We start from the raw sequence: 50,658 nt of genomic DNA, 5'->3' as shown, positions 1-50,658 counted from the left end.
CTGCTGGCCACGCCCTGCTCCGCCCTGCCCGCGACCACCACCGCCGCCACGCTGCTGGCGACCGTTCTGGATCGGCTCAGCTTTAATGGACGGATCCGGCTCATAGCCTGGCGTTGCAATACGCGGGATCTCTTTTTTCAGCAGCTTCTCGATGTCACGCAACAACTTGTGTTCATCGACGCACACAATACGGTGCACGTAATCTTCCGGGACGTTTGGCAGCTCGTAGTTCACCACGTGCGGTAACTCTTCAATGTCCAGCCCGCGCGCCGCAATGTCCGTCGCCACCAGCACGCGAATATCCCCGGATTTAAAATCGGCCAGCGCACGGGTACGCGCTCCCTGAGATTTGTTACCGTGGATTGCCGCGCTGCGGATACCGTCTTTATTCAGCTGTTCAGCCAGATGATTCGCACCGTGTTTGGTACGGGTAAACACCAGCACCTGCTGCCAGTTGCCCTGACCAATCATCTGCGACAGCAGCTCACGTTTACGTTTTTTATCCACGAAATGAACGTGCTGAGTCACCTGCTCTGAGGCGGTATTACGGCGCGCCACTTCGATTTCCAGCGGATTGTGCAGCAGCTTTTCGGCCAGCGACTTAATATCGTCAGAGAACGTTGCTGAGAACAGCAGGTTCTGGCGTTTTGCCGGCAGCTTCGCCAGAACGCGACGAATGTCGTGAATAAAGCCCATATCCAGCATGCGGTCAGCTTCATCGAGTACCAGGATCTCAACCTGATCCAGTTTCACCGCATTCTGGTGTTCCAGATCGAGCAAACGACCAGGTGTGGCAATCAACACATCCACACCACCGCGCAGCTTCATCATCTGCGGGTTAATACTGACGCCGCCGAAGACCACCAGCGAGCGGATGTTCAGATACTTACTGTAATCACGTACGTTTTCGCCAATTTGAGCAGCCAGTTCGCGGGTTGGCGTGAGGATCAGCGCACGCACCGGGCGACGGCTTTTACCATGCGGCTGATGGGTAATCAGGTGCTGCAACAGCGGCAGGGTAAAACCTGCCGTTTTCCCCGTACCGGTCTGGGCGCTGGCCATCAGATCGCGGCCTTCCAGCACGGCAGGGATCGCCTGTTGCTGAATAGGGGTAGGTTCACGGTAACCCTGTTCGGCAACGGCACGTAAAATTTCAGGGTTTAAACCAAGGGAATCAAAAGACATAACAACTCCGAACCGCCCTGACCGTTACCGGTGTCGTTTTCAGGGAGATACATACAATAGAGATGACAAAAACCACAATGTCATGAAGGGGCGGAGTGTAGCAGTTTTTGTGATGTGCCGCATAAATTATCCCTGCGAGGAAAATAACGATCCGGACTGGACAAGGTTGCACATCAGTCATAATCTTAATCAATCGATTGATTAAGATCAGGTCATGCTATGAATACACCCACCATGACAACCAAAGGTGAACAGGCGAAGAACCAGCTCATTGCCGCAGCATTGGCGCAATTCGGCGAGTATGGTCTGCACGCCACGACGCGCGATATCGCTGCACAGGCCGGGCAAAACATTGCGGCTATCACCTACTATTTTGGCTCAAAAGAGGATTTATATCTCGCCTGCGCCCAGTGGATTGCCGATTTTATCGGCTCACAGTTCCGTCCGCACGCTGAAGAGGCCGAGCGTTTATTCGCTCAGCCAGAACCGGATCGTGGCGCGATGCGCGAATTAATCCTGCGCGCCTGCAAAAATATGATCATGTTGCTCACCCAGGACGACACCGTAAACCTGAGCAAATTTATTTCGCGGGAACAGCTTTCCCCCACCGCGGCTTATCAACTGGTGCACGACCAGGTTATCAATCCGCTGCATACACACTTAACGCGCCTGATTGCCGCCTATACCGGCGGCGATGCCAACGATACCCAAATGATTCTGCATACCCACGCCATCCTCGGCGAGGTGCTGGCCTTTCGTCTGGGGAAAGAAACCATTCTGTTGCGTACGGGTTGGTCACAATTTGATGAGGATAAAACCGCGCTGATTGACCAAACGATCACCTGTCACATCGATCTTATTCTGCAAGGTTTAACGCAAAGGAGTCTGGAGTCATGAAAAAACCTGTCGTTCTCGGGCTGGTTATCGCGGCCCTCGTTGCCGTGATTGCCGGTGGAACGTGGTGGTATCAGAGTCGGCAAGATAACGGCCTGACGCTGTACGGCAATGTCGATATCCGTAGCGTCAACCTGAGTTTTCGCGTCGGCGGCAGGCTGGCCTCACTGGCGGTTGATGAAGGCGATGCGATTACCGCCGGTCAGGTGCTGGGCGAACTGGACCGCGCACCGTATGAAAACGCATTGATGCAGGCCAAAGCCAATGTTGCCGCCGCCCAGGCGCAATACGATCTGATGCTGGCCGGGTATCGCGCTGAAGAGATCGCCCAGGCGGCAGCGGCCGTCAAACAGGCACAGGCCGCCTATGATTACGCACAGAACTTTTATAATCGACAGGTTGGATTGTGGAAAAGCCGCACCATCTCCGCTAACGACCTGGAAAACGCCCGTTCATCTCGCGATCAGGCGTTAGCTTCACTGAAATCCGCACAGGATAAACTCAGCCAATATCGCAGCGGTAATCGTGTGCAGGACATCGAGCAGGCAAAAGCCACGCTCGAACAGGCTCAGGCCGAGCTGGCACAGGCAGAGCTTAATTTGCATGACACCACGCTGACCTCGCCGTCTGACGGTACGCTGCTTACCCGTGCAGTCGAACCCGGCAGTATGCTAAGCGCAGGCGGTACGGTACTGACGCTGTCGCTCACGCGTCCGGTATGGGTCCGCGCCTACGTTGACGAACGCAATCTGAGCCAGGCACAGCCGGGACGTGAGATCCTGCTCTACACCGATGGCCGTCCGGACAAACCGTATCATGGCAAAATCGGCTTTGTGTCACCAACCGCCGAGTTTACGCCGAAAACAGTTGAAACCCCTGACCTGCGCACCGACCTGGTTTATCGCCTGCGTATTGTCGTAACCGACGCGGACGATGCGCTGCGCCAGGGAATGCCGGTAACGATCAAATTCAGTGACGAGGCACGGCATGAATGATGCCGTTATTACGCTCAAAGGGCTGACAAAAAACTTTGCCGGAATGGAAAAACCGGCCGTTGCCCCGCTCGACTGCACCGTGCATGCAGGCTACGTGACCGGACTTGTCGGGCCGGACGGCGCGGGGAAAACCACGTTGATGCGCATGCTGGCGGGATTGTTAAAACCCGATGCCGGAAGTGCTGCGGTGATTGGCTTTGACCCTATCAAGGACGACAGCGCGCTGCATGCGGTACTGGGCTATATGCCGCAGAAATTTGGCCTGTATGAAGATTTAACCGTCATGGAGAACCTCAATCTCTATGCTGATTTGCGTAGCGTCACCGGCGAAGCGCGAGAAAAAACCTTTGCCCGCCTGCTGGAATTTACCTCGCTGGGGCCATTTACCGGACGACTGGCCGGCAAACTTTCCGGTGGGATGAAACAGAAGCTCGGGCTAGCCTGTACGCTGGTCGGCGAACCCAAAGTGTTGCTGCTGGATGAACCGGGTGTCGGTGTGGACCCCATCTCCCGTCGTGAACTGTGGCAAATGGTTCATGAGCTGGCCGGGGATGGCATGTTGATCCTCTGGAGCACCTCGTATCTGGATGAAGCAGAGCAGTGCCGCGATGTACTGCTGATGAACGAAGGCGAACTGTTGTATCAGGGTGAACCGACGCGACTGACGCAAACCATGGCGGGTCGCAGCTTCCTGATGAGCAGTCCGCAGGAAAATAACCGCCGATTGCTGCAGCGGGCATTAAAACTACCGCAGGTCAGCGATGGGATGATTCAGGGGAAATCGGTACGCTTAATCCTGAAAAAAGCAGCCACTGCGGACGATATTCGTCGGGCAGACGGCATGCCGGAGATTAACATCAGCGAAACGACTCCCCGCTTTGAGGATGCCTTTATCGATTTACTCGGCGGAGCCGGGACATCGGAATCGCCACTGGGCGCTATCCTGCATACGGTTGAAGGCACGCCTGGCGAAACGGTGATCGAAGCCAAAGCGCTGACCAAGAAGTTTGGCGATTTTGCCGCGACCGACCACGTAGACTTTTCCGTACAGCGTGGTGAGATTTTTGGCCTGCTAGGGCCCAACGGTGCCGGTAAATCCACCACCTTTAAAATGATGTGCGGCCTGCTGGTTCCCACCTCCGGCAAAGCGCTGGTGCTGGACATGGATCTGAAAGTCAGCTCCGGCAAAGCACGCCAGCATCTGGGCTATATGGCGCAAAAATTCTCCCTGTACGGCAACCTGACCGTTGAGCAGAACCTGCGCTTTTTCTCCGGCGTCTACGGTCTGCGCGGTCGGGCGCAGAAGGAGAAAATCGATCGTATGAGCGAGGCATTTGGCCTGAAGAGTATCGCGTCTCACGCCACCGACGATCTGCCGCTGGGCTTTAAGCAGCGCCTGGCACTGGCCTGCTCGCTGATGCATGAACCCGATATCCTGTTCCTCGATGAACCCACTTCCGGAGTCGATCCCCTCACCCGTCGGGAGTTCTGGCTGCATATCAACAGCATGGTGGAAAAAGGCGTCACGGTGATGGTGACCACCCACTTTATGGATGAGGCGGAATACTGTGACCGTATCGGGCTGGTGTATCGCGGCAAACTGATTGCCAGCGGCACGCCTGATGACCTGAAAGCACAAGCAGCCGATAGCGACACGCCGGACCCAACGATGGAACAGGCGTTTATCACGCTAATCAATGACTGGGATAAGGAGCACGCGCATGAGTAATTCCGCCCTCTCCTGGCGTCGCGTACGCGCGCTGTGCGTGAAAGAAACCCGCCAGATCGTCCGCGATCCCAGCAGTTGGCTGATTGCCGTCGTGATCCCGCTGCTGCTGCTGTTTATCTTCGGCTACGGGATCAACCTCGACTCCAGCAAGCTGCGGGTAGGGATTTTGCTCGAACAGCAAAGCGAGGAGGCGCTGGATTTTACCCATACCATGACCGGCTCGCCGTATATTGATGCTACCATCAGCGATAACCGTCAGGAATTGATTGAGAAAATGCAGGCCGGGCGCATTCGCGGGCTGGTGGTGATCCCGGTGAATTTTGCCCAGCAGATGGCGCGACCCAACGACGTGGCGCCGATCCAGGTGATCACCGACGGCAGCGAACCGAATACCGCCAACTTTGTACAGGGTTATGTCGAAGGTATCTGGCAGATCTGGCAACAACAGCGGGCGGAAGACCGGGGGGAATCATTCAAGCCCTTGATCGACGTGCAGACCCGCTACTGGTTTAACCCGGCAGCCATCAGCCAGCACTTTATTATTCCCGGAGCGGTGACCATCATAATGACGGTCATTGGCGCAATCCTCACCTCATTAGTGGTAGCGCGCGAATGGGAACGCGGAACCATGGAGGCCCTGCTGTCTACCGAAGTCACCCGCGTCGAGCTGCTGCTGTGCAAACTGATCCCGTATTACTTTCTGGGCATGCTGGCGATGCTGCTGTGTATGCTGGTGTCGGTATTTATTCTTGGCGTGCCCTATCGCGGCTCGTTGCTGATCCTGTTTTTCATTACCAGCCTGTTTCTGCTGAGTACGCTCGGCATGGGCCTGTTGATTTCGACTATTACCCGCAACCAGTTTAACGCCGCGCAGGTCGCGCTGAACGCCGCTTTCCTGCCCTCGATTATGCTGTCAGGTTTTATCTTCCAGATAGACAGCATGCCCGCGATTATCCGGGCGGTAACCTACATTATTCCGGCGCGTTATTTCGTCAGCACCCTGCAAAGCCTGTTTCTGGCGGGAAATATTCCAGTGGTGCTAATTATCAACGTGCTGTTTTTAATCGCTTCGGCGGTAATGTTTATTGGCCTGACGTGGCTGAAAACCAAACGTCGGCTGGATTAAGGGGACGGGCATGTTTCATCGCTTATGGACGTTAATTCGTAAAGAGCTGCAATCGCTGCTACGCGAACCGCAAACGCGAGCCATTCTGATTTTACCGGTACTGATTCAGGTGATCCTGTTCCCGTTTGCGGCAACGCTGGAAGTCACCAACGCCACTATCGCTATCTACAACGAAGACAACGGTAAACATTCGGTGGAATTAACCCAACGCTTCGCCCGCGCCAGCGCCTTTACCCATATTCTGCTGCTAAAAAGTCCCCAGGAAATCCAACCCACCATCGACACGCAAAAAGCACTGCTACTGGTGCGCTTCCCGGCAGACTTCTCGCGTAATCTGGATACTTTCCAGCAGGCACCCATGCAGCTAATTCTCGATGGGCGCAACTCCAACAGCGCGCAGATTGCCGCAAATTATCTGCAGCAGATCGTTAAGACGTATCAGCAGGAGTTGATGGACGGCAAGCCGAAACCAAACAACAGCGAGCTGGTCGTGCGTAACTGGTACAACCCGAATCTGGATTACAAATGGTTCGTGGTTCCGTCGCTGATCGCCATGATCACCACTATCGGCGTAATGATCGTCACCTCGCTCTCGGTTGCTCGCGAGCGCGAGCAAGGCACGCTGGATCAACTGCTGGTTTCCCCGCTTACCACCTGGCAGATTTTCATCGGTAAAGCGGTGCCGGCACTGATTGTTGCCACCTTTCAGGCCACCATCGTACTGGCAATCGGCATCTGGGCCTATCACATCCCGTTTGCCGGTTCACTGGGGCTGTTCTACTTCACGATGGTGATTTACGGACTGTCGCTGGTGGGATTTGGCTTGCTGATTTCGTCACTGTGCGCGACACAGCAGCAGGCATTTATCGGCGTCTTTGTCTTTATGATGCCGGCGATTTTGCTGTCCGGATATGTCTCTCCGGTCGAAAATATGCCTGTGTGGTTGCAGAATCTGACATGGATAAACCCGATCCGTCACTTTACGGACATCACAAAACAGATTTACCTGAAGGATGCGAGTCTGCAGATTGTCTGGGGAAGTTTGTGGCCGCTATTGGTGATAGCGGCCACAACAGGCTCAGCGGCGTATGCGATGTTTAGACGCAAAGTGATGTAACTTTTTGTCTTTCGCCAACAGCGAGACCACTGCGGGTCCGGCAAGGATCGCCAGCCCCGCCAGCGCCAGTAACACGTTGTTTTGCAGCACACGCGACAGTAACCACAGTACGATCATTGCCGCACCGAAATACCACGTGGTCGTCAGCTCTTCCAGCACGTCAGCCACATCACGCCAGCGCTGTTCATGGTGACGTTGCAATGCCAGCATTAAGATAACCGTTACGCCATACACGACGCATAATCCCAGGCCGACGTGCACCAGCTTGCCGCTCATCCAGCCCATTACCAGCAACGCCACTACCAGTAAATGCAACACAATCTGCCAGCAACTTAGACCCGTTGCGACACGAACACGTTGTTGCCACCTCATGGCTTTTCTCCTGAAGGATTTTTAACTAATTATTCAGAGTACCGGACTTTACGGAAAATTCCGCAACACCGCATCTTTTTGTGACGGCGACTACACTATTTATTTCGCCACAGAATTCGCGATACGGTCAAACCCCCCATCCCGAAGGATGATGGAGAGAGTCAGGAAAGTGACGCCAACGGGAGAATCATGAGCGAATCAGCAGACCGATTTTCATTCAATGTGCTCACCATTAACACTCACAAGGGTTTCACCGCCTTTAACAGACGCTTTATTTTGCCCGAGCTGCGGGATGCCGTCAGGGCAGTTGGCGCAGATATTGTGTGCCTGCAGGAAGTGCTGGGCGCTCACGACGTACACTCACTGCAGATAGAAAACTGGCCGGATACCAGCCATTACGAGTTTCTGGCCGACACCATGTGGCGCGATTTCGCCTACGGGCGCAATGCCGTGTATTCACAGGGGCATCACGGCAACGCCGTGCTATCGCGCTACCCTATTGAGCATTATGAAAACCGTGATGTATCCGTTAGCACGAGTGAAAAACGCGGTGTGCTTTACTGTCGCATTGTGCCGCCGATGCTTTCCCGCCCGATTCATGTGATGTGCGTCCACCTCGGTTTGCGTGAAGCCCATCGCCAGGCACAGCTCAGCATGCTGGCAAATTGGGTCAATGCCCTGCCCAACGCGGATCCCGTGGTGGTTGCTGGCGATTTTAACGACTGGCGACAACAGGCAAATTATCCGTTGAAGAGCCAGGCCGGCCTTGACGAGATTTTTACCCGCGCTCACGGTCGCCCGGCGCGAACATTTCCGGTGCAGTTTCCCCTGCTGCGTCTGGACAGGATCTATGTGAAAAACGCGAATGCCAGTACCCCAACGACGCTGGCGCTGCGTCACTGGCGACATTTGTCCGATCATGCCCCTCTGAGTGCGGAGATTCGTGTATGAAAACTGGCTGGCGTGAAGGCAATCAAATTCAGCTACTGGAAAATGGCGATCAGTACTATCCCGCCGTATTTCACGCGATTGAGCACGCGGAGCAAAAAATCATTCTGGAGACCTTTATCTGGTTTGAAGATGCGGTCGGGAAACAGCTACATGCCGCACTGCTCGCTGCCGCACACCGCGGGATCGCCGCAGAGGTGTTGCTGGACGGCTACGGCTCACCGGATCTAAGCGACAGCTTTGTCGAAGAGTTAACCGCGGCGGGTATTGTTTTCCGTTATTACGATCCGCGCCCACGCCTGTTCGGGATGCGCACCAATCTTTTTCGCCGGATGCATCGCAAAATTGTGGTCATTGACGATCGCATCGCCTTCGTCGGCGGTATTAATTACTCCGCCGAACACATGTCTGACTACGGGCCGGAAGCCAAGCAAGATTACGCTGTGCGTGTTGAAGGTCCGATTGTGGTTGATATTCTGACATTCGTGCTGGAAAACCTGCCGGGACAAAGCGCCGTACGCCGCTGGTGGCGACGGCATCACCGGGCAGTCGAAAATCATCGCCCCGGTGAAGCGCAGGCGCTGTTCGTCTGGCGTGATAACGAGGAACATCGCGATGATATTGAACGCCATTATTTGAAAATGCTCGCGCAGGCAAAGCGGGAAGTGATTATTGCCAATGCCTATTTCTTCCCCGGTTATCGTCTGTTGCATGCCCTGCGTAAAGCGGCACGACGCGGCGTACGGGTAAAACTCATTGTTCAGGGCGAGCCTGATATACCCATTGTGAAAGTGGGTGCCCGGCTGCTGTATAACTATCTGGTCAAAGGGGGCGTCCACGTCTACGAATATCACCGCAAGCCGCTGCATGGCAAAGTGGCGCTGATGGACGATCACTGGGCTACCGTCGGGTCCAGCAATCTTGACCCGCTCAGTCTGTCGCTGAATCTGGAAGCCAATCTCATTATTCATGACCGTGCTTTTAATCAGATCCTGCGCGACAATCTGACTCCCATTATTGCGCAGGACTGCCAGCGAGTTGATGAATCAATGTTACCCAGACGCACCTGGTGGAACCTGACCAAAAGCGTATTAGCATTTCACTTTTTACGCCACTTCCCGGCACTGGTCGGTTGGCTACCGGCACACACTCCGCGCCTGACTGAAGTGGAGCCGCCAGCACAACCCGCGATCGAAACACAAGATCGCATTCAAACCGAGGATGCAGGAGGAAAAACCTGATAGCGAAGTTGGACGAAAAAGCGCGGGTAAAAACGAGGAAGCGATGGCTAAATCACCGTGACTGTAGTGCCGGATGGGGCTTAACGCCTTATCCGGCCTACTTTCGTTACAAGACTGTAGGCCGGATAAGCGTGGCGCCATCCGGCAACAGAGAATTAACGACGATTACCGAAAATACGCAGCAGCATCAGGAACAGGTTGATGAAGTCCAGATACAGCGTTAACGCCCCAAGAATGGCGTATTTACGCAAGTTGGAACTGTCGCGCAGGTCAATTTGCTCACCGATATTTTTCAGCTTTTGCGTGTCATAGGCGGTCAGGCCGACAAACACAATCACCCCAATGTAGGTCACCGCCCACATCAGCGCTTCGCTCTTCAGCCAGAAGTTAACCAACGAGGCCAGAACGATACCAATTAACGCCATAAACAGCATGTTGCCAAAGCCGCTGAGATCGCGTTTGGTGGTGTAGCCGTACAAACTCATGATACCGAACATCCCGCCGGTGACCACAAAGGTACTGGCGATAGACGAATAGGTATAGACAATGAAAATGCTTGATAGCGTCAGACCGGTTAACGCCGAGTAGAGCATAAACAGCGTCGTTGCCATTCCAGCGCTGAGCTTTTGCACCATGCCGGACAGGACAAATACCAGCGCCAGCTGTGCAATGATCAGCCCAAAGAAGGTAATTTTGCTGGAAAAGACAAACATCATCACCGCAGGCGTATTCGCCGCGTACCATGCAATAAACGCCGTCAATAACAACCCACAGGTCATCCAGCCGTAGACCTGCGCCATGTAGGTTTGCAGGCCGGAACGGGCCTGCACAATAGAATCGGATCGTGGGAATCGGTCCATGACAATCTCCTGAGTCAGTATGTGCCTAAACCAATTGTACTCTACCAGCGTTTTGCTGCTTGCTTATCGCTGTCGCGGGCGTCGACCCAACGTTCACCTTCTGGCGTGGCTTCGCGTTTCCAGAACGGCGCACGCGTTTTCAGGTAATCCATAATGAATTGCCCGGCATCAAACGCGCTACTACGATGTGCACTGGTCACACCGACAAAAACAATTTCATCGCCCGGCCACAGTTCGCCAATACGATGGATCACCGTTACCCGGCCCAGCGGCCAGCGCGAACGCGCTTCGTCGACAATCTCCGCCAGCGCTTTTTCAGTCATCCCTGGATAGTGTTCCAGCGTTAACGCCTTAACGCTGTCACCGAGATTGTGATTGCGCACTTTACCGGTGAAAGTGACTACCGCGCCGTCTTCATCGCGCTCTGCCAGCCAGGGATACTCATCCCCGACGCGAAACGGCGCATGGCCAACAACAATTCGCGTTTCAGCCATTTTAGCCTCCGGTTACCGGCGGGAAGAAAGCGACTTCATCACCCGCGTTAAGAGGATGATCAAAACTGACCAGCGTCTGGTTTACCGCCGCCAGCAGCTTACCGTCTTCCAGTGCCAGCGCCCAGCGATCGCCTTTGCCCGCCAGATGCTGGCGCAGCGCTTCTACCGTTGGAAATTCAGCCGTCATTTCTAGCGCATCGGTGTTGACCAATTCGCGTACCTGAGCAAAGAAGAGAACCTTAATCATGTGCATCCACCTTAAAATCCCCCGACTTGCCGCCGCTTTTTGCCAGCAAACGCACCGGACCAATCACCATATCCTTTTGCACCGCTTTGCACATATCGTAAATGGTCAACGCCGCTACGGAGGCAGCCGTTAACGCTTCCATTTCAACGCCGGTTTTACCGGTCAGGCGACACAGCGTTTCAATGCGTACGCGATTGTGCTCCGGCTCGGCGTGAAGATTGACTTCGACCTTGCTCAGCATCAGTGGGTGACACAGCGGGATAAGATCCCAGGTACGTTTGGCGGCCTGAATACCCGCAATACGCGCCGTGGCGAATACATCACCCTTATGGTGGCTGCCATCGATAATCATCGCCAGCGTTTCGCTACGCATGGTCACGAATGCTTCAGCACGCGCCTCGCGTACGGTTTCCGCTTTGGCGGAGACATCCACCATATGCGCTTCGCCAGCGGCGTTAATATGAGTCAGTTGCGACATACTTATTTCTTCAAATGTGGGTGGAAATTACACGGACGCGTACGGGCATCAAGCTGCGGCGCAATGATATTCTCCCAGGCGGTACGACACGCTTTGGTCGACCCCGGCATGGCGAAAATCAGCGTTTTATTGGCCACCCCGGCAACCGCTCGAGACTGCAGCGTCGCGGTACCAATCTCTTCAAACGACAGCATACGGAAGACTTCGCCAAACCCTTCAACTTCTCTGTCAAACAGCGGCAGCAGCGCTTCCGGTGCCTGGTCCCCTTCGGTTAACCCAGTGCCGCCGGTAATGAGCACCACTTGCACATCGTCACTGGCAATCCAGGCTGAAACCTGAGCGCGAATCGCATAGCGGTTCTCTTTGACAATCGCCTTATCAACAATCTGATGACCCGCCTCCAGCGCCGAGTCGCGCAGATAATGGCCGGAGGTGTCATCTTCTTCGCCACGACGGTTGGAAACAGTAAGAATAGCAATGCGTGTCGGGATAAATTCAGCGCTTACCTGACTCATGAGAAACTCCTTTTAGCGATCAGCCGCCAATGTAAGATAAGTTTTGCGTAATACCGGTATTGTTCTGATGCAGGAAATGGGTCTGCTTTTTCTCCAGCAACGCGGCAGAGATACGTTCTTCAAGCGCAGCCTGCTGGGTGTCGTCGGTCAGCAAATCACGCAAGTTCACCCCGCCTTCACCAAATAAACACAGATGAAGCTTGCCAACAGAGGAAACGCGCAGACGATTACAGGTGGCGCAGAAGTCTTTCTCATAAGGCATGATCAGACCAATTTCACCAACATAATCAGGATGACAGAAAACCTGAGCCGGGCCGTCGCTGCGCTGTCGGATCTGGTGGATCCAGCCGCGACGCAGTAGCTCATCGCGAAGTACCTGTCCGGAGATATGGTGTTTACGGAAGAGAGAGCTGCCCTCGCCCGTTTCCATCAGTTCAATAAAACGCAGTTGGATTGGCCGAGGTTGGATCCACGCAAGGAAGGTGTCCAGCTGATGATGGTTTACGTCGCGCATCAGCACGGTGTTGACTTTCACTTTTTCAAAACCGGCATCGAAGGCGGCGTCAATCCCCGCCATCACCTGCTGAAACTTATCCTGCCCGGTAATGGCGTGAAACTGACGGGCATCCAGGCTGTCGACGCTGACGTTGAGTGCCGTCAGCCCGGCATCGCGCCATGCAGCAGCATCGCGCGCCAGACGATAACCATTGGTGGTTACCGCAATCTGACGGATAGCGTCGTTTTCACGTACGGCAGCAATAATGTCGGTAAAATCGCGACGCAGTGACGGTTCGCCACCTGTCAGACGCACTTTTTCCGTTCCCAGGCTGGCGAACGCACGCGTGACGCGGCGAATTTCATCAACGGTCAGAAAGCCGTTATTAGTCACACCACCTGGCTTATAGCCATCTGGCAGACAGTAAGTGCAACGAAAGTTACACACATCGGTAATCGACAAACGCAAGTAGTAAAACTTACGCGCGAATGCATCGGTAAGTTGAGAGCCCATGTACACCTTTCCAAATACGGGAGGCGAAGTCATTTCTTCCTGCGCCCTGGTGACAATCGTATTCACGTATCGTCACGGCCAAAGCACCGTATCATTTGACCCAGGTGCAGAGGCTAGAGTGTTTATACTCGTCATGCTTCGAGTACATTGTGGTTATGCCGATACTAGCGTGTAAATGACACTTTTGCCATGTACACTTTCGCTGTATAAATATGTATATAGCGGCATGATCGTGCAATTTCGCTACAGAATAAGCAAAAACCATCGTTTTGCATTGATATACATCATCTTGCTATCAGGTGGATGTCGTCAGAAAGGGGTAGATCGCAGAAAATTATTTTCTGCAGATGGCGACTGGATAATTGCTGAAAACACGCTATTTACGTTACTGTAACGCCGATCAATTGATATCAGGAATAACTATGCGCACTCGTACGCTGGCAGATCTGGATCGCGTTGTCGCTCTCGGCGGAGGGCATGGATTAGGACGCGTTCTGTCGTCACTTTCCTCTTTAGGTTCACGCCTGACGGGCATCGTCACGACCACCGATAACGGCGGTTCCACGGGGCGAATTCGCCGTTCAGAAGGCGGTATTGCCTGGGGAGACATGCGGAACTGCCTCAACCAGTTAATTACCCAACCAAGCGTCGCATCGGCGATGTTTGAGTATCGTTTTGGCGGTAATGGCGAACTTTCCGGCCATAACCTCGGAAATCTGATGTTAAAGGCGCTCGATCACCTCAGCGTGCGGCCTCTGGAAGCCATCAATTTAATTCGTAGCCTGCTAAAAGTTGATGCACATTTAATTCCCATGTCAGAACTACCGGTGGACCTGATGGCGCTCGACGATCAGGGACATGAAGTGTATGGCGAAGTAAATATCGACCAGCTCACTACCCTGCCGCAAGAATTAATGCTCTCACCTAAAGTTCCCGCCACGCGAGAAGCGATTGAAACCATCGCGGAAGCGGACCTGATCCTGATAGGACCGGGGAGTTTTTATACCAGCCTGATGCCGCTATTGCTGCTTGACGAAATGGCGCAGGCATTGCGTCGCACACCGGCACCAATGGTTTATATCGGCAATCTGGGACGCGAACTCAGCCTGCCAGCCGCCAGCCTGACGCTTGCCGATAAGCTGGCCATCATTGAGCAATATGTTGGTAAGAAGGTGATTGATGCGGTGATTGTCGGACCAAAAGTCGATGTTTCGGCCATGACCGACCGCATTGTGATTCAGGATGAACTGGAGGCCAGCGATATTCCCTACCGTCATGACCGTCAATTGCTGCATAGCGCGCTGGAGAAAGCGGTGCAGGCGTTAGGTTGAACGTATTTGCCTGATGCGCTGCGCTTATCAGGCCTACAAACACGATCTACCCTGTAGGCCGGATAAAGGGTTTACCCCGCCATCCGGCTACGCGTTAAGACGCCGCGTTAAGACGCCGCGATAAACAGCTCGCGCAGTTGATGCAACTGGTCGCGGATCGTCGCGGCCTCTTCGAACTCAAGGTTCTGGGCATGCTGCATCATCTGACCTTCTAACTCGTGAATCTTCTGCTGCAGCGCTTTCGGCGTCATGTCCAGCTCAACAACCTCGGATTTCGCCCCGGCACGCGACTTCCCTTTACCTTTCGCTTTGGTCTTCGCAATATTCTGACCCAGCGCCAGAATATCGACCACTTTCTTGTTCAGCCCCTGTGGCGTAATACCGTGCTCTTCGTTATACAGTTGCTGTTTCTCGCGACGACGTTCGGTTTCACCAATGGCCTTCGCCATCGATGCGGTAATTTTATCGCCGTAGAGAATCGCTTTACCGTTGATGTTACGCGCCGCTCGACCTATGGTCTGGATAAGCGATCGTTCCGAACGCAGGAACCCTTCTTTGTCCGCATCCAGAATCGCCACCAGAGAGACCTCAGGCATGTCCAGGCCTTCTCGCAACAGGTTGATACCAACCAGCACGTCAAACTCGCCCAGGCGCAAATCACGAATGATTTCCATACGTTCCACGGTATCGATGTCGGAGTGCAGATAGCGCACCCGCTCGCCGTGTTCTTCGAGGTATTCGGTGAGATCCTCCGCCATGCGTTTGGTGAGCGTTGTGACCAACACACGTTCGTTAATCGCCGCACGGGTGCGGATCTCCGACAGCAGGTCATCAACCTGTGTCGCCACCGGACGCACTTCAATGACCGGATCCAGCAGGCCGGTCGGTCGTACCACCTGATCGACCACTTCATCACCGGATTTCTCCAGCTCATAGTTGCCCGGCGTCGCTGAGACGTAGATGGTTTGTGGGGCCAACGCCTCAAATTCTTCAAATTTGAGCGGGCGGTTATCCAGCGCCGACGGCAGACGGAATCCGTATTCGACCAGGGTCTCTTTACGTGCCCGGTCGCCACGGTACATGCCACCAATTTGCGGAATCGTAACGTGGGATTCATCCACCACCAGCAGGCCATCGGCAGGCAGGTAATCAAACAGCGTCGGCGGCGGCTCGCCAGGGCCGCGCCCGGACAGATAGCGGGAGTAGTTTTCAATCCCCGAGCAGTAACCCAGCTCGTTCATCATTTCCAGATCGAACTGCGTACGCTGGCTTAAACGCTGTTCTTCTACCAGTTTGTTGTTCGCCAGCAGGATTTTGCGGCGCTCCGCCAGCTCGACTTTAATTTCTTCCATTGCCTGCACGATACGTTCGCGCGGCGTCACGTAGTGGGTTTTCGGGTAAATGGTGAAGCGCGAAATAGTGGATTCAACCTGCCCGGTTAGCGGGTCGAACAGCGACAAGCGCTCAACTTCTTCATCAAACAGTTCAACACGCAGCGCGATATCGTCAGATTCGGCCGGAAAGATGTCGATCACCTCACCACGCACGCGGAACGTCCCGCGCTGGAATGCCTGATCGTTACGCGTGTATTGCAGTTCAGCAAGCCGGCGCAGGATCGCGCGCTGGTCGATAATCATCCCCACCGTCAGATGCAACATCATCTTCAGATACAGATCCGGATCGCCCAGACCATAGATCGCGGAAACAGAGGCCACCACCACCACATCCCGCCGTTCAAGCAGGGCTTTGGTCGCCGACAAACGCATCTGTTCAATGTGTTCGTTTACCGACGCATCTTTCTCGATAAAAGTATCAGAGCTCGGGACATAAGCCTCCGGCTGATAATAGTCGTAGTAGGAGACGAAATATTCCACTGCGTTATCCGGGAAGAACTCTTTCATCTCGCCGTACAACTGGGCTGCGAGGGTTTTGTTAGGGGCCAGCACCATCGTCGGACGCTGTAAATCCGCAATCACGTTGGCAATAGTGAATGTTTTCCCCGACCCCGTCACCCCGAGCAGCGTCTGATGCGCCAGACCATCCTCCAGCCCTTCTTCCAGGCGACGAATCGCCTCAGGCTGATCGCCAGAGGGTTTAAAAGCGGAATTCAGTTTGAACGGTTTACTCATGAGCAGCTACCTGAAGCAATGGGCGGGCAGGTGTGTAATTTTACTCGCAGTAGTATATTTTGCCAGTAAAATATACTGGATGAAAAAACAGTAACGCACCAGAATATTTCTGTTACGCCATCAGAATGCCCGTCAGAGCAGGCTAAAATTTTGGCACTGGCGAGATAAAACACCAGTAAAAATGTGTTATCCCCAAACCAATGACTTTTTTAACATTTGTCAAGACGGCAGATGAAAGTTTTATGGCAACGCATGACACTTCCGCGACAGCCATTGCTTTTATCTAACATTCTGTATTTCAATAACTATTCTCTCGAGCCGTCTTTCGCATCAATTTAGTCGCAGGCCGCGTCTTCTCTCGCTTACATTGTGTTTTCTAACTCTAATACACAAGGTTATCCACAGGAATAGTGGATAACTGCCTCCAGCCCGTGCTGACTGCCGCCTGGCAAAAACACCGACTTGCTCTTTTCGGGTGGGATAAAAAAAAATTATCGCCATTTTTTTATATTTATCAGCCAACGGAGCCCTGGAGGCTGTCGAGATCTTGCTCGCATTTTCACCATTTACCTGCCTGCACCATCCCGACGCGACCAGGCACTGGCAATGTGCGCAAAATTAACCCGGATCGTTAAAAACCAGACATCGCTGCCGATGGATCACGCTATCCCGCTGTTTTTCGCGCATTCCCCATTTGTGGCAAGAGATTTGCAATTTTCTTCTGCTCCCCGGCCTGTCGGGCGGATAACTTCATGATGGAGAAAACCTATGTTGAGTCTTCGCGCAGTGAATCACTATTACGGTAACCAGCACACGCTATGGGATGTGGATCTCGACCTGCAGCCCGGCAAATGTACCGGTGTGCTGGGACTTCCGGGGATGGGGAAAACGACGCTGGCCAATTGCATCATCGGCAATTTGCCTATCGAAAGCGGTACGATGGTCTGGCATCAGGCAGGCGCGCCACCGCGCGATCTGAGTCCGATCCCGGCGGCAAATCGCATTGCGCTGGGTATTAACTCCGTTTCACAACAGAGACGGATTTTTTCGCAACTGACGGTCGAGGAAAATCTGCATATTGCGCGCCAGGCGGTTGAAGAAAGCGAAACGATGAACAGCAGCGATATATACCGCCTCTTCCCACAGTTGTACAGTCTGCGTCAGACCAAAGGGGTTGCCTTATCAGAGGATAATCAGCACCAGCTCGCACTCGCCAGCGCGCTGGTTACACGCCCACGCCTGCTAATCCTCGATGAGCCTACGCGAGGAACGGGCCAGGCGTATATCCACAAGCTGGGGAACCTGATTGTGAGGCTAAGCCAGGAGTTGGGCATCGCCATAATGCTCGCAGAGCAAAGCCTGCCGTTTATTCGTCGGGTCGCTGATTGCTATTGCCTGTTACATCGCGGACGCAATGTGGCCCAGGGACAACTGGCGCAGCTCAGCGACCCGTTTCTTAACGACTGGATGGCGCCAGAGGCAAAACGCTAAGGTCGAGATAGTGCCCTGTCGTTGCGCGTTCTGGCTCGTCCTCCAGCCATGGGATTTCCCCCAGCAGCGGAGCCGGAATCGCGCGTTTCAGCGTTGCCATATATTCAGCATGGCGTTTCCCTGGCGGAGTCACATCATTGGCGACCCACCCCGCCAGCGTCAACCCAGCCTGTTGTACCGCTTGCGCAGTCAGAATGGCATGGTTGATGCAGCCAAGCTTGACGCCAACCACCATAATCACCGGCAGTTGTTCTGTTTGTACCCAGTCAGAAAAACTCAGCATGGGTGAAAGCGGCGTAAACCAACCGCCAGCGCCTTCCACCAGCACCCAGTCAGCCTGTTCTTCCAGCTTACGTAACCCCGCAGACATCACTGAGGCCTGAATAGGGCGACCTTCGTCAGCGCTGATGATATGCGGTGACGTGGGTTCGGCAAAGGTATAGGGATTGATTGCCGTATAGTGCACTGCCACAGCGCTGTTGCGCTGTAATGCCAGAGCATCGCTATTACGCAGACCCTCAGCCGTTATTTCACTACCTGACGCCACGGGCTTATAGCCGACCGTTCGATAACCCAATTGCCCCGCGGCCTGCAGGAGCGCACAGCTGGCAATTGTTTTACCAACCTCAGTGTCCGTCCCGGTGACAAAATACGTTCTGGTCACGTTGAATTACTCCTAAAAAAAGTTGATACGTCAGCGGGTATTTTCCCTGTACAGAGGGCCAGGCTAACTGTAACTGCTGCAGCTGTGAACGGGTCAGTACGCGCTGTTCGCGTCCATCATGGAGATGCGTCGCACCGATCCCTTTGAGCGAGCGCATGGCGCTCAACGCATCGTCAAACCACAGTGTCACCGGATGAAGCTGATACTCGACGTCCCAGCCATGCAGAGCCTTTTCAAGTTGCTCCACGGGCAAGAAACGGTTGGTGTGCTCCCGGTCATCTACCGCTTGCCACGCCCGGCGTAATTCCGGCATCGAGCCGTGTGCCAGGGTACTAAACGCCACCGTGCCTCCGGGGCGCACAACCCGGCAAAGCTCACTTAACGCGCCGTGTAAATCGCTGCACCACTGCACCGCCAGATTGCTCCAGGCCAGGTCAAAAGTGGCAGCGTTTTGAGGGATGGCTTCAATATCCGCCAGCAGATAGTGGTGGGCGGCATTTTGCCGCTGTGCCTCTGCCAGCATTTGTTCAGAAAGATCCAGTGCGCTGACTTCGCTTCCCTGCTCACGCCAGTAGCGACTCATGCGCCCTGGGCCGCACCCCGCATCCAGTACCCGTGCATAATCCCGTTCACCAAGCATCGCCAGCAAGGCGTCGGCGCTTTGGCACTGTAGCCCGGCATGTTGTTCATAGTGGGAAGCGGCGCGTCCAAATGCAGCAGCAATGGCCTGCTTATTGACCTGCGCCATGCAGCACCTCCAGCAAGCGGTCGATATCCTGGCATTCATGCGCCTGCGTCAGCGTCAGCCGTAATCTGGCGGTGCCGACCGGTACCGTAGGAGGCCGGATGGCGGTCACCCAACAACCTTGGGCGCGTAAAACCTCCGCCAGTTGCAGTGCTTTATGGTTATCGCCCACGATCAATGGCTGGATGGCACTGTCTGAGTTTGCCAGCGTGAAATCCGCAATATCCAGGCCAGTACGAAAACGTTGGATCAACATGGCCAGTTTTTCCCGGCGTTCATCGCCCTCACGACTGCGGATCACTGCCAGCGCGGCACGCAATGCCTGCGCCTGAGCAGGCGGCATGCTGGTGCTGTAAATCAGATGACGGGCAAACTGCAGCAGATAATCGGCCACGCTGTCTGAACACAGGATTGCCGCGCCGCTGACGCCAAATCCTTTCCCGAAGGTCACTACTAACAGCTCAGGTTTCACCTGCTGTCGGAAGCATGAGCCGCGCCCTTCCTCACCGCTAACGCCTATACCGTGGGCATCATCCACCAGCAACCACGCATTCTGGCGTTGCGCCTCAGCGTGAATTTCCGCCAGCGGTGCGCTGTCGCCATCCATGCTGAACACGCCTTCGGTCACCACCAACTGCTGCCCCGGACAGGGGGCAGACAGCAGACGAGCCAAATGTTGCGGGTCGTTATGGGTAAAACGGCGTAACACGGCGGGACTCAGACTGGCCGCTTCCAGCAACGACGCATGGCTGAGGCGGTCGGCGACAATCCGGTCATCTTTTCCCATCAACGCTGTGATCACCGCCTGGTTGGCGGCGAAACCGGAAATGAACAGCAATGCTCGTGAATAACCCAGCCATTGCGCCAGTTCGTCTTCCAGCGCCTGATGCGCGATGGAATAGCCGCTAACATGGCCTGAACCCCCGCTGCCGACGCCAAAACGTTCAGCCCCCTGCTGCCAGGCACAGACTATCTGCGGATGGTGACTCAACCCCAGATAATCGTTACTGGAAAAATTCAGATACTGACGCCCCTCGGCCAACAACCAGCGCCCTGCCCCCTGTGTCACCACATAGCGGCGACGCAGAGCATCAGCAGAACGACGCAAAGTGAGCGCATCGTCAATTTTTTGCTGCCAGGTCATACGGTTGCCGCGTTGTAGTAGTCGTCTGTATCCGGGGTGCGCAACGCCTGCTCCAGACGTTGCTGCTGTTCGTTATCGCCCGCCAGTACCGCCGTTTGCTGCGGATTCAGACCGAGTTTGCGGAATAAAAGCAGATCTTTGTCTTCGTTCGGGTTGGGTGTAGTGAGCAGTTTGCAGCCGTAGAAAATCGAGTTGGCCCCGGCCATAAAACACATTGCCTGGGTCTGTTCGTTCATCTGCTCGCGCCCGGCAGAAAGACGCACGTACGAGGTCGGCATCATGATGCGCGCCACGGCGATAGTACGAATAAAATCAAAAGCATCTACGTCGTCGTTATCGGCAAGCGGCGTGCCCTTCACTTTCACCAGCATGTTGATCGGCACGCTTTCCGGCGGCGTCGGCAGATTCGCTAATTGCAGCAGCAGACCCGCGCGGTCGGTCACCGTTTCACCCAGCCCCACAATCCCGCCGGAGCAAACTTTAATCCCCGCCTCACGCACTTTATCCAGCGTATCAAGTCGCTCCTGGTACGAACGGGTGGTAATGATATTGCCGTAAAATTCCGGCGAGGTATCGAGGTTATGGTTGTAGTAGTCCAGACCCGCGCTGGCCAGGCGCTGAGCCTGGGTTTCGTCCAGCGTGCCCAGCGTCATGCAGGCTTCCAGCCCCAGCGCTTTTACACCCTGGACCATCTGTTCCAGATAAGGCATGTCGCGCTCATGCGGATTCTTCCACGCCGCCCCCATGCAAAACCGTGTTGAACCTGCCTGCTTCGCCTTACGCGCGGAATCCAGAACCTGCTCAACTTCCATCAGACGCTCGGTTTCCAGACCGGTTTTATAGCGGGAACTTTGCGGGCAGTATTTGCAGTCCTCCGGACAGGCACCGGTTTTAATCGACAGCAGCGTACTCACCTGTACCTGCCGCGGATCAAAATGCTGACGGTGCACTTGTTGCGCTTCAAACAGCAGATCCAGCAGGGGTTTTTCAAATAATTCGGTGACTTGCGACATTGTCCAGCGAGAAGAATGAGCCATATTGGTATACGTTTCGTTGTCAGTTTGGTGTAGACTCGTAAACCTAAATCTTTTTAATTTGGTTTACAAGTCGATTATGACAACGGACGATCTTGCGTTTGACCAACGCCATATCTGGCACCCTTACACCTCCATGACCTCCCCGCTACCGGTTTATCCGGTGGCCAGTGCCGAAGGTTGTGAACTGCTATTAGCCAACGGTGAGCGGCTGATTGACGGTATGTCATCCTGGTGGGCGGCGATCCACGGTTACAATCACCCGCAGCTGAACGCCGCGATGAAAACGCAGATTGATGCCATGTCGCACGTGATGTTTGGCGGCATTACCCATGCCCCGGCTATTGCGCTGTGTCGCCAGTTGGTGGCGATGACGCCCGAGGCGCTGGAGTGCGTTTTTCTCGCGGATTCTGGTTCGGTCGCCGTGGAAGTGGCAATGAAAATGGCGCTGCAATACTGGCAGGCCAAAGGTGAATCCCGCCAGCGTTTCCTGACATTTCGTAACGGCTACCACGGCGATACTTTCGGCGCGATGTCGGTCTGCGATCCCGACAACTCGATGCACAGTCTGTGGAAGGGTTATCTGCCGGAGAACCTGTTTGCGCCCGCCCCGCAAAGCCGCATGGGCGGCGAGTGGGACGAACTGGATATGGTGCCTTTCGCCCGCCTGATGGCCGCGCATCGCCACGAAATTGCGGCAGTGATCCTTGAGCCGATTGTGCAAGGCGCTGGCGGCATGCGCATGTACCATCCTGAGTGGTTAAAGCGCATCCGTAAGATGTGTGACCGTGAAGGTATCCTGTTGATTGCCGATGAAATCGCCACCGGATTTGGTCGCACCGGCAAAATGTTTGCCTGTGAACACGCCGATATCACCCCGGATATTTTGTGCCTTGGCAAAGCGTTAACCGGCGGGACAATGACCCTTTCCGCTACTCTGACCACCCGCCAGGTCGCGGAAACCATCAGCAACGGTGAAGCCGGATGTTTTATGCACGGCCCGACTTTCATGGGCAATCCACTGGCCTGCGCCGTCGCCTCCGCCAGCCTGTCGTTACTCGAAATCGGCGAGTGGCGCTCGCAGGTAGCGAACATAGAAGCGCAGCTGCGGGCAGAGCTCGCCCCGGCGGCAGATTCCCGTTGGGTCGCCGACGTGCGCGTGCTTGGTGCCATCGGCGTCATCGAAACCACGCATCCGGTGAATATGGCCGCTTTACAGAAGTTCTTTGTCGAACAGGGCGTGTGGGTAAGACCGTTTGGTAAGCTCATTTATCTGATGCCGCCGTACATCATCAAGCCCGAACAACTGTGTCGTCTGACCCAGGCCGTCAACGAGGCTGTGCGCAATGCAACATTTTTTAGCGATTAACCAGCGGTAAGCTCTACGGTTTCTGGCTACACTTTTTGGCTAACGAGAGGAGTCAGCATGAAACTAATCAGTAACGATCTGCGCGATGGCGAAAAGCTTCCTCATCGCCACGTCTTTAACGGCATGGGATATGACGGGGATAATATTTCCCCGCATCTGGCATGGGATGATGTGCCCGCCGGGACTAAAAGCTTTGTCGTGACCTGTTACGATCCTGATGCGCCAACCGGCTCCGGCTGGTGGCACTGGGTGGTGGTAAATCTGCCTGCAGATACCCGGGTTTTACCACAAGGTTACGGCTCGGGGCTGGTTGCGTTGCCGGATGGCGTGATTCAGACCCGTACGGATTTTGGTAAAGCCGGTTATGGTGGCGCTGCGCCGCCGAAAGGGGAAACCCATCGCTATATCTTTACGGTTCATGCGCTGGATGTGGAGCGTATTGATGTCGATGAGGACGCCAGCGGCGCGATGGTTGGATTTAACGTCCATTTCCACTCGCTCGCCAGCGCCTCAATTACGGCGATGTTTAGCTAACCTCCGTGCCGGATGGCAACGCTAACGCGTTTTATCCGGCCTACGAGCTGGTTTGTAGGCCGGATAAGCGCCAGCGCCATCCGGCATTTTTACAGAAACTCCGGAACTAAATGCAGCAACGCGCCCTGCGCTAACAGTTCGGTCGCGCACTCGATATCCGGGGCAAAAAAACGGTCCTGTGTATAGTGGGCAACCTGCTCACGTAGCGTCTGGCGCGCCTGCTCCAGCAGCGGGCTTGAGGTTAACCCTTCACGCAGGTCAATCCCCTGACACGCCGCCAGCCACTCTACGGCAATCACGCCGCGCGTATTTGCTGCCATCTCCCACAGTCTGCGGCCCGCCGCTGGCGCCATTGAGACATGATCTTCCTGGTTGGCGGAGGTTGGCAGGCTGTCCACGCTATGCGGATGCGCCAGCGCTTTGTTCTCGCTCGCCAGTGCGGCCGCGGTGACCTGGGCAATCATAAAGCCGGAGTTCACCCCACCGTTTTTTACCAGGAACGGCGGCAGTTGCGACATGTGTTTATCCATCATCAGCGCAATACGTCGCTCCGATAACGAGCCGATTTCCGCAATCGCCAGCGCCAGATTATCTGCCGCCATCGCCACCGGTTCAGCATGGAAGTTGCCGCCAGAAATGACATCCCCCTCTTCGGCAAATACCAGCGGGTTGTCGGAAACCGCATTGGCTTCGACCAGCAGAACATCCATCACCTGGCGCATTTGCGTCAGACACGCCCCCATCACCTGCGGCTGGCAGCGCAGAGAATACGGATCCTGCACTTTCTCACAGTTATGATGCGACTGCGAAAGCGCGCTGGTGTCAGTTAATACGTGACGATACAGCGTCGCGGCATCAATCTGCCCACGCTGTCCTCGTGCGGCATGAATACGGGCATCAAACGGACGACGAGAGCCCAGCACGGCTTCGGTGGTCAGCGCCCCGCACACCGTTGCAGACGCGAACAGCTCCTGAGCTTCAATTAATCCGCGCAGCGCAAAGGCGGTGGACGCCTGAGTTCCGTTGAGCAGCGCCAGCCCTTCTTTCGCCTCCAGCGTAATCGGCTCCAGCCCGGCCTTTTTCAGCGCTTCGGTCGCCGGGAGCCATTCCCCCTGCCAGCGCGCCTTCCCTTCTCCGAGCAGCGTCAAAGACATATGCGCCAGCGGCGCCAGGTCACCCGATGCCCCCACTGAGCCTTTCGCCGGGATCAGTGGATACACCTCGGCATTCACCAGCGCAATCAGCGCTTCAATCACGCTCAGGCGAATACCGGAAAAACCGCGCGCCAGACTGTTGATTTTCAGCACCATAATCAGACGCACCATCGCGTCGTCCAGCGCCTCGCCGACACCTGCCGCATGGGAAAGCACCAGCGAACGCTGCAAATTCTGCAAATCTTCCGTGGCGATACGGGTCTGGGCCAGCAGGCCAAAGCCGGTATTAATGCCATACGCCGTACGGCCTTCAGCGACAATATTATTGACGCAGGCGACGCTGGCGTTGATAGCATCAATCGCGGCGGCATCGAGGCTCAATTTGACCGGCTGCTGCCAGATGCCGCGTAGTTGCGCAAAGCTCAGATGACCCGGTGTTAATGTCATGGTGTTCATATCAGCGTTTCTCCTGCGTCGCAGCAATCATCGGCAAATTCAGCCCTTCTTCGACGGCGCATTCCACCGCAATGTCATATCCGGCGTCGGCGTGACGCATCACCCCGGTCGCCGGATCGTTGTGTAAGACCCGGGCGATACGCGCAGCGGCTTCATCGGTGCCATCGCAAACAATCACCATCCCGGCATGCTGGGAGAAGCCCATTCCTACCCCGCCACCGTGGTGCAGTGACACCCAGGTCGCGCCGCTGGCGGTGTTAAGCAGCGCGTTCAGCAGTGGCCAGTCGGATACGGCGTCTGAACCGTCGCGCATAGCTTCGGTTTCGCGGTTCGGGCTGGCAACGGAGCCAGAGTCCAGATGGTCACGGCCAATAACAATCGGCGCGGACACTTCACCGCTGCGCACCATTTCATTAAACGCCAGCCCCAGCTTTTGCCGCCATTCCAGCCCGACCCAGCAGATACGCGCCGGTAAACCCTGGAAATTAATCCGCTCACGCGCCATATCCAGCCAGTGGTGCAGATGCTTATCGTCAGCCACGATCTCTTTCACTTTGGCATCGGTTTTATAAATATCCTGCGGATCGCCGGAAAGCGCCACCCAACGGAACGGGCCAATGCCGCGACAGAACAACGGTCGAATGTAAGCAGGTACGAAGCCGGGGAAATCAAAAGCGTTTTCCACGCCCATCTCTTTAGCCATCTGGCGAATGTTATTGCCGTAATCAAACGTCGGCACGCCCATTTTGCTAAACGCCAGCATCGCCTCAACGTGCGTTGCCATGGAGCATTTCGCCGCCTGCACCGTGCCCTGCGGATCGGACACCGCTTTTGCCTGATACTCATCCCAGCTCCAGCCGGACGGCAGATAACCGTGCAGCGGATCGTGGGCGCTGGTCTGGTCGGTGACCATATCCGGGCGCACACCGCGCTTCACCAGTTCCGGCACAACGTCAGCGGCGTTAGCACACAGCGCAATGGAGACCGCTTTACCCTCGCGGGTGTATTTGTCGATACGCGCCAGCGCATCGTCAAGCGATGTCGCCTGCTCATCCACGTAACGGGTACGCAGACGGAAATCGATTCGGCTTTGCTGGCATTCAATGTTCAGCGAACACGCCCCCGCAAGCGTAGCGGCTAACGGTTGCGCACCACCCATGCCGCCCAGCCCGGCGGTCAGAACCCAGCGTCCGCTCAGGTTACCCTGATAATGCTGACGCCCGGCCTCAACGAAGGTTTCATAAGTGCCCTGTACGATGCCCTGACTGCCGATGTAGATCCAGCTCCCGGCGGTCATCTGGCCGTACATCGCCAGCCCTTTGGCGTCCAGTTCGTTGAAGTGTTCCCAGGTAGCCCAATGTGGCACCAGGTTGGAGTTGGCAATCAGCACGCGCGGCGCATTGTCATGGGTTTTGAACACGCCGACCGGTTTTCCGGACTGGACCAGCAGCGTCTCATCGGTCTCCAGTTTGGTCAGCGCGTTGATGATGGCGTCATAGCATTCCCAGTCCCGCGCGGCGCGGCCAATCCCGCCGTACACCACCAGCTCATGCGGATTTTCCGCCACATCCGGATCCAGATTATTCATTAACATGCGCAGCGGCGCTTCGGTCAGCCAGCTTTTGGCCGTTAAGGTGGTGCCGCGTGGGGCACGAATATCCTGCTGACGATATTTGCTATGGGACATGACAGAAAACTCCTCGCGAACGTCGGATAGATAAGTAACATATACTTGTCTATACAAGTCACCGCAAGGATGATTTTAACAATTAAGATACATTTTTATTATATTGCGTCAGCAATCACGGTTTTCATGTCCTGTATCAGGACATAAACCGCCCTTGCAGGCGATAGCGGGAACCCGGGAACAGCAAACGGGCATGAGAGACAATAGAAGACGCAGACCAGGTCTTGCGGCGGATCAGCAGGCAGGGATCGTGTTCTTTGATATTCAGCAGCGCGCACTCTTCAGCGCTGGCACGTACCGCTTCAACAATATGCTCACCTTCCGTTAAAGGGGCTATCAGCGACAGGTAAGCGTGTGGCGTAGTCTGGCTGTAATCCTGCGCCAGATACTCCGGCACAATTTCGGCATTCACGCAGCGATCTTCAATCTGTACCGGCAGATCGTTCTCGTAGTGCACCATGACAGAGTGAAAAATAGAGGTGCCTTCTTTGACGTTTAATACCAAAGCCTGCTGCGCGTTTGCCCGGGTTCTTTCCAGCGTCAGCACTTCGCACCGGTGCAGATGCTGACGGGCGTTGATTTCATCCGCGATGCTGCGAATTTCAAACAGCGCAGACTGACCTTTTGGCTCGGCGACAAACGTCCCCACGCCCTGCAAACGCACCAGTAAACCTTCATCCGTTAACTCACGCAGCGCCCGGTTGATGGTCATGCGGCTGAAACCATACTGCGCCACCAGCTCTGCCTCAGACGGAATGCGATCGTGAGGTTGCCAGATACCGCTGGCAATTTTTTCGCTGATCTCCTGTTTGACCTTTTCGTAAAAAGGAGCCGGAGCAGAACGGGATGGGAGCATGCGTGAGCCTTCCTTAAGCTGAAAATGTGAGTGGGTACAGTTTACAGGCATTACCCGAACCTGATAAGCGCAACGCCATCAGGTATGTCAGTGCCACCAGTGGGCGATTTGCCAGCCTAATCGCGCCGCAACCCGCGCAGCCCTGCCATCATCATCAAAACGCGGGTTAAACTCAACCATATCTACCGCCTGGAGTTTACCGCTGCGACAAAGAGGTTCAATCAGCCCCAACAACGTCGCCAGCGGGACACCCAACGCGGCAGGCGCGGATACGGCGGGCATTTCCCACACCGGCAGCACGTCGAGGTCGATTGTCAGATAGATGACATCCAGATTGGCAATGAACTGCGCTAACTGCGCCTGCGCCGTATCACAATGCAGATCCTCCACTACGGTCACACCGAGCCGCTGGGCCTCATCCCAAAGCGCCTGGGTGTTTGCCGCCCGGCTGACGCCGATACAGGCATAGTGAAATTCACGCTGCTGTTGCTCACAGAGGTGCGCCAGTTGACGAAACGGCGTACCGGAAGTGGGTTGTTCGGCGTAGCGTAGGTCCAGGTGCGCATCGAGGTTAACAATCCCCACTTTTGCCTGCGGGAAGGCATCCAACACCCCTGCACCATGCGCAAATGCCGTTTCATGTCCCCCGCCCAACACGAAGGTGCGCATCTCCGCCTGCAGGCAACGCTGCACCACTGTACGCAGCGCCTGCTGAGCACCTTCAAGGTCGGGAGCCTGGGCCACAATGTTTCCCAAATCGACCAACCGTTGATGACCCGCGTGACTGGCTAAATTGGCCAGTGCTTTACGCAGCGCGTCCGGCGCTCCGGCGGCTCCCGTGCGTCCCTGATTACGTTTAACGCCTTCGTCGCAGGCAAACCCGAGCAACGCTATCTGCTCGCGATACATTTCTGGGCTAAACGTCGGGCTCTGGGTGATAGTCTGAAACAGGCGCAGCGCATTCGGCGATTCGGCCCGGTCATCACGTCCCTGCCACAGCGCAGGAGAAGCGGGTTGCCAGTTGGTCATAATGGTTGCCCTTTAAATACACGTTGATAGATTGGGTTGCGACCAGGTTCATAGAGAATTTCGACCGGGAGTTCGGCATCCCACACCACAAAGTCGGCCACAAACCCGGCTTTCAGTTGACCGTGAGTGGCATGACGCCCCAGCGCGCGGGCAGCATGACGGGTTACCCCCGCCCATGCCTCTTCCGGCGTTAAGCCAAACTGTACACAGGCCATATTCATCGCCCAGTGCAGGCTAATAAACGGGCTGGTGCCGGGGTTGTAGTCGGTCGCCACCGCCATCGGAACCTGATACTGACGTAATAACTCGACTGGTGGACGCTGTTTCTCTTTGAGGAAATAAAAAGCGCCGGGCAATAGCACACCGACCGTACCGCTTTGGCTCATCGCCGCCACGCCCGCTTCATCGAGGTATTCAATGTGATCGGCGGATAAGCCGTGATAGCGGCTTACCAACTGCGCCCCGCCCAGTAATGACAGTTGTTCGACATGACCTTTAACCGGGATACCCAACGCCTGCGCGGCCTGAAAGACGCGTTCGCTCTGCGCCAGCGTAAAGCCCACGGTTTCACAGAACAGGTCAACAGTTTCAAATAAACCCTGTTCCCACAACTGCGGCAAAATCGTCTCGCAAACCAGCGTAATATAGCCGTCAGGATCATCACGGAATTCCGCTGGCGTCGCATGCGCGGCCAACAGCGTCGGGCTGATTTCGACGGTATTTTCTGCCGCCAGCGCAGCAACGACGCGTAAAATTTTCTCTTCTGTCGTCAAATCCAGGCCGTAGCCCGATTTGATTTCCAGCAACGTAACGCCTTCTTTGATCAACCGTTCCATTCGCCCCTGCGCCAGTTGTAAGAGCTGCTCATCGGAGGCGCTGCGCGTCGCCGACACTGTGGCATTGATCCCGCCCCCCTGGGCGCTGATCTGTTGGTATGAAACGCCGTTTAGCCGCTGTTCCCATTCACCTGCACGACTGCCGCCAAACACCAGGTGCGTATGGCAGTCAATCAGACCCGGCGTAATCAGCCGGCCCTGCATATCAAAAGTATTGTCATGTGTGAGATATAACGATGATTCCGGGACGATATCGCGAATCTTGCCCTGGCGGACGATCAGCGCATGACCATCCACCAGCCCATACGGGGTATCACGTTCAGGATCCATGGTCGCCAGGCGGACATTACGCCAGATAGCATCATCAGGGAAAAATTGCTGCATTCGACTCACCACTTGTCATAGGTTGTATAGACATTTATTTTGCATCCTGTGGATGTTGTCAACCTGAAGGACCAAAATTGTTATCTAATTGTGATATAAGGACTCTCTACACCCGAGATTGCTGCTATAAAAAACAACTTTTTACCTTTTCACCTTCCCGTTTCGCTCAACTTAGTATAAAAAAGCAGGCTTCAATGGATAACTTTCAAAGCCCGGAGCAACCTGTGAACATTTCATCAGTTTCCCGTCTGGCGCTGGCTATGGCTTTTGGCGTGACGCTGACTGCCTGTAGCTCTACACCGCCCGATCAAATTCCTTCCGATCAGACCGCGCCAGGAACGCCTATGCGCCCGATTCTGTCGGCCAATGAAGCGAAAAATTTCGTCGCCGCGCACTATTTTTCCGCACTGACGCCAAACACTGCGCCGTGGAGCCCCTCTTCTATTACTTTGCCCGCGCAGCCTGACTTTGTCGTTGGCCCGGCAGGCACCCAGGGCGTGACGCATACCAGCATTCAGGCCGCGGTTGATGCGGCAATCATTAAACGTACCAACAAACGTCAGTACATCGCGATTATGCCAGGTGAGTATCAGGGCACGGTCTACATCCCGGCAGCAACGGGAAGCCTGACGCTGTACGGTATGGGCGAAAAACCGCTGGATGTGAAAATTGGCCAGGCTATTGATGGCGAAATGAGCACCGCGGACTGGCGTCGTACGGTGAACCCAGGCGGTAAATATATGCCGGGCAAACCTGCGTGGTATATGTATGATAATTGCCAGAACAAGCGCGGCACCAACATCGGCGTGATGTGTTCTGCTGTCGTCTGGTCGCAGAATAACGGCCTGCAATTGCAGAACCTGACCATCGAAAATAACCTCGGTGACAGCGTTGATGCGGGTAATCACCCGGCCGTTGCGCTGCGTACCGATGGCGATAAAGTGCAGATCGACAAGGTTAACATTCTGGGTCGCCAGAATACGTTTTTCGTGACCAACAGCGGCGTACAAAACCGTCTGGAAAACGATCGTCAACCGCGTACGCTGGTTACCAACAGCTACATTGAAGGCGATGTGGATATTGTTTCCGGTCGCGGCGCCGTGGTGTTCGATAACACCGATTTCCGCGTAGTAAACTCCCGCACCCAGCAGGAAGCGTACGTGTTTGCACCGGCCACCCTGTCCAACATCTACTACGGTTTCCTCGCCACTAATAGCCGCTTTACTGCAGCAGGCGATGGCGTCGCGCAGTTGGGTCGCTCGCTGGATGTCGATTCCAACACTAACGGTCAGGTGGTTATCCGCGACAGCGTGATTAACGAAGGCTTTAACATGGCAAAACCATGGGCTGACAGCGTTATCGCAAAACGTCCGTTTGCCGGGAACACCGGTGCGGAAGATGACAAAGGTGAAATTCAGCGCAACCTGAACGACACCAACTTCAACCGCATGTGGGAATACAACAACCGCGGTATTGGTAGCAAAGTGGTCGCAGAACCGAAGCAGTAACAGCGAAAAGGGATGGCTTACCGCCATCCCTGAACATGCCTATCTACTTATTGCACCAACACTGCCCGGTTGCTGTAAAGGCGGTTGAGTTCTTTTCTGCTGAGTCCGCGTTCTGAAGTCTTGCTTTGAGATAAATCATCTGCGGGCTGTACATCGACAGTTTCTTTTGTTTTTGTTCTGGATTCTTTATATTCTTTCACAAGACTGAACAGTTTTTCAGAATGCGTTTTAAGGTCTCCATCCTGCATCTGACTAATTTCAACTTCATCATGAGCATGAAAAAATGCCGTAACAAACTCATCGAAATTGCCTTCCAGATGTACTTTTGTCATGGCATTGAGATCGTCACCCTTCATTGCAGCATCATTATTCATTGCAGCATCATTATTCATTGCAATTCGATTTAACATCGCCGCCGCAGAATGAAAAAGACAGTTACCATCACCGTTTACCTGAACAGATTTCATTGATGATGGGCTAAAGCCATCATAATGTCCGTTTTTTAAAATAATGTGAATATCCTTGTTAGTTTCCAACTTCGTCCCTATATTTAATCCTCTATTTACCGCTCCCTCGTTAAAGTCAACACGATTCATAAATCCATGACCAAGTCCATCTGCGCGCCAAACATGAAGACGACTGCCTTTACTTGCCAAATATGAGTAGAGAGCTAAAACAGCTATTTCGCCATCAATTTGTGAATGGAACTTCTTAAAATCAATTTCATTGAGAATTTTCGTCTTTAAATCTGATGTTTCACTTGTAATATCTACAACATCTTTAACTTGCTGAGGTTGGTTAACAGTATCTGCTGAGGTCAAAGTTTTATTCTGAGATTCAATATTTACAGTATCTCGATCACTTACTACTACACGTTCATTTTTTTGAGTCGCCGCCTCCTGAGCCACCTCAGTGATACTACTTTCATTATTACCTTTATCTGAAGACATTAATGCGATATCAGGCTTAATATTTTTTCCTACTTTAGAAGCAGTTTGCAATTTATTAGCAGAACTTTCCGTTGATGGCAATGTTGCGGGCAACTCCCTTAATATAGCATCCAGATCGGGTGCCTCTTGCTTTTTCGGTATATTTGGTTTAAGGATATCATCAAAATCAAATATTTGATTGAGTAAATCTGCATCTTGCGCTACACCAGTGGATATAGAACGTGAATCCATAACCTGAGGAATATACTCCCCATTTTCAATTCGTCCTTCGCTATGGCTGTAAACTTTCGAAACAATAGCATTATCGCCATTAATAACAGCCGTTTGCAAAAAACCATTCTTAGTCATGCGAAAGGCGGTCCCTTCAGGTATGCGCAAAATAACTTTATTCAAATGCCCCAGGTTTATTATTTTTTCTTTTAAGGCATCCAGACTTTTCTTCTTGTTTAAGTACTCATTATACTCAGAACTGTTTTCATCAATTGGCCTTCTGACATCTACTTGATTTATAATAGTCGCCAGATCTGGAGAAAAAATCATACCCTCTACTTTATCTTTGATGAATTCTGAAGAAATAGAACCTTGTGCTATATCTCTGTTTTTACCGCCTTTCACATGCAACTCATGACTAATAACATTAAAAATATCAATTTCTTTTCTATGTATTTCATTTACTCCATCTTTTCTAGTGACCAGTTGAGCCGAACCATCACTATGCATGATGATGTTGATAGCTTTGGGATTAACATTAAAGTTTTTAACATCCAGGATATTAATATCCTGGCCAAAAGCACCTTTCACATAGAATTTAAGAGCCTGTATAGTCACTTCATCTTTTATATCTGGAGTGATGATAACTCTCGTAGCATGATCAATCATTTTTTCAATAAACAATATGTTATTGGATTTATATTGATCATCATTGTTTTTTTCTGAAGGTACAACTCGCCAGGTAGACATATCAATCACAGGCTGAATATCTCCATTCCTGTCATACTGAATAATGACATCCTTACCTTCTTTTTTATAAGCAAGGCTTAGTCCCGTATCGTTGACTGAAATATCATACAACCCTTTATTTGCACCCGCATCAATATAAATTTTTTTAATTTTCTCCCAATGTTTTTCGTACGTCTTGCCGTTATTTCTGAGTCTGTAAGATCTCCAAAGTAACACCACATCTTTGTAATCCAACCGGGCGTAAGAAGGGCCGCTTTCATCCTGATTAGCGATTGCACTGGTACGCAAAAAAGCGCCATCTGGGGCCGTATTTGCAGGCATTAATTGCTCTTTCAATTCATTAAATTGCGTTACTAATGTCTGAGTATCATTCAATAATTGTGATTTATTTCCACTATTGTTAATTTGTGCTAACAGTTCCTGGGCTTGTACAATCATCCGCTCTGGTTCTGCCCCAACATCCTGTGGACGTTGCTCACCCGTTTCGAGGTTATTTACCACCGTATTTAATTGTTCAGCCAAAGGCTGGGCCACCAATAAAGCATTCGGCATATTGTCTTCTTTAAGCCGATTCACCATTGTTTTTACCTGAATTGCCAGTTCCTGTGCAGTTTCAAGCACATTCTGTTGCCTACGCGAGTGTTTATCATGACCCGTTACTGCTACAAATTTTTCTTTAATTTCTTCCGGTCGTTTTGGTATTATCATGTTTAACGTATTCTGCGTTACAGGACGTAAATTACTTTCCAGTTTATTTATCCCTACTTTTTCTAAATGCGAAAGATAATAACTGAACTGACTGGTCATTTTTTTAGCTTCATAGGAATAAAGTTTAGCCAGGAATTTATCATTATCCAAAGCGGTTCCAGATTTGATCTTGTCCTGATAAGCCTTGGACATAAGGCTGAATAGGTCAATATAATAGCTAAAGTAAAACATTTTATCTTGTGCGCTGCTACGGGCTATCATCCGATCGATTTTTTTGCGATATTGTTTTACCCTAGCATCTCTTATTTTTTTACCGTGATACACAGATAAACTATCGAAATAGCTGCGAATAGTACTAACATTATCAACGTTTTCATTTATGCCAATAAATCGGATAGTAGCTTCACTTCCTCTATTGCAATGACTAACGGCAATCTCTAAACTCTCTCTTATCCTGGATAACTCTTTTAATTTATGCCGAATATCCTTTATCTCTTTACGCATTGATGACTTCCCGGCAGCCTCAAGCTTTAATTTATTAGACAGTAAGCCATTAATTTCCTGTTTTACTTGCTCGAGGTCTTTTGCGTATGAATGCGTTTTTTCCACTTCTAAAATCAATGGGTTATGGCTTAATAAATCAGCATAGTGATTTATAATTTCATTTTCATTTCCTGAACCAACCTTAAAAAGGCAATTGGTTATCATATCTTCGCATTTGGCTACATCTGTTTTATTCTCTCTAATAATGCGCAGCAGTGAAGATAATTCCTCACCTGCCTTGTGTCTAAGAGGGTCATTAGTGGTAAATATTTTATTTTCCTGATTTTCCATTGAAAGTATATTTTTGCGATCTTTTGCTATTTCTTCAATAATGGGGAGATATTTACGTAACATCGTTGGCGAGAAACGCCTGAGGCTCACACCATCCTTTACGCACTGAATAATAACCGTTATTTCAGCCTGCTCAGATGTGGATAGCGCTTGCAAAGCATGCATTGCATGCCGCCCATACAAATTTCTAAGTTTACGTAAAGATCCTCTTGTTTTGTCCTCCGAGCGAATTTTTACGAACGTCAACTCAGAGTGCAATAAAGGTATGAGATGCCTTTTGGCAACACCACCTTCTATGTAACGACCCCCATTATTTGTCCATCCAGAGTTTAAAAAATACATCCTGGCTTCATCATTCATATTCCCTTTGCGATCAATATGGACCATATTGTTGACATCTTTATCTGCCAGTATACGAACGATACTATCTCGTAGCGTTCTTACGGCAACCAAGCCGTATTGTCTTTCCGTTTCAAAATAAATAGTAATAATGTCCTCCCGTACACTGCGAAAAGCGGCTTGAGCGGCATCATTTTTACTCTGGGCTTTATCTGCGTCTTTTCTTGCCTTTATTGCATAGGCCTTTTCTTTGTCAGTAGCATCACTCTTTTTAGCCGCACCTTCAGCCTTGACTGCCATTTTTTCGGCCTTCTGAAGGTTATGGGCAGCATGATCAGCACTTTCCTTTCTTTTGTTTAACCTATTTTCAATGTCATTTAAAGAAAGTGAATTCATATTTCTACTGGCAAATCTATTGTATTTATCAATATTCGTAGGGAAATCACGATCGGTATCCAGCGTTCGCCGACCAATAATATCATTGAGTGGTATTATCGTTTCCTGTTTTACCTCCGCTAGATTTCCACGCCCCCCCTGACTCTCATCGATAAATAAAATAATCTCACCACCCCTAGCCATTGTTCCCTCATACTTATTGGCATTAGTGGATTTTTCAGGGGTAGTAGCCAGAATATGGTTCCATGGAATAAATTTCTTCTCACCTTTTGGAGAAGAGGGGAATGTAATTCCGTTAACATCTACTGTATAAGTGTCTTTTTTATAATTTGCTTCTGAAAGAATAGTGATAATCTCTTTTTTCGTCAATGTTCTGGCTATAACGTCTTCCTTGCCTCGTTTAGCTATGCAAAACTCAACCTGACCAATTGAATCAAAAGAGGGCTTAACTATTACATTTTGGCCATTAACAGACATTTGTACCTCGCATCCAGCGTATAACGGAAGAATGCGATTACCACGAGTGTTTATAACTCCATTATTATTTTTAATTTCATTAATAAATTCTTTGTTAGTTTTATTTTCTAATTTTGCATGTTCAATTTTTCCTTTGTTACTTTGATGACGTTGAACCTGAATCGATTTATGATGATGTTTGTGATGGACATTCGCTTTATCTAATTCATGGGAGTTATTAATTTTGCAGATCCCATCAGATACATTTATCTTTTTATCTGACTGTTTTACTGACTGGAGATTATCAGCAAGATGCCTCCTTCTCTCCACTGGCGGTCTTTTTTTTACAATGTTTTTATCTGCTAATTTATCACAAATAGATCTACTTGCAGCACTGAAACTTAAATCAGACATATATATACCCCATATAGGAAAGAAAATATTTTTCACATTGAGAGAATTAATAATTAACACCGCTAATATTATAAAAACAAATAATAATTACATTCGCGAAATTAATGTAAAAATAACTCTGCGGGGTTATTAATACTATAAAAGCACATTAAAAGATTATAAAAAATGCTCCAATTTTTGGTAGAAAAGCATTTTTTTCGAAAGCAGGCGCTGGTATTCAGCGCTGAAGAAAAAGAGGTACAGGCCGTCAGCAGAAACGCGAGTACAACTGACTATAGAAGGGGATCAAACAGACAGAAACAGCAAAAGCATTCGCAATCAATCTTACAGATAGCGACGCCCGCTAACGGGCGTCGCTATTGTTAGTACGCGTTAATCACCACCCACATCGGACCTTGCCCTACCGCGTAGCGACCTTTCTCCGTCAACAGGCCTTGTTCGCCTGCAATCTCATACACCGCGATATGGTGCGATTTTTGCCCGGCGGCGATCAGGTATTTCCCACTGTGGTCGATATTAAAACCGCGCGGCTGGGTTTCGGTCGGCTGGAAGCCTTCTTTCGTCAGCACGCTCCCATCTTCTGAGACGCTAAACACCGTAATCAGGCTGGCGGTACGGTCACAGGCATACAGATGACGACCATCTGGCGTAATATGGATATCTGCCGCCCAGCGGGTATCAGAGAAATCAGCAGGCATCATATCCAGCGTCTGTACGCACTCAATCTTGCCGTACGGATCTTTCAGTTCCCAGACGTCAACGGAGCTGTTCAACTCATTCACGCAGTAGGCATATTGCTGATTCGGATGGAATGCCATATGGCGCGGGCCTGCGCCTTCAACGGTAGTCACTTCCGCCGGCTCCTGCGCGACCAGATGACCATCATCGCTGACGGTGAACAGGCAGATACGATCCTGTTTCAATGCCGGAACCCATAGGGTACGGTTATCCGGTGAGATGTTGGCCGAGTGGCAGCCGTCCAGACCTTCAACCACGTCAACCAGCTCTACCGGCAGACCATCATCCAGACGGGTAACGCTCACGCTACCCGCGTTATAAGAGCCAACAAACACAAAACGCCCCTGATGATCGGTAGAAATATGCGTCGGGCTCCCCGGCAGCGCAGACTCTGCCGCGAAGGTCAGCGCACCGTCATCAGGCGCAATACGGTAAGCCAGCACGCGAAACTCCGGGCGCACGCCAACATAGAGATAGCGCTTATCCGGGCTGACGACCATCGGCTGTACCTGACCCGGCACATCAACCACCTGCGTCAGCGTCAGAGCCCCCTCGTGATTCAGGCTCCAGACGTGAATTTGCTGACTCTCAGGGCTGGCGGTATAAACGGTTTGCTTCATGAAAACTCCTTTGCTTTTGGCAGGTGGCTGCAATTGCCTGACACACGCCTAAGGTAGACGCTTTTAACGGTGAATGCTTAATTAAGGCTCAGAATTTTGTCCGGCTCCCGTCTCGGTGTACCATTCCAGCAGACATAATTCTCAACCTTAATCTGGAAAAACCTATGACCGCACGCGTGATTGCCCTGGATTTAGACGGTACCCTGTTGACCCCGAAAAAAACCTTGCTGCCCTCCTCTCTCGAAGCGCTCTCGCGCGCCAGAGAAGCAGGCTACCAACTTATCATTGTCACGGGTCGCCATCACGTTGCTATTCATCCTTTTTATCAGGCACTGGCGCTGGATACACCTGCAATTTGCTGCAACGGTACCTACTTGTATGATTATCAGGCGAAAAAGGTGCTGGAATCCGATCCCCTCCCGGTTAACCAGGCGTTGCAACTGATCGATATGCTGAATGAACATCAGATCCACGGGCTGATGTATGTGGATGAAGCCATGCTGTATGAGCGCCCAACCGGGCATGTGGTGCGTACCGCTAACTGGGCGCAAACCCTGCCGCCGGAACAGCGCCCGACCTTCACCCAGGTACCTTCACTGGCGCAGGCGGCGCATGACGTCAACGCCGTGTGGAAATTTGCCCTGACTGACGAAGATATTCCAAAGCTGCAGCAGTTTGGTAAACATGTTGAACAGCAACTGGGGCTGGAGTGTGAGTGGTCCTGGCATGATCAGGTTGACGTGGCCCGTAAAGGCAACAGCAAAGGACGTCGCCTTGCCCAGTGGATTGAAGCCCAGGGCGGCTCAATGGAAAACGTGATCGCCTTTGGTGATAACTTCAACGATATCAGCATGCTGGAAGCCGCAGGCACTGGCGTGGCGATGGGCAACGCGGATGACGCGGTCAAAGCCCGCGCCAACATCGTGATTGGTGACAACACCACCGACAGCATCGCGAAATTTATCTATTCCCACCTGTTGTAATCAGGCAGTAATCGACACGCTCTTAATTTGCGCATACAGCCACAGGCCAGGCTTGATACCCAGTTCATCCCTGGCCCATGGGCTAATTCTCGCCCACAGCGTTTTCCCGCCGACCTCAAGCTGTACTTCCACCTGACCGTTATCGTCATAGCACTGCGCGACTTTCGCCCGCAGCACGTTACGAATACTGGTCTGCTGCGGCGGTTGGAGCACCAGTGAAACATCTGATGCCTGAATACGAATACGCAGCGCGGTTTGCAGTGGTTGATCCAGCTTATTGACCCACAGATGCTGATCGCCGAGCGCCAGCGCGGTCATCGCATAGTGTGGATGATGTTCCAGTACGCTGACTTTCAGAATGCTGCTTTGCTGTTCCTTCGGCAGCCAGGGGTGCATCACGCTGCTGCCCCAGACGTCCTCCAGCGAACCAAACGCTTTCACCTGCCCGTTTTCCAGCACCATCACTTTGTCCGCCAGGTGCAAAATTTCATCGAGCGAGTGACTGACATACAGCATCGGAATATTAATTTCACGCGCCAGGCGTTGCAGGTAAGGCAGCAGTTCGCGCTTACGCGGAATGTCCAGCGAGGCGAGCGGCTCATCAAGCAACAACAACTCCGGCGCGGTAAGCAGCGCCCGACCGATGGCGACACGCTGCTTTTCACCACCAGAAAGGCCGCCGGGTAGACGGTCGAGCAAAGGCTCAATACCCAACAGCGCCACCAGCTTATCAAACTGTCCGGCCATGCTTTTCGCCATACCGTAACGCAGATTGCCGCGTACTTTATAATGCGGGAACAGACGCGCATCCTGAAAAACATAGCCCACCCGGCGTTTTTCAGGCGTCAGGCAGATACCGTTTTCAACGTCATTCAGTACCCGACCGTTGAGCACAATGCGCCCGGACTGTGGTTGGGTCAGACCACTGATAGCATTAATCAGCGACGTTTTGCCCGCGCCAGAGACACCAAAAATAGCGGTAATACCGCTGGCTGGCAGCGTTTCGTTGAGCGTCAGGCAGTGGGTTCCCAGCGTCTGGGAGAAATTAAGTTCCAGCATGATTATCGCCCCGTCCGCTCACGGCTAATTCGCGCCAGCCACTCAGAAATGAGCAGCGAAATCAGCGCCAGCACGATAGAAATAATGCATAACCTTGCCGCCGCGCTTTCGCCACCAGGCGTCTGGATGAGGGTGTACATCGCCGAAGGAATGGTGCGCGTTTCGCCTGGGATATTAGAAACAAAAGTAATGGTTGCGCCAAATTCCCCGAGTGAACGCGCGAACGCCAGCACCGTACCGACAATAATACCGGGCAGCATCAGCGGTAAGGTAATGGTCATGAATACGCGCCAACGCCCGGCTCCCAGCGTGCGGGCCGCCTGCTCCAGCTTGACGTCAACACCTTCCAGCGCCAGACGAATAGCCCGCACCATAAGAGGAAAAGACATCACCGCCGCGGCCAGTACCGCACCGCGCCAGCTAAAGGCAAAGGTGATGCCAAACCAGTCATACAGCCATTCGCCAATGAATCCGCGCCGCCCCATAGCCACCAGCAACAGGTACCCCACCACAACCGGCGGCAGTACCAGCGGCAAGTGCAGTACGCTGTCGAGCAACGCTTTGCCCGGGAACTTACAGCGTACCAGTAGCCAGGCAAAGAAGATCCCAAACGGCAGGCTAAACAACACGGCCAGGGAAGAAACTTTCAGGCTCAGTAAGACGGCCTGCCATTCAGGATCGGTCAGTATCATTACTTGGTCGTAAATCCATAACGTTTGAAGATTTCAGAAGCCTGCGGTCCTTTCAGGTAATCATAGAACGCGCTGACCGTTGCGTTGGAGTGGCCATCAACAACCGCGATAGGGTATTCCACTTTTTTATGTGAGTCTTCCGGGAAGGTCGCCACAACTTTTACGCCTTTGCTGGCGACGGCATCAGAACCATAGACAATGCCCAGCGGGGCTTCGTTGCGTTCAACCAGCGCCAATGCGCCACGAACATCTTCAGCCGGAGCCAGTTTCGGTGCCAGGGTATCCCATGCTCCCAGTTTTTGCAGCGCCTCTTTGGCATAAATGCCCGCCGGAACATGCTCCGGATCGCCAACGGCCAGACGTCCACCGTTCAACAAACTGGTCCAGTTGGTTTTGCTGTCGATAGTGAAGTCTTTCTGTGCACTGGCTTTCGGCGCGACAACGACCAGGCTGTTACCGAGCAGCGTTTTGCGCGTTGCGGTATCGATAGACTTTTTGTCTACCGCGTAATCCATCCACTTTTGATCGGCAGAAATAAACAGATCGGCCGGTGCGCCTGCTTCAATCTGGCGCGCCAGCGTGGAAGAAGAAGCAAAAGAAGAAACGACATCAACGTTCTTCTCTTTTTTATATTCTGCGGCAATATCCTGCATCGCGTTCGTTAACGACGCCGCTGCAAACACTGTGATTTTACCTTCATCCGCCAGTGCATGTCCGGCAACAGAAAGAGAAAGTGTTGCCCCTGCAAACAAGCGTAACCATGTACGTGCCATCTGTAACTCCTTTGAGTTTCGTTATGTAGGCGCAAATATAACGAGTAAATCAGGATTTTCCCAGCGGTTATTACTACCAATTAGAGGTTACACAAAGAAAATATCGGCAGGGAAAGCAGGATCTTGAGGAACTAACGCAGTTGGATAATGAACAATAAAAAACGCCCGGCTAAGCGGGCGTTCGGGGAATCAATGGTTCTGTCTGGATTGGTCTTTCTGACCGATACCGGAAAAAATGTTGAACACTTCACCCAGTCCGTAAATCAGTCCCAGAATGATGGCCATTACCACAGGTACCATGATTACGGCGAATACCAGACTTTTCAATAACTCTAACATGGTCAACTCCAGATATAGTCCTTAGCTGTATTCTAACCACATAACACAGAAAAGCACTCCCCTTTTGTGCGGTGGCTTTGCTCAGGCGCGGTTTTCCGTCACAATACCCTTTTTTGCCAGGAGCTTGTTATGCAGGCCGAAATCCTACTTACACTGAAACTTCAGCAAAAACTGTTTGCCGATCCCCGCCGCATTTCTCTGCTTAAGCACATTGCGCTTTCCGGCTCCATCAGTCAGGGCGCGAAGGATGCAGGTATCAGTTATAAAAGCGCCTGGGACGCGATTAACGAAATGAACCAGCTTAGTGAGCAGACGCTGGTAGAGCGCGCCACCGGAGGCAAAGGCGGCGGCGGTGCAGTGTTAACCCGCTACGGCCAGCGCCTGATTCAGTTGTACGACCTGCTGGCGCAAATTCAGCAAAAAGCCTTCGATGTCCTCAGCGATGACGATGCGGTTCCACTTAATAGTCTGCTGGCGGCCATCTCTCGTTTTTCACTGCAAACCAGCGCTCGTAACCAGTGGTTTGGCACAATAACCGCGCGCGACCACGACCAGGTTCAGCAACATGTTGACGTCCTGCTGGCTGATGGCGCAACCCGGCTGAAAGTCGCGATTACCGCGCAGAGCGGTGAACGTCTGGGGCTTGATGAAGGCAAAGAAGTCTTGATCCTGTTGAAAGCGCCGTGGGTCGGAATTACCCAGGATGACGCTATCGCTCAGGCTGCCGACAACCAGCTGCAGGGCACGATCAGCCATATCGAACGCGGCGCGGAACAGTGCGAAGTATTGATGACGCTACCAGACGGTCAGACGCTGTGTGCGACCATTCCGACAGAAAATACCGCGACGCTGCACGAAGGCGCGAATGTCACGGCCTATTTCAACGCAGACAGAGTGATTATCGCAACGCTGTGCTGAGTGATTGACATCGGCCTGAAGAACACGTATCCCTGTTATTAATCGCTGCAAAAAATGGGATACAAAATGTCATCGTTGCAAATTTCGCAAGGCATGTTTCGTCTGAGTGATACCAAAACGCTTCAGTTGAATTCGTTGACGTTAAACGCGGGTGATAGCTGGGCGTTTGTGGGGTCTAACGGCAGCGGAAAATCCGCACTGGCGCGTGCGCTCGCCGGAGAATTACCGTTACTAAAAGGCGAACGCCACAGCCAGTTCACGCGTATAACCCGTCTCTCCTTTGAGCAGCTACAAAAGCTGGTCAGCGACGAATGGCAGCGTAACAACACCGATCTTCTGAGCCCAGGTGAAGACGATACCGGGCGCACTACTGCGGAAATTATTCAGGATGAAGTCAGCGATCCTGCTCGCTGTGCCGCCCTGGCACAGCAGTTTGGTATTACCTCACTGCTCAGCAGACGTTTCAAATACCTTTCCACCGGCGAAACGCGGAAAACTCTGCTCTGTCAGGCACTGATGTCTGAACCCGATTTGCTGATCCTTGATGAACCGTTTGACGGACTGGATGTGGCTTCACGTTGCCAGTTGGCAGAGCTGCTCGCAGCGTTACATCAGGCCGGTTTTACGTTAGTGCTGGTGTTAAACCGCTTCGATGAAATTCCCGAGTTCGTGCAGTTTGCCGGCGTGCTGGCCGATTGCACATTGACAGAAACTGGTGAAAAAACGGGTCTTCTGCAACAAGCGTTAATCGCCCAACTTGCCCATAGTGAACGACTTGATGGTATTACCCTGCCCGAACCGGATGAGCCTTCCGTACGTCGCATATTGTCTGAGAACGAACCGCGGATTATGCTCAACGACGGGGTCGTTTCCTATAATGATCGCCCGATTCTTCATCATCTGAGCTGGCGGGTAAACCCAGGGGAACACTGGCAGATTGTCGGTCCAAACGGTGCGGGAAAATCAACGCTGCTCAGTTTAATCACCGGCGATCATCCGCAGGGCTATAGTAATGATTTGACGCTGTTTGGCCGTCGTCGGGGTAGCGGTGAAACTATCTGGGATATCAAAAAACACATCGGTTACGTCAGCAGCAGCCTGCATCTGGATTACCGGGTAAGCACTACGGTGCGTAACGTCATTCTCTCAGGCTACTTCGATTCCATCGGTATTTATCAGGCCGTATCAGACAGACAACACAAGCTGGTACAACAGTGGCTGGATATTCTGGGAATGGATAAACGCACTGCAGACGCCCCTTTCCACAGCCTTTCCTGGGGACAACAGCGGCTGGCGCTGATTGTGCGCGCGCTGGTTAAACACCCTACGCTATTGATCCTTGATGAACCCTTGCAAGGCCTGGACCCGCTAAACCGCCAGTTGATCCGCCGCTTCGTTGATGTTCTGATCGGTGAAGGTGAAACCCAACTGCTGTTTGTTTCCCACCATGCTGAAGATGCACCCGCCTGCATTACCCACCGACTGGAGTTTGTGCCCGAAGGCGATATCTACACCTATCAACAAACATCACTGCGTTAATTTTCATGCCTGGGCGCGCTAATGCGCCCTTTTTTAAGCCTGATTTTTCAGATAAAAGCTGCAATCATTGAATAACACAATGATTTAAAATCAAAAAATACAATTCAGACGTTGAGAACCGGTATGTGTAAGCGATTCCACTAATTTATTCCATGTCACACTTTTCACAACTTTGTTATGCTATCTTCATTACATGATATAGGCATAACGGAGCGAATTATGAGAGTATTGGTTACAGGTGGTAGCGGTTACATTGGAAGCCACACTTGTGTGCAGTTGCTTAAGAATGGCCACGACGTCGTGATCCTTGATAACCTCTGCAACAGTAAGCGCAGCGTACTGCCCGTTATTGAGCGTTTAGGTGGAAAACATCCGACATTCGTCGAAGGTGATATCCGTAACGAAGCGCTGATCACCGAAATCCTGCACGATCATGCCATCGATACGGTCATCCACTTTGCCGGTCTGAAGGCCGTCGGCGAATCCGTTGCTAAACCGCTGGAGTACTATGACAACAACGTCAACGGCACTCTGCGTCTGGTCAATGCGATGCGCGCCGCCAACGTGAAAAACTTCATATTCAGCTCCTCCGCCACAGTCTATGGCGATCAGCCGCAAATTCCTTACGTTGAAAGCTTCCCGACCGGTACACCACAAAGTCCGTACGGCAAAAGTAAGCTGATGGTGGAACAGATCCTGACCGATCTGCAAAAAGCACAACCTGAGTGGAGCATCGCGTTGTTACGCTATTTCAATCCGGTTGGCGCACATCCGTCAGGAGACATGGGCGAAGACCCGCAAGGCATCCCTAACAATCTGATGCCTTACATCGCGCAGGTTGCCGTGGGCCGCCGTGAGTCTCTGGCCATATTTGGTAATGACTACCCGACCGAAGACGGTACCGGCGTTCGCGATTACATCCACGTGATGGATCTTGCCGACGGTCACGTTGTCGCAATGGAAAAACTGGCGGGCAAACAAGGGGTACATATTTACAACCTTGGCGCTGGCGTTGGTAGTAGTGTACTGGATGTGGTCAACGCCTTCAGCAAAGCCTGCGGTAAGCCAGTGAACTACCATTTTGCTCCGCGCCGCGACGGCGATCTGCCTGCCTACTGGGCCGATGCCAGCAAAGCAGACCGCGAACTTAACTGGCGCGTGACGCGTACACTGGATGAAATGGCACAAGATACCTGGCACTGGCAATCACGCCATCCACAGGGATATTCGGATTAAGGACCAATCATGACGCAATTCAATCCTGTCGATCATCCACATCGCCGTTTTAACCCGCTCACCGGGCAGTGGATCCTCGTTTCACCGCATCGCGCCAAACGCCCCTGGCAGGGGGCGCAGGAAACTCCGTCTAAGCAGGTACTGCCCGCGCATGATCCGGACTGCTTCCTGTGCGCGGGCAATACGCGCGTTACCGGTGACAAAAACCCGGATTACACCGGGACCTATGTCTTCACTAATGACTTTGCCGCGCTGATGTCTGATACCCCGGACGCGCCGGACAGTCACGATCCGTTGATGCGTTGCCAGAGCGCACGCGGTACCAGCCGCGTGATCTGCTTCTCGCCCGATCACAGTAAAACGCTGCCAGAGCTCAGCGTCCCTGCGCTGACAGAAATTGTACAGACATGGCAGGAACAAACCGCAGAGTTAGGCAAAACCTATCCCTGGGTGCAGGTATTTGAAAATAAAGGCGCGGCGATGGGCTGCTCGAACCCGCACCCCCACGGACAAATTTGGGCCAACAGTTTCCTGCCCAACGAAGCCGAACGTGAAGATCGCTTACAGAAAGCGTACTTCACTGAACAGGGCACGCCAATGCTCGTTGATTACGTCCAGCGAGAACTGGCGGACGGCAGCCGTACGGTCGTAGAAACCGAGCACTGGCTGGCGGTTGTCCCTTACTGGGCTGCATGGCCGTTCGAAACGCTGCTGCTGCCGAAAGCGCATGTCCTGCGTATTACTGATTTGACCGACGAACAGCGTGCTGACCTGGCGCTGGCGTTGAAAAAACTGACCAGTCGTTATGACAACCTGTTCCAGTGCTCTTTCCCCTACTCTATGGGCTGGCACGGCGCGCCGTTTAACGGCGAAGAGAATGGTCACTGGCAGTTGCACGCACACTTTTACCCGCCGCTGCTGCGTTCCGCGACCGTACGTAAGTTTATGGTTGGTTACGAAATGCTGGCTGAAACCCAGCGCGACCTGACGGCAGAGCAAGCGGCTGAGCGACTGCGTGCGGTCAGCGACATCCATTTTCGCGAATCCGGAGTTTAAATAATGAGTCTGAAAGAAAAAACACAATCTCTGTTTGCAGAAACGTTTGGCTACCCTGCCACCCATACCATTCAGGCTCCGGGTCGCGTAAACCTGATAGGCGAACACACCGATTATAACGACGGCTTCGTTCTGCCCTGCGCCATCGACTATCAAACCGTCATCAGTTGTGCGCCGCGCGATGATAGAAAAGTTCGCGTGATCGCCGCTGATTACGACAATCAGATTGATGAGTTCTCACTCGATGCGCCGATTATCGCCCACGATAGCCAGCAATGGTCGAACTACGTGCGTGGCGTGGTGAAGCATCTACAAAAACGCAGTAATGCCTTTGGCGGCGCAGATCTGGTGATCAGCGGTAATGTCCCGCAAGGCGCGGGTCTAAGCTCTTCCGCCTCGCTGGAAGTGGCTGTGGGCACCGTGTTCCAGCAGCTCTATCACCTGCCGCTCGACGGCGCGCAGATCGCCCTGAACGGCCAGGAAGCGGAAAACCAGTTTGTCGGCTGTAACTGCGGCATTATGGACCAGCTCATCTCCGCGCTGGGCAAGAAAGATCATGCGCTGCTGATCGATTGCCGTACGCTGGGCACCAAAGCCGTTTCCATGCCGGAAGGTGTGGCGGTGGTGATCATCAACAGTAACTTTAAACGTACGCTGGTTGGCAGTGAGTACAACACCCGTCGCGAACAGTGTGAAACCGGCGCGCGTTTCTTCCAGCAGCCAGCGCTGCGTGATGTCAGCCTTGAAGCGTTTAACGCCGTCGCCCACGAGCTGGATCCGATTGTCGCCAAACGCGTTCGCCACGTCATCACGGAAAATGCGCGTACCGTTGAAGCTGCGCAGGCGCTGGAAAAAGGCGACCTGCTGCGTATGGGCCAATTGATGGCGGAATCTCACGCTTCAATGCGCGATGACTTTGAAATTACCGTGCCGCAAATTGATACGCTGGTAGAGATTGTCAAAGCGACCATCGGCGATAAAGGCGGTGTACGCATGACCGGTGGCGGCTTCGGCGGCTGCATCGTGGCGCTGATCCCACAAGATTTGGTGCCTGCCGTGAAGCAGGCTGTCGCCGGGCAGTACGAAGCAAAAACCGGTATCAAAGAAACATTCTACGTCTGCAAACCCTCACAAGGAGCCGGACAATGTTAAACGAAATCCCCGTGCAGGCTCCGGACGGTCAGCCGTTTCGCCTGCTCACCCTGCGCAATGACGCAGGGATGGTGGTCACGCTGATGGACTGGGGCGCGACGCTGCTGTCTGCCCGTATTCCGCTCAGCGATGGTAGCGTGCGCGAAGCATTACTCGGTTGCGCCAGCCCGGAACAATACCCACAACAGGCCGCATTTTTGGGGGCCTCGATTGGCCGCTACGCTAACCGTATCGCCAACAGCCGCTATACTTTTGCCGGCGAAACAGTTGAATTAATACCAAGCCAGGGCGACAACCAGCTGCACGGCGGGCCGGACGGTTTCGACAAACGTCGCTGGCAGATAGTCAATCAGAATGACCGTCAGGTGCTGTTCGCCTTAACGTCTGACGATGGCGATCAGGGCTTTCCGGGTCACCTCTGCGCCACCGCGCAATATCGCCTGACCGATGATAACCGTATTTCGATTACCTACCGTGCGACAGTGGATAAGCCCTGTCCGGTGAATCTGACGAATCACGTTTATTTCAACCTCGACGGCGACAAAACGGATGTCCGCCAGCACAAGCTGCAGATTCTGGCCGATACGTACCTGCCGGTTGATGAAATGGGTATCCCGCATGACGGACTGAAACCCGTGGCGGGCACCTCGTTCGATTTCCGTGCACCTAAACGCATCGACAGCGAGTTTCTGACCGATAACGATCAGCGCAAGGTGAAAGGTTACGATCACGCTTTCTTGTTACAGACGCAAGGCGATGCCCGCAAACCGGTCGCCATGGTCTGGTCCCAGGATGAAAAACTGCAAATGGAGGTCTACACCTCTGCCCCGGCATTGCAGTTCTATTCCGGTAACTTCCTCGGCGGCACACCATCCCGTGGGCCTGACGCCTACGAAGACTGGCAAGGACTGGCGCTGGAAAGTGAGTTTCTGCCTGACAGCCCAAATCATCCGGAATGGCCGCAGCCAGACTGCTTCCTGCGACCGGGCGAAGAATACGCCAGCGTGACGGAATACCGGGGAGCCGATACCCGGCTCGTCATTTATCCCCACGCGAGATCCGCTCAAAACCACACCACTCAAAGACAAAATCGCAACCTTGAGTTCACAAGAACCTTACACTGTGCCGCTATTTTCGCTATGGTTATGCGTAAGCATTGCCGCTGACACTTTACGGCAATATAATGAGAATTATTATCATTCAATATGATTTATAGGAGTGAGTGTATGGCTGTAACTAAGCTGGTTCTGGTACGTCATGGTGAAAGTCAGTGGAACAACGAAAACCGCTTTACCGGTTGGTATGATGTTGACCTGTCTGAAAAAGGCGTGGGCGAAGCAAAAGCGGCAGGTAAACTGCTGAAAGAGGAAGGCTACAGCTTCGATTTTGCTTATACCTCTGTGCTGAAACGTGCCATCCACACCCTGTGGAATGTCCTGGACGAACTGGATCAGGCCTGGCTGCCGGTTGAGAAATCCTGGAAACTAAACGAACGTCATTACGGCGCACTGCAGGGGCTGAACAAAGCCGAAACTGCTGAAAAATACGGTGACGAGCAGGTTAAGCAATGGCGTCGTGGCTTTGCGGTCACCCCACCGGAACTGACTAAAGATGACGAGCGCTATCCGGGTCACGATCCGCGTTATGCCAAACTGACCGACAAAGAACTACCGGTCACCGAAAGCCTGGCACTGACTATCGATCGCGTTATCCCTTACTGGAATGAAACCATTCTGCCGCGCATGAAAAGCGGTGAGCGCGTCATTATTGCCGCTCACGGTAACTCCCTGCGTGCGCTGGTGAAATACCTGGATAACATGGGCGAAGATGAGATCCTCGAACTGAACATCCCGACCGGTGTACCGCTGGTGTATGAGTTCGACGAAAACTTCAAGCCGATCAAACATTACTATCTGGGTAACGCTGACGAGATCGCAGCAAAAGCTGCAGCGGTAGCCAACCAGGGTAAAGCGAAGTAATTTCATCAGGCCTACAAGCTTGCTTGTAGGCCTGATTACTCTGTTTTTTATGTCACTTTACCAGCTGTAACGGACGTCCAGGCTACCGTTGAGATCGCCATAATCATTACGTCCCTTTTGCCCAGCAACCTGACCCGTGATGCTCCACTGGCTATTCAGATTCGCCTGAATACCTACTTTCACCTCGGCGCGATCTGCCGGAAGATCCTGCTTCACCTGCGCGCCATCAAACGAAACGGCAACATCATCGCTGGTGTGTAACCAGTTCACCTCCGCAAACGGCTGGATAACCGACGTGGTATTCTTGTGCAGCTTGCCATCTACCCGCAGTCCGAGGCGCGTGTTCCAGCTGTCACCGTTTTGTCCGTCAATACGCGTTCCATTCTGCACAACCGCGTCCGCTTTATATTGTTGCCATGTCACCTGAGCCTGTGGCGTCAGGCTGACAGTGTTCAGGTTTTCAAGTCCGATGTCATACCGATAGCCCGTTTCCAGAGAAACAGCGCTGGCTGTCGAATCATAATCCTTTGAACCCACGTCGCCGTTATTTACGCTGTTATTGTAGAGGCCGTACTGGTACCAGCTATCCACATACAGCCCGCTATGGTCCTTCGCATCCGCAAACCAGGTGGCATAAGCCCCAAGATTGTAACCGGCTACGTTACCACTGGCAGAAAACTGGCTCCCATCCGCCCCTCGGTTACCGGTGCTGTCCGTATCGGCGTTGATATAGCTCACCATCAGCCCTGCTTTCAGGCTCTGCACGCTATCATCCCAGCTCAGTATATCGCCGCCAATCTGGAGCTGAGAATAGTTGTTGTCAATATCCACATGACCGTTTGCAGCCTGTGATGATGCATCACCTGCTTTAAAGCGCATCCACATACTGCCGTCATCGGTACGTAACTGGCTGCCTTCGCGGTCATAAAGGGTCTGCATTTGCAGATTACGCGCCA

At 52.8% G+C, this 50,658-nt stretch carries 44 protein-coding genes, 1 pseudogene and 1 riboswitch; of the genes and pseudogenes, 20 read left to right on the top strand and 25 right to left on the bottom strand.

The annotated features are described in order from the left end of the window. On the bottom strand, positions 1 to 1,185 hold a 1,185-nt coding region (gene rhlE, locus FDX24_RS00635; RefSeq protein ID WP_137363675.1), incomplete at its 3' end, for an ATP-dependent RNA helicase RhlE. A gap of 219 nt (positions 1,186 to 1,404) precedes the next feature. Here rhlE and cecR point away from each other — a divergent pair. From cecR to FDX24_RS00610, 5 genes are read left to right on the top strand one after another with little or no spacing between them, the layout of a single operon-like run. Next, a complete protein-coding gene (gene cecR / locus FDX24_RS00630) occupies positions 1,405 to 2,082 on the top strand; it encodes a transcriptional regulator CecR (RefSeq protein ID WP_003035216.1) in 678 nt (225 codons plus the stop codon). Then, positions 2,079 to 3,074 (top strand): secretion protein HlyD, encoded by a 996-nt coding sequence (gene hlyD, locus FDX24_RS00625; protein WP_048212204.1) that lies wholly within the window; start codon positions 2,079 to 2,081, stop codon positions 3,072 to 3,074. Before cecR ends, hlyD begins: the two co-directional genes overlap by 4 nt. Continuing rightward, on the top strand, positions 3,067 to 4,803 hold the full coding sequence (locus FDX24_RS00620; RefSeq protein WP_048212205.1) for an ATP-binding cassette domain-containing protein: 1,737 nt from the start codon (positions 3,067 to 3,069) through the stop codon (positions 4,801 to 4,803). The genes hlyD and FDX24_RS00620 overlap by 8 nt, the downstream gene beginning before the upstream one ends. After that, a complete protein-coding gene (locus FDX24_RS00615; protein ID WP_061067576.1) occupies positions 4,796 to 5,929 on the top strand; it encodes an ABC transporter permease in 1,134 nt (377 codons plus the stop codon). Before FDX24_RS00620 ends, FDX24_RS00615 begins: the two co-directional genes overlap by 8 nt. A 10-nt stretch (positions 5,930 to 5,939) precedes the next feature. Beyond that, a complete protein-coding gene (locus tag FDX24_RS00610; RefSeq protein WP_061067575.1) occupies positions 5,940 to 7,046 on the top strand; it encodes an ABC transporter permease in 1,107 nt (368 codons plus the stop codon). On the opposite strand, the gene FDX24_RS00605 is transcribed toward FDX24_RS00610, so the two are convergent. After that, complete coding sequence (locus tag FDX24_RS00605) at positions 7,008 to 7,418, bottom strand: YbhQ family protein (RefSeq protein WP_048212208.1); 411 nt, start codon at positions 7,416 to 7,418, stop codon at positions 7,008 to 7,010. The two genes, FDX24_RS00610 and FDX24_RS00605, sit on opposite strands and share 39 nt — an antisense overlap. 189 nt (positions 7,419 to 7,607) lie before the next feature. Here FDX24_RS00605 and FDX24_RS00600 point away from each other — a divergent pair, with 189 nt between their 5' ends. Then, complete coding sequence (locus FDX24_RS00600; protein WP_137363674.1) at positions 7,608 to 8,369, top strand: endonuclease/exonuclease/phosphatase family protein; 762 nt, start codon at positions 7,608 to 7,610, stop codon at positions 8,367 to 8,369. Beyond that, entirely contained in the window at positions 8,366 to 9,607 is a 1,242-nt protein-coding gene (clsB, locus tag FDX24_RS00595; protein WP_137363673.1) for a cardiolipin synthase ClsB, read from the top strand. The genes FDX24_RS00600 and clsB overlap by 4 nt, the downstream gene beginning before the upstream one ends. A gap of 155 nt (positions 9,608 to 9,762) precedes the next feature. On the opposite strand, the gene FDX24_RS00590 is transcribed toward clsB, so the two are convergent. The 6 genes from FDX24_RS00590 to moaA all read right to left on the bottom strand — a co-directional run bounded on the left by FDX24_RS00590 (position 9,763) and on the right by moaA (position 13,210). Next, positions 9,763 to 10,467, bottom strand: coding sequence for a Bax inhibitor-1/YccA family protein (locus FDX24_RS00590; protein WP_040230421.1), 705 nt, complete (start codon positions 10,465 to 10,467; stop codon positions 9,763 to 9,765). Positions 10,468 to 10,508: 41 nt separating this feature from the next. Continuing rightward, positions 10,509 to 10,961: a molybdopterin synthase catalytic subunit MoaE gene (moaE, locus tag FDX24_RS00585; RefSeq protein ID WP_061067572.1), complete on the bottom strand. Its 453-nt coding sequence runs from the start codon at positions 10,959 to 10,961 to the stop codon at positions 10,509 to 10,511. 1 nt (position 10,962) lies between these two features. Then, entirely contained in the window at positions 10,963 to 11,208 is a 246-nt protein-coding gene (gene moaD / locus FDX24_RS00580) for a molybdopterin synthase sulfur carrier subunit (RefSeq protein ID WP_048212212.1), read from the bottom strand. Beyond that, positions 11,201 to 11,686: a cyclic pyranopterin monophosphate synthase MoaC gene (gene moaC, locus FDX24_RS00575; protein ID WP_003035188.1), complete on the bottom strand. Its 486-nt coding sequence runs from the start codon at positions 11,684 to 11,686 to the stop codon at positions 11,201 to 11,203. Before moaC ends, moaD begins: the two co-directional genes overlap by 8 nt. A 2-nt stretch (positions 11,687 to 11,688) precedes the next feature. Next, positions 11,689 to 12,201, bottom strand: a complete 513-nt coding sequence (gene moaB, locus FDX24_RS00570; RefSeq protein ID WP_048212213.1) for a molybdenum cofactor biosynthesis protein B — start codon at positions 12,199 to 12,201, stop codon at positions 11,689 to 11,691. A 19-nt stretch (positions 12,202 to 12,220) separates the two neighbouring features. After that, positions 12,221 to 13,210, bottom strand: coding sequence for a GTP 3',8-cyclase MoaA (moaA, locus tag FDX24_RS00565; protein ID WP_061067570.1), 990 nt, complete (start codon positions 13,208 to 13,210; stop codon positions 12,221 to 12,223). Continuing rightward, positions 13,198 to 13,343, bottom strand: a riboswitch (molybdenum cofactor riboswitch). Its footprint overlaps the gene before it by 13 nt. 289 nt (positions 13,344 to 13,632) lie before the next feature. On the opposite strand from moaA, the gene yvcK reads away from it, so the two are divergent. Continuing rightward, entirely contained in the window at positions 13,633 to 14,541 is a 909-nt protein-coding gene (gene yvcK, locus FDX24_RS00560) for a uridine diphosphate-N-acetylglucosamine-binding protein YvcK (RefSeq protein ID WP_061067569.1), read from the top strand. A gap of 107 nt (positions 14,542 to 14,648) precedes the next feature. On the opposite strand, the gene uvrB is transcribed toward yvcK, so the two are convergent. Continuing rightward, positions 14,649 to 16,670 carry an excinuclease ABC subunit UvrB gene (gene uvrB / locus FDX24_RS00555; RefSeq protein ID WP_061067568.1) on the bottom strand — a complete coding sequence of 674 codons (2,022 nt, stop codon included), beginning with the start codon at positions 16,668 to 16,670 and terminating at the stop codon, positions 14,649 to 14,651. 768 nt (positions 16,671 to 17,438) lie between these two features. Here uvrB and FDX24_RS00545 point away from each other — a divergent pair. After that, complete coding sequence (locus FDX24_RS00545) at positions 17,439 to 18,161, top strand: ABC transporter ATP-binding protein (protein ID WP_061067567.1); 723 nt, start codon at positions 17,439 to 17,441, stop codon at positions 18,159 to 18,161. Here FDX24_RS00545 and bioD read toward each other — a convergent pair. The 4 genes from bioD to bioB are packed head-to-tail and all read right to left on the bottom strand — an operon-like array spanning position 18,127 to position 21,751. Continuing rightward, entirely contained in the window at positions 18,127 to 18,825 is a 699-nt protein-coding gene (gene bioD / locus FDX24_RS00540; RefSeq protein ID WP_137363672.1) for a dethiobiotin synthase, read from the bottom strand. The genes FDX24_RS00545 and bioD overlap by 35 nt on opposite strands. Continuing rightward, positions 18,788 to 19,573: a malonyl-ACP O-methyltransferase BioC gene (gene bioC, locus FDX24_RS00535; RefSeq protein WP_137363671.1), complete on the bottom strand. Its 786-nt coding sequence runs from the start codon at positions 19,571 to 19,573 to the stop codon at positions 18,788 to 18,790. The genes bioD and bioC overlap by 38 nt, the downstream gene beginning before the upstream one ends. Then, complete coding sequence (gene bioF, locus FDX24_RS00530) at positions 19,557 to 20,714, bottom strand: 8-amino-7-oxononanoate synthase (RefSeq protein WP_137363670.1); 1,158 nt, start codon at positions 20,712 to 20,714, stop codon at positions 19,557 to 19,559. Before bioF ends, bioC begins: the two co-directional genes overlap by 17 nt. Next, on the bottom strand, positions 20,711 to 21,751 hold the full coding sequence (bioB, locus tag FDX24_RS00525) for a biotin synthase BioB (RefSeq protein ID WP_061067563.1): 1,041 nt from the start codon (positions 21,749 to 21,751) through the stop codon (positions 20,711 to 20,713). Before bioB ends, bioF begins: the two co-directional genes overlap by 4 nt. Positions 21,752 to 21,827: 76 nt before the next feature. On the opposite strand from bioB, the gene bioA reads away from it, so the two are divergent. Further along, positions 21,828 to 23,117, top strand: coding sequence for an adenosylmethionine--8-amino-7-oxononanoate transaminase (gene bioA / locus FDX24_RS00520; protein WP_137363669.1), 1,290 nt, complete (start codon positions 21,828 to 21,830; stop codon positions 23,115 to 23,117). 57 nt (positions 23,118 to 23,174) lie between these two features. Then, a complete protein-coding gene (locus FDX24_RS00515; protein WP_137345328.1) occupies positions 23,175 to 23,651 on the top strand; it encodes a kinase inhibitor in 477 nt (158 codons plus the stop codon). Positions 23,652 to 23,740: 89 nt separating this feature from the next. On the opposite strand, the gene hutH is transcribed toward FDX24_RS00515, so the two are convergent. From hutH to hutI, 5 genes are all read right to left on the bottom strand, one after another. After that, positions 23,741 to 25,261, bottom strand: coding sequence for a histidine ammonia-lyase (gene hutH / locus FDX24_RS00510; protein ID WP_137363668.1), 1,521 nt, complete (start codon positions 25,259 to 25,261; stop codon positions 23,741 to 23,743). A gap of 1 nt (position 25,262) precedes the next feature. Beyond that, the gene (hutU, locus tag FDX24_RS00505) at positions 25,263 to 26,948 is read right to left on the bottom strand and encodes a urocanate hydratase (protein ID WP_137363667.1); all 1,686 of its coding nucleotides are present in this window, start codon (positions 26,946 to 26,948) and stop codon (positions 25,263 to 25,265) included. Positions 26,949 to 27,084: 136 nt separating this feature from the next. Further along, positions 27,085 to 27,804 (bottom strand): histidine utilization repressor, encoded by a 720-nt coding sequence (locus tag FDX24_RS00500; RefSeq protein WP_061067558.1) that lies wholly within the window; start codon positions 27,802 to 27,804, stop codon positions 27,085 to 27,087. A gap of 87 nt (positions 27,805 to 27,891) precedes the next feature. Beyond that, positions 27,892 to 28,833 carry a formimidoylglutamase gene (gene hutG, locus FDX24_RS00495; protein WP_137363666.1) on the bottom strand — a complete coding sequence of 314 codons (942 nt, stop codon included), beginning with the start codon at positions 28,831 to 28,833 and terminating at the stop codon, positions 27,892 to 27,894. Continuing rightward, positions 28,830 to 30,053 (bottom strand): imidazolonepropionase, encoded by a 1,224-nt coding sequence (gene hutI, locus FDX24_RS00490; protein WP_137363665.1) that lies wholly within the window; start codon positions 30,051 to 30,053, stop codon positions 28,830 to 28,832. Before hutI ends, hutG begins: the two co-directional genes overlap by 4 nt. Positions 30,054 to 30,277: 224 nt before the next feature. On the opposite strand from hutI, the gene FDX24_RS00485 reads away from it, so the two are divergent. Further along, a complete protein-coding gene (locus FDX24_RS00485; protein ID WP_137363664.1) occupies positions 30,278 to 31,561 on the top strand; it encodes a putative acyl-CoA thioester hydrolase in 1,284 nt (427 codons plus the stop codon). Positions 31,562 to 31,608: 47 nt separating this feature from the next. On the opposite strand, the gene FDX24_RS00480 is transcribed toward FDX24_RS00485, so the two are convergent. Next, positions 31,609 to 36,618: a cell envelope integrity protein TolA gene (locus FDX24_RS00480; RefSeq protein ID WP_137363663.1), complete on the bottom strand. Its 5,010-nt coding sequence runs from the start codon at positions 36,616 to 36,618 to the stop codon at positions 31,609 to 31,611. Positions 36,619 to 36,980: 362 nt separating this feature from the next. After that, a complete protein-coding gene (gene pgl / locus FDX24_RS00475; protein ID WP_137363662.1) occupies positions 36,981 to 37,976 on the bottom strand; it encodes a 6-phosphogluconolactonase in 996 nt (331 codons plus the stop codon). A gap of 164 nt (positions 37,977 to 38,140) precedes the next feature. Between pgl and FDX24_RS00470 the strand changes: the two genes are divergently transcribed. Further along, positions 38,141 to 38,959, top strand: coding sequence for a pyridoxal phosphatase (locus FDX24_RS00470; RefSeq protein WP_061067554.1), 819 nt, complete (start codon positions 38,141 to 38,143; stop codon positions 38,957 to 38,959). Here the strand turns inward: FDX24_RS00470 and modC are convergent, their stop codons facing one another. The 4 genes from modC to FDX24_RS00450 form a co-directional block, all read right to left on the bottom strand. After that, the gene (gene modC, locus FDX24_RS00465; protein WP_040232493.1) at positions 38,960 to 40,018 is read right to left on the bottom strand and encodes a molybdenum ABC transporter ATP-binding protein ModC; all 1,059 of its coding nucleotides are present in this window, start codon (positions 40,016 to 40,018) and stop codon (positions 38,960 to 38,962) included. Positions 40,019 to 40,020: 2 nt separating this feature from the next. Beyond that, positions 40,021 to 40,710: a molybdate ABC transporter permease subunit gene (gene modB, locus FDX24_RS00460; RefSeq protein WP_005125418.1), complete on the bottom strand. Its 690-nt coding sequence runs from the start codon at positions 40,708 to 40,710 to the stop codon at positions 40,021 to 40,023. Next, on the bottom strand, positions 40,710 to 41,483 hold the full coding sequence (gene modA / locus FDX24_RS00455; RefSeq protein WP_048212228.1) for a molybdate ABC transporter substrate-binding protein: 774 nt from the start codon (positions 41,481 to 41,483) through the stop codon (positions 40,710 to 40,712). Before modA ends, modB begins: the two co-directional genes overlap by 1 nt. A gap of 189 nt (positions 41,484 to 41,672) precedes the next feature. Next, complete coding sequence (locus FDX24_RS00450) at positions 41,673 to 41,822, bottom strand: AcrZ family multidrug efflux pump-associated protein (protein WP_003023026.1); 150 nt, start codon at positions 41,820 to 41,822, stop codon at positions 41,673 to 41,675. A 129-nt stretch (positions 41,823 to 41,951) separates the two neighbouring features. Here FDX24_RS00450 and modE point away from each other — a divergent pair, with 129 nt between their 5' ends. The 7 genes and pseudogenes from modE to gpmA all read left to right on the top strand — a co-directional run bounded on the left by modE (position 41,952) and on the right by gpmA (position 49,702). Beyond that, on the top strand, positions 41,952 to 42,740 hold the full coding sequence (gene modE / locus FDX24_RS00445; RefSeq protein WP_086523629.1) for a molybdenum-dependent transcriptional regulator: 789 nt from the start codon (positions 41,952 to 41,954) through the stop codon (positions 42,738 to 42,740). A gap of 66 nt (positions 42,741 to 42,806) precedes the next feature. After that, positions 42,807 to 44,279 carry a molybdate ABC transporter ATP-binding protein ModF gene (gene modF, locus FDX24_RS00440; RefSeq protein ID WP_137363661.1) on the top strand — a complete coding sequence of 491 codons (1,473 nt, stop codon included), beginning with the start codon at positions 42,807 to 42,809 and terminating at the stop codon, positions 44,277 to 44,279. A gap of 219 nt (positions 44,280 to 44,498) precedes the next feature. After that, positions 44,499 to 45,515, top strand: coding sequence for a UDP-glucose 4-epimerase GalE (galE, locus tag FDX24_RS00435; protein WP_040232497.1), 1,017 nt, complete (start codon positions 44,499 to 44,501; stop codon positions 45,513 to 45,515). A 9-nt stretch (positions 45,516 to 45,524) separates the two neighbouring features. Then, entirely contained in the window at positions 45,525 to 46,571 is a 1,047-nt protein-coding gene (gene galT / locus FDX24_RS00430; RefSeq protein ID WP_048212231.1) for a galactose-1-phosphate uridylyltransferase, read from the top strand. A 3-nt stretch (positions 46,572 to 46,574) separates the two neighbouring features. Then, on the top strand, positions 46,575 to 47,723 hold the full coding sequence (galK, locus tag FDX24_RS00425; protein WP_137345336.1) for a galactokinase: 1,149 nt from the start codon (positions 46,575 to 46,577) through the stop codon (positions 47,721 to 47,723). Next, positions 47,717 to 48,742, top strand: a pseudogene (galM, locus tag FDX24_RS00420) (galactose-1-epimerase); the annotation flags it as partial. The gene galK and the pseudogene galM, both read left to right, overlap by 7 nt. Before the next feature lie 207 nt (positions 48,743 to 48,949). After that, positions 48,950 to 49,702, top strand: coding sequence for a 2,3-diphosphoglycerate-dependent phosphoglycerate mutase (gpmA, locus tag FDX24_RS00415; protein ID WP_003022999.1), 753 nt, complete (start codon positions 48,950 to 48,952; stop codon positions 49,700 to 49,702). A 57-nt stretch (positions 49,703 to 49,759) separates the two neighbouring features. Here the strand turns inward: gpmA and FDX24_RS00410 are convergent. Further along, positions 49,760 to 50,658, bottom strand: an 899-nt coding sequence (locus FDX24_RS00410; protein WP_137363660.1) for an autotransporter outer membrane beta-barrel domain-containing protein, incomplete at its 5' end; no start/stop codon positions are given.

The organism is Citrobacter sp. wls716 (assembly GCF_005280975.1).
GTDB lineage: Bacteria > Pseudomonadota > Gammaproteobacteria > Enterobacterales > Enterobacteriaceae > Citrobacter > Citrobacter youngae.
Note: the sequence above shows the minus strand (reverse complement) of the source record. Positions and strands in the feature narration are given on the sequence as shown.

What these genes read in the sequence shown, in the direction of transcription:
- cecR (WP_003035216.1), top strand. Translation starts at nt 1,405, where the DNA reads ATGAATACACCCACCATGACAACCAAAGGTGAACAGGCGAAGAACCAG.
- hlyD (WP_048212204.1), top strand. Translation starts at nt 2,079, where the DNA reads ATGAAAAAACCTGTCGTTCTCGGGCTGGTTATCGCGGCCCTCGTTGCC.
- FDX24_RS00620 (WP_048212205.1), top strand. Translation starts at nt 3,067, where the DNA reads ATGAATGATGCCGTTATTACGCTCAAAGGGCTGACAAAAAACTTTGCC.
- FDX24_RS00615 (WP_061067576.1), top strand. Translation starts at nt 4,796, where the DNA reads ATGAGTAATTCCGCCCTCTCCTGGCGTCGCGTACGCGCGCTGTGCGTG.
- FDX24_RS00610 (WP_061067575.1), top strand. Translation starts at nt 5,940, where the DNA reads ATGTTTCATCGCTTATGGACGTTAATTCGTAAAGAGCTGCAATCGCTG.
- FDX24_RS00605 (WP_048212208.1), bottom strand. Translation starts at nt 7,418, where the DNA reads ATGAGGTGGCAACAACGTGTTCGTGTCGCAACGGGTCTAAGTTGCTGG.
- FDX24_RS00600 (WP_137363674.1), top strand. Translation starts at nt 7,608, where the DNA reads ATGAGCGAATCAGCAGACCGATTTTCATTCAATGTGCTCACCATTAAC.
- clsB (WP_137363673.1), top strand. Translation starts at nt 8,366, where the DNA reads ATGAAAACTGGCTGGCGTGAAGGCAATCAAATTCAGCTACTGGAAAAT.
- FDX24_RS00590 (WP_040230421.1), bottom strand. Translation starts at nt 10,467, where the DNA reads ATGGACCGATTCCCACGATCCGATTCTATTGTGCAGGCCCGTTCCGGC.
- moaE (WP_061067572.1), bottom strand. Translation starts at nt 10,961, where the DNA reads ATGGCTGAAACGCGAATTGTTGTTGGCCATGCGCCGTTTCGCGTCGGG.
- moaD (WP_048212212.1), bottom strand. Translation starts at nt 11,208, where the DNA reads ATGATTAAGGTTCTCTTCTTTGCTCAGGTACGCGAATTGGTCAACACC.
- moaC (WP_003035188.1), bottom strand. Translation starts at nt 11,686, where the DNA reads ATGTCGCAACTGACTCATATTAACGCCGCTGGCGAAGCGCATATGGTG.
- moaB (WP_048212213.1), bottom strand. Translation starts at nt 12,201, where the DNA reads ATGAGTCAGGTAAGCGCTGAATTTATCCCGACACGCATTGCTATTCTT.
- moaA (WP_061067570.1), bottom strand. Translation starts at nt 13,210, where the DNA reads ATGGGCTCTCAACTTACCGATGCATTCGCGCGTAAGTTTTACTACTTG.
- yvcK (WP_061067569.1), top strand. Translation starts at nt 13,633, where the DNA reads ATGCGCACTCGTACGCTGGCAGATCTGGATCGCGTTGTCGCTCTCGGC.
- uvrB (WP_061067568.1), bottom strand. Translation starts at nt 16,670, where the DNA reads ATGAGTAAACCGTTCAAACTGAATTCCGCTTTTAAACCCTCTGGCGAT.
- FDX24_RS00545 (WP_061067567.1), top strand. Translation starts at nt 17,439, where the DNA reads ATGTTGAGTCTTCGCGCAGTGAATCACTATTACGGTAACCAGCACACG.
- bioC (WP_137363671.1), bottom strand. Translation starts at nt 19,573, where the DNA reads ATGGCGCAGGTCAATAAGCAGGCCATTGCTGCTGCATTTGGACGCGCC.
- bioF (WP_137363670.1), bottom strand. Translation starts at nt 20,714, where the DNA reads ATGACCTGGCAGCAAAAAATTGACGATGCGCTCACTTTGCGTCGTTCT.
- bioB (WP_061067563.1), bottom strand. Translation starts at nt 21,751, where the DNA reads ATGGCTCATTCTTCTCGCTGGACAATGTCGCAAGTCACCGAATTATTT.
- bioA (WP_137363669.1), top strand. Translation starts at nt 21,828, where the DNA reads ATGACAACGGACGATCTTGCGTTTGACCAACGCCATATCTGGCACCCT.
- FDX24_RS00515 (WP_137345328.1), top strand. Translation starts at nt 23,175, where the DNA reads ATGAAACTAATCAGTAACGATCTGCGCGATGGCGAAAAGCTTCCTCAT.
- hutH (WP_137363668.1), bottom strand. Translation starts at nt 25,261, where the DNA reads ATGAACACCATGACATTAACACCGGGTCATCTGAGCTTTGCGCAACTA.
- hutU (WP_137363667.1), bottom strand. Translation starts at nt 26,948, where the DNA reads ATGTCCCATAGCAAATATCGTCAGCAGGATATTCGTGCCCCACGCGGC.
- FDX24_RS00500 (WP_061067558.1), bottom strand. Translation starts at nt 27,804, where the DNA reads ATGCTCCCATCCCGTTCTGCTCCGGCTCCTTTTTACGAAAAGGTCAAA.
- hutG (WP_137363666.1), bottom strand. Translation starts at nt 28,833, where the DNA reads ATGACCAACTGGCAACCCGCTTCTCCTGCGCTGTGGCAGGGACGTGAT.
- hutI (WP_137363665.1), bottom strand. Translation starts at nt 30,053, where the DNA reads ATGCAGCAATTTTTCCCTGATGATGCTATCTGGCGTAATGTCCGCCTG.
- FDX24_RS00480 (WP_137363663.1), bottom strand. Translation starts at nt 36,618, where the DNA reads ATGTCTGATTTAAGTTTCAGTGCTGCAAGTAGATCTATTTGTGATAAA.
- pgl (WP_137363662.1), bottom strand. Translation starts at nt 37,976, where the DNA reads ATGAAGCAAACCGTTTATACCGCCAGCCCTGAGAGTCAGCAAATTCAC.
- FDX24_RS00470 (WP_061067554.1), top strand. Translation starts at nt 38,141, where the DNA reads ATGACCGCACGCGTGATTGCCCTGGATTTAGACGGTACCCTGTTGACC.
- modC (WP_040232493.1), bottom strand. Translation starts at nt 40,018, where the DNA reads ATGCTGGAACTTAATTTCTCCCAGACGCTGGGAACCCACTGCCTGACG.
- modB (WP_005125418.1), bottom strand. Translation starts at nt 40,710, where the DNA reads ATGATACTGACCGATCCTGAATGGCAGGCCGTCTTACTGAGCCTGAAA.
- modA (WP_048212228.1), bottom strand. Translation starts at nt 41,483, where the DNA reads ATGGCACGTACATGGTTACGCTTGTTTGCAGGGGCAACACTTTCTCTT.
- FDX24_RS00450 (WP_003023026.1), bottom strand. Translation starts at nt 41,822, where the DNA reads ATGTTAGAGTTATTGAAAAGTCTGGTATTCGCCGTAATCATGGTACCT.
- modE (WP_086523629.1), top strand. Translation starts at nt 41,952, where the DNA reads ATGCAGGCCGAAATCCTACTTACACTGAAACTTCAGCAAAAACTGTTT.
- modF (WP_137363661.1), top strand. Translation starts at nt 42,807, where the DNA reads ATGTCATCGTTGCAAATTTCGCAAGGCATGTTTCGTCTGAGTGATACC.
- galE (WP_040232497.1), top strand. Translation starts at nt 44,499, where the DNA reads ATGAGAGTATTGGTTACAGGTGGTAGCGGTTACATTGGAAGCCACACT.
- galT (WP_048212231.1), top strand. Translation starts at nt 45,525, where the DNA reads ATGACGCAATTCAATCCTGTCGATCATCCACATCGCCGTTTTAACCCG.
- galK (WP_137345336.1), top strand. Translation starts at nt 46,575, where the DNA reads ATGAGTCTGAAAGAAAAAACACAATCTCTGTTTGCAGAAACGTTTGGC.
- gpmA (WP_003022999.1), top strand. Translation starts at nt 48,950, where the DNA reads ATGGCTGTAACTAAGCTGGTTCTGGTACGTCATGGTGAAAGTCAGTGG.